This window comes from Microbacterium lacticum (genome assembly GCF_006716815.1).
GTDB lineage: Bacteria > Actinomycetota > Actinomycetes > Actinomycetales > Microbacteriaceae > Microbacterium > Microbacterium lacticum.
Map to the genome: position 1 here is coordinate 401540 of NZ_VFPS01000003.1, position 57671 is coordinate 459210.

The 57671-nt window shown below is 71.2% G+C and carries 50 protein-coding genes, 1 pseudogene and 1 riboswitch (2 of these 52 running past the window's edge); of the genes and pseudogenes, 35 read left to right on the forward strand and 16 right to left on the reverse strand.

All coding sequences use genetic code 11. The features are described 5' to 3' along the window. A protein-coding gene (locus FHX68_RS10665) for an SLC13 family permease (protein ID WP_141380891.1) crosses the window boundary here: on the forward strand, window positions 1–1187 show its 3' portion. 406 nt of this gene lie to the left of the window's left edge; 1187 of the gene's 1593 nt are visible here — the last part of the coding sequence; its start codon lies off the left edge, out of view; it ends in the stop codon at window positions 1185–1187. Between the two features lie 16 nt (window positions 1188–1203). Here FHX68_RS10665 and FHX68_RS10670 read toward each other — a convergent pair whose 3' ends face one another. The 3 genes from FHX68_RS10670 to FHX68_RS10680 all read right to left on the reverse strand — a co-directional run bounded on the left by FHX68_RS10670 (window position 1204) and on the right by FHX68_RS10680 (window position 3220). Further along, window positions 1204–1431, reverse strand: coding sequence for a helix-turn-helix domain-containing protein (locus tag FHX68_RS10670; RefSeq protein WP_141380892.1), 228 nt, complete (start codon window positions 1429–1431; stop codon window positions 1204–1206). Continuing rightward, window positions 1431–1640, reverse strand: a complete 210-nt coding sequence (locus FHX68_RS10675; RefSeq protein ID WP_141380903.1) for a DUF2975 domain-containing protein — start codon at window positions 1638–1640, stop codon at window positions 1431–1433. Before FHX68_RS10675 ends, FHX68_RS10670 begins: the two co-directional genes overlap by 1 nt. Before the next feature lie 83 nt (window positions 1641–1723). After that, window positions 1724–3220, reverse strand: a complete 1497-nt coding sequence (locus FHX68_RS10680) for a D-alanyl-D-alanine carboxypeptidase family protein (RefSeq protein WP_141380893.1) — start codon at window positions 3218–3220, stop codon at window positions 1724–1726. Window positions 3221–3253: 33 nt separating this feature from the next. Then, window positions 3254–3363, forward strand: a riboswitch (TPP riboswitch). Here FHX68_RS10680 and FHX68_RS10685 point away from each other — a divergent pair. From FHX68_RS10685 to FHX68_RS10695, 3 genes are all read left to right on the forward strand, one after another. Continuing rightward, window positions 3356–4009 carry an ECF transporter S component gene (locus tag FHX68_RS10685; RefSeq protein ID WP_141380894.1) on the forward strand — a complete coding sequence of 218 codons (654 nt, stop codon included), beginning with the start codon at window positions 3356–3358 and terminating at the stop codon, window positions 4007–4009. It overlaps the preceding riboswitch by 8 nt. A 53-nt stretch (window positions 4010–4062) precedes the next feature. Then, entirely contained in the window at window positions 4063–5607 is a 1545-nt protein-coding gene (locus FHX68_RS10690) for an ABC transporter ATP-binding protein (protein ID WP_425325865.1), read from the forward strand. A gap of 80 nt (window positions 5608–5687) precedes the next feature. Then, a complete protein-coding gene (locus tag FHX68_RS10695) occupies window positions 5688–6431 on the forward strand; it encodes an energy-coupling factor transporter transmembrane component T family protein (protein WP_229661571.1) in 744 nt (247 codons plus the stop codon). 86 nt (window positions 6432–6517) lie between these two features. Here FHX68_RS10695 and FHX68_RS10700 read toward each other — a convergent pair whose 3' ends face one another. Continuing rightward, on the reverse strand, window positions 6518–7483 hold the full coding sequence (locus FHX68_RS10700; protein WP_229661567.1) for a sugar-binding transcriptional regulator: 966 nt from the start codon (window positions 7481–7483) through the stop codon (window positions 6518–6520). Between the two features lie 124 nt (window positions 7484–7607). Between FHX68_RS10700 and FHX68_RS10705 the strand changes: the two genes are divergently transcribed. From FHX68_RS10705 to FHX68_RS10730, 6 genes are all read left to right on the forward strand, one after another. After that, complete coding sequence (locus tag FHX68_RS10705) at window positions 7608–9323, forward strand: glycerol-3-phosphate dehydrogenase/oxidase (protein ID WP_141380896.1); 1716 nt, start codon at window positions 7608–7610, stop codon at window positions 9321–9323. Window positions 9324–9413: 90 nt separating this feature from the next. After that, a complete protein-coding gene (locus FHX68_RS10710; protein ID WP_141380897.1) occupies window positions 9414–10172 on the forward strand; it encodes an MIP/aquaporin family protein in 759 nt (252 codons plus the stop codon). 51 nt (window positions 10173–10223) lie between these two features. Then, window positions 10224–11738 carry a glycerol kinase GlpK gene (gene glpK, locus FHX68_RS10715; protein ID WP_141380898.1) on the forward strand — a complete coding sequence of 505 codons (1515 nt, stop codon included), beginning with the start codon at window positions 10224–10226 and terminating at the stop codon, window positions 11736–11738. A 282-nt stretch (window positions 11739–12020) separates the two neighbouring features. Then, entirely contained in the window at window positions 12021–12782 is a 762-nt protein-coding gene (locus FHX68_RS10720) for an SDR family NAD(P)-dependent oxidoreductase (RefSeq protein ID WP_141380899.1), read from the forward strand. Window positions 12783–12957: 175 nt separating this feature from the next. Beyond that, entirely contained in the window at window positions 12958–13800 is an 843-nt protein-coding gene (locus FHX68_RS10725) for an enoyl-CoA hydratase/isomerase family protein (RefSeq protein WP_141380906.1), read from the forward strand. Beyond that, window positions 13797–14633 (forward strand): SDR family oxidoreductase, encoded by an 837-nt coding sequence (locus FHX68_RS10730; protein WP_141380900.1) that lies wholly within the window; start codon window positions 13797–13799, stop codon window positions 14631–14633. Before FHX68_RS10725 ends, FHX68_RS10730 begins: the two co-directional genes overlap by 4 nt. A 192-nt stretch (window positions 14634–14825) precedes the next feature. Here FHX68_RS10730 and FHX68_RS10735 read toward each other — a convergent pair whose 3' ends face one another. From FHX68_RS10735 to FHX68_RS10755, 5 genes are all read right to left on the reverse strand, one after another. Next, window positions 14826–15716 (reverse strand): Cof-type HAD-IIB family hydrolase, encoded by an 891-nt coding sequence (locus tag FHX68_RS10735; RefSeq protein WP_141380901.1) that lies wholly within the window; start codon window positions 15714–15716, stop codon window positions 14826–14828. Next, complete coding sequence (locus tag FHX68_RS10740) at window positions 15704–16597, reverse strand: PTS transporter subunit EIIB (protein WP_141380902.1); 894 nt, start codon at window positions 16595–16597, stop codon at window positions 15704–15706. The genes FHX68_RS10735 and FHX68_RS10740 overlap by 13 nt, the downstream gene beginning before the upstream one ends. Window positions 16598–16666: 69 nt before the next feature. Beyond that, a complete protein-coding gene (locus FHX68_RS10745; protein WP_141920125.1) occupies window positions 16667–17692 on the reverse strand; it encodes a DDE-type integrase/transposase/recombinase in 1026 nt (341 codons plus the stop codon). Beyond that, window positions 17689–18120, reverse strand: coding sequence for a hypothetical protein (locus FHX68_RS10750; RefSeq protein WP_141381664.1), 432 nt, complete (start codon window positions 18118–18120; stop codon window positions 17689–17691). Before FHX68_RS10750 ends, FHX68_RS10745 begins: the two co-directional genes overlap by 4 nt. A 184-nt stretch (window positions 18121–18304) precedes the next feature. Continuing rightward, entirely contained in the window at window positions 18305–18976 is a 672-nt protein-coding gene (locus tag FHX68_RS10755) for a BglG family transcription antiterminator (protein WP_229661533.1), read from the reverse strand. Between the two features lie 134 nt (window positions 18977–19110). Between FHX68_RS10755 and rlmN the strand changes: the two genes are divergently transcribed. The 6 genes and pseudogenes from rlmN (at window position 19111) to FHX68_RS10785 (ending at window position 24090) form a co-directional block, all read left to right on the forward strand. Beyond that, window positions 19111–20355 (forward strand): dual-specificity RNA methyltransferase RlmN, encoded by a 1245-nt coding sequence (gene rlmN / locus FHX68_RS10760; protein WP_141380323.1) that lies wholly within the window; start codon window positions 19111–19113, stop codon window positions 20353–20355. A 77-nt stretch (window positions 20356–20432) separates the two neighbouring features. After that, the gene (cofE, locus tag FHX68_RS10765) at window positions 20433–21233 is read left to right on the forward strand and encodes a coenzyme F420-0:L-glutamate ligase (protein ID WP_141380324.1); all 801 of its coding nucleotides are present in this window, start codon (window positions 20433–20435) and stop codon (window positions 21231–21233) included. A 153-nt stretch (window positions 21234–21386) separates the two neighbouring features. Next, a pseudogene (locus FHX68_RS10770) lies at window positions 21387–21941 on the forward strand (oleate hydratase); the annotation flags it as partial. Window positions 21942–22007: 66 nt separating this feature from the next. Then, window positions 22008–23021, forward strand: a complete 1014-nt coding sequence (locus FHX68_RS10775) for an aldo/keto reductase family protein (RefSeq protein ID WP_141380325.1) — start codon at window positions 22008–22010, stop codon at window positions 23019–23021. Window positions 23022–23034: 13 nt separating this feature from the next. Then, window positions 23035–23520 (forward strand): NUDIX hydrolase, encoded by a 486-nt coding sequence (locus FHX68_RS10780; RefSeq protein ID WP_141380326.1) that lies wholly within the window; start codon window positions 23035–23037, stop codon window positions 23518–23520. 213 nt (window positions 23521–23733) lie between these two features. Beyond that, complete coding sequence (locus tag FHX68_RS10785; protein ID WP_141380327.1) at window positions 23734–24090, forward strand: VOC family protein; 357 nt, start codon at window positions 23734–23736, stop codon at window positions 24088–24090. A 21-nt stretch (window positions 24091–24111) separates the two neighbouring features. Here the strand turns inward: FHX68_RS10785 and FHX68_RS10790 are convergent, their stop codons facing one another. From FHX68_RS10790 to FHX68_RS10800, 3 genes are all read right to left on the reverse strand, one after another. Further along, window positions 24112–24654: a ribonuclease H family protein gene (locus FHX68_RS10790; RefSeq protein WP_141380328.1), complete on the reverse strand. Its 543-nt coding sequence runs from the start codon at window positions 24652–24654 to the stop codon at window positions 24112–24114. 70 nt (window positions 24655–24724) lie between these two features. Further along, a complete protein-coding gene (locus tag FHX68_RS10795) occupies window positions 24725–26341 on the reverse strand; it encodes an ABC transporter permease (protein WP_141380329.1) in 1617 nt (538 codons plus the stop codon). After that, entirely contained in the window at window positions 26338–26937 is a 600-nt protein-coding gene (locus FHX68_RS10800; protein WP_342353566.1) for an ATP-binding cassette domain-containing protein, read from the reverse strand. Before FHX68_RS10800 ends, FHX68_RS10795 begins: the two co-directional genes overlap by 4 nt. Window positions 26938–26994: 57 nt before the next feature. Between FHX68_RS10800 and FHX68_RS10805 the strand changes: the two genes are divergently transcribed. The 8 genes from FHX68_RS10805 to FHX68_RS10840 all read left to right on the forward strand — a co-directional run bounded on the left by FHX68_RS10805 (window position 26995) and on the right by FHX68_RS10840 (window position 41022). After that, the gene (locus FHX68_RS10805; protein WP_141380330.1) at window positions 26995–27633 is read left to right on the forward strand and encodes a GntR family transcriptional regulator; all 639 of its coding nucleotides are present in this window, start codon (window positions 26995–26997) and stop codon (window positions 27631–27633) included. Then, on the forward strand, window positions 27630–29156 hold the full coding sequence (locus tag FHX68_RS10810; protein WP_141380331.1) for an MmgE/PrpD family protein: 1527 nt from the start codon (window positions 27630–27632) through the stop codon (window positions 29154–29156). The genes FHX68_RS10805 and FHX68_RS10810 overlap by 4 nt, the downstream gene beginning before the upstream one ends. Before the next feature lie 151 nt (window positions 29157–29307). After that, window positions 29308–30210 (forward strand): methylisocitrate lyase, encoded by a 903-nt coding sequence (prpB, locus tag FHX68_RS10815; RefSeq protein WP_141380332.1) that lies wholly within the window; start codon window positions 29308–29310, stop codon window positions 30208–30210. Beyond that, entirely contained in the window at window positions 30207–31397 is a 1191-nt protein-coding gene (locus FHX68_RS10820; protein WP_170214218.1) for a bifunctional 2-methylcitrate synthase/citrate synthase, read from the forward strand. The genes prpB and FHX68_RS10820 overlap by 4 nt, the downstream gene beginning before the upstream one ends. 205 nt (window positions 31398–31602) lie before the next feature. Then, on the forward strand, window positions 31603–37662 hold the full coding sequence (gene pulA / locus FHX68_RS10825; protein WP_170214219.1) for a pullulanase-type alpha-1,6-glucosidase: 6060 nt from the start codon (window positions 31603–31605) through the stop codon (window positions 37660–37662). A gap of 91 nt (window positions 37663–37753) precedes the next feature. Continuing rightward, window positions 37754–38935, forward strand: a complete 1182-nt coding sequence (locus tag FHX68_RS10830; RefSeq protein WP_141380356.1) for a thiolase family protein — start codon at window positions 37754–37756, stop codon at window positions 38933–38935. A 148-nt stretch (window positions 38936–39083) separates the two neighbouring features. Continuing rightward, on the forward strand, window positions 39084–40241 hold the full coding sequence (locus FHX68_RS10835) for an acyl-CoA dehydrogenase family protein (RefSeq protein WP_141380334.1): 1158 nt from the start codon (window positions 39084–39086) through the stop codon (window positions 40239–40241). 4 nt (window positions 40242–40245) lie between these two features. Then, on the forward strand, window positions 40246–41022 hold the full coding sequence (locus FHX68_RS10840) for an enoyl-CoA hydratase-related protein (protein WP_141380335.1): 777 nt from the start codon (window positions 40246–40248) through the stop codon (window positions 41020–41022). On the opposite strand, the gene FHX68_RS10845 is transcribed toward FHX68_RS10840, so the two are convergent. Then, the gene (locus tag FHX68_RS10845; protein WP_141380336.1) at window positions 41009–41302 is read right to left on the reverse strand and encodes a hypothetical protein; all 294 of its coding nucleotides are present in this window, start codon (window positions 41300–41302) and stop codon (window positions 41009–41011) included. The two genes, FHX68_RS10840 and FHX68_RS10845, sit on opposite strands and share 14 nt — an antisense overlap. Before the next feature lie 120 nt (window positions 41303–41422). Here FHX68_RS10845 and FHX68_RS10850 point away from each other — a divergent pair, with 120 nt between their 5' ends. The 4 genes from FHX68_RS10850 to FHX68_RS10865 all read left to right on the forward strand — a co-directional run bounded on the left by FHX68_RS10850 (window position 41423) and on the right by FHX68_RS10865 (window position 45485). Further along, entirely contained in the window at window positions 41423–41809 is a 387-nt protein-coding gene (locus FHX68_RS10850) for an ArsR/SmtB family transcription factor (RefSeq protein ID WP_170219065.1), read from the forward strand. Window positions 41810–41903: 94 nt separating this feature from the next. Next, on the forward strand, window positions 41904–42680 hold the full coding sequence (locus FHX68_RS10855) for an electron transfer flavoprotein subunit beta/FixA family protein (RefSeq protein WP_141380338.1): 777 nt from the start codon (window positions 41904–41906) through the stop codon (window positions 42678–42680). A gap of 10 nt (window positions 42681–42690) precedes the next feature. Next, window positions 42691–43689 carry an electron transfer flavoprotein subunit alpha/FixB family protein gene (locus FHX68_RS10860; protein WP_141380339.1) on the forward strand — a complete coding sequence of 333 codons (999 nt, stop codon included), beginning with the start codon at window positions 42691–42693 and terminating at the stop codon, window positions 43687–43689. Beyond that, window positions 43689–45485 (forward strand): cytochrome b/b6 domain-containing protein, encoded by a 1797-nt coding sequence (locus tag FHX68_RS10865; protein WP_141380340.1) that lies wholly within the window; start codon window positions 43689–43691, stop codon window positions 45483–45485. Before FHX68_RS10860 ends, FHX68_RS10865 begins: the two co-directional genes overlap by 1 nt. 55 nt (window positions 45486–45540) lie before the next feature. Here the strand turns inward: FHX68_RS10865 and FHX68_RS10870 are convergent, their stop codons facing one another. Then, entirely contained in the window at window positions 45541–46059 is a 519-nt protein-coding gene (locus FHX68_RS10870) for a GNAT family N-acetyltransferase (RefSeq protein WP_141380341.1), read from the reverse strand. A 130-nt stretch (window positions 46060–46189) separates the two neighbouring features. On the opposite strand from FHX68_RS10870, the gene FHX68_RS10875 reads away from it, so the two are divergent. Then, window positions 46190–46750, forward strand: coding sequence for an acyl-CoA thioesterase (locus FHX68_RS10875; protein ID WP_141380342.1), 561 nt, complete (start codon window positions 46190–46192; stop codon window positions 46748–46750). Window positions 46751–46787: 37 nt separating this feature from the next. On the opposite strand, the gene FHX68_RS10880 is transcribed toward FHX68_RS10875, so the two are convergent. Then, window positions 46788–47672 (reverse strand): LysR family transcriptional regulator, encoded by an 885-nt coding sequence (locus FHX68_RS10880; protein WP_141380343.1) that lies wholly within the window; start codon window positions 47670–47672, stop codon window positions 46788–46790. A gap of 135 nt (window positions 47673–47807) precedes the next feature. Between FHX68_RS10880 and FHX68_RS10885 the strand changes: the two genes are divergently transcribed. Next, a complete protein-coding gene (locus tag FHX68_RS10885; RefSeq protein WP_141380344.1) occupies window positions 47808–51533 on the forward strand; it encodes a proline dehydrogenase family protein in 3726 nt (1241 codons plus the stop codon). A gap of 223 nt (window positions 51534–51756) precedes the next feature. On the opposite strand, the gene FHX68_RS10890 is transcribed toward FHX68_RS10885, so the two are convergent. Continuing rightward, a complete protein-coding gene (locus FHX68_RS10890) occupies window positions 51757–52521 on the reverse strand; it encodes a hypothetical protein (RefSeq protein WP_174799112.1) in 765 nt (254 codons plus the stop codon). A gap of 173 nt (window positions 52522–52694) precedes the next feature. Here FHX68_RS10890 and ddaH point away from each other — a divergent pair, with 173 nt between their 5' ends. The 5 genes from ddaH to FHX68_RS10915 form a co-directional block, all read left to right on the forward strand. Continuing rightward, window positions 52695–53579 carry a dimethylargininase gene (gene ddaH, locus FHX68_RS10895; RefSeq protein ID WP_141380345.1) on the forward strand — a complete coding sequence of 295 codons (885 nt, stop codon included), beginning with the start codon at window positions 52695–52697 and terminating at the stop codon, window positions 53577–53579. Then, on the forward strand, window positions 53576–54802 hold the full coding sequence (gene rocD, locus FHX68_RS10900) for an ornithine--oxo-acid transaminase (RefSeq protein WP_141380346.1): 1227 nt from the start codon (window positions 53576–53578) through the stop codon (window positions 54800–54802). The genes ddaH and rocD overlap by 4 nt, the downstream gene beginning before the upstream one ends. A 70-nt stretch (window positions 54803–54872) precedes the next feature. Then, on the forward strand, window positions 54873–56570 hold the full coding sequence (locus tag FHX68_RS10905; RefSeq protein ID WP_141380347.1) for a circularly permuted type 2 ATP-grasp protein: 1698 nt from the start codon (window positions 54873–54875) through the stop codon (window positions 56568–56570). Next, window positions 56564–57496 carry an alpha-E domain-containing protein gene (locus FHX68_RS10910; protein ID WP_141380348.1) on the forward strand — a complete coding sequence of 311 codons (933 nt, stop codon included), beginning with the start codon at window positions 56564–56566 and terminating at the stop codon, window positions 57494–57496. Before FHX68_RS10905 ends, FHX68_RS10910 begins: the two co-directional genes overlap by 7 nt. A gap of 52 nt (window positions 57497–57548) precedes the next feature. Next, window positions 57549–57671: the 5' portion of a transglutaminase family protein gene (locus tag FHX68_RS10915; protein ID WP_141380349.1), read on the forward strand. The gene runs 723 nt beyond the window's last position; 123 of the gene's 846 nt are visible here — the first part of the coding sequence; its start codon is at window positions 57549–57551; the stop codon falls past the right edge of the window.

Sequence of the window (57671 nt, forward strand, 5' to 3'; positions counted from 1 at the left end):
TCATCCCGCTCGCGTTCGCCGCGAGCGCGGGGTCGCTGCTGACCCTCGCCGGCACCCCGGTCAACATCGTCGTCTCCGAGGCGGCGGCCGCCGCGGGCGGCCGCGAGTTCGGCTACTTCGAGTTCGCGCTCGTCGGCGTTCCCCTCGTCGTGCTCACGATCGCCGTCGTCGCCCTCGGCGGGGAGCGGCTGCTGCCGGCGCGCTCGCCCGAGCACTTCGGCGACGTGCCCGACCCGCGCGAGCACGCGCAGACGCTTCGCGAGAGCTACGACGTCGACCTCGACACCGGCGCCGCGTTCAGCGCGACCGACGGTGTCGTCGAGGTGCTCGTCGCGCCGCGCTCGCGTCTCATCGGCCGCACGGTCTCGGCGGGCATGACCACGCGCGACGAGAATCTCGTGATCCTGGCCGTCCGCCGCGGCGACGACGAGGGTCCGAATGCATCCCGCGGCACCGGGGTGACGGGGTCGCTCGTGCTGCAGGCGGGGGACGCCGTGCTCGTGCGGGGGCCGTGGGCGGCGCTCACCCGCTACGTCACCTCGCCCGACGTCATCGCCGTCACCCCGCTGCACTCGCTGCAGCGGGCCGTGCCGCTCGGTCGCGGCGCCAAGCGGGCGCTCGTGATCCTCGGCCTCATGGTGGTGCTCCTGGCCGCGGGGCTCGTGCCGCCCGCGGTCGCGGGCCTCCTCGCCGCAGGCGCGATCGTGCTCACCGGGGTGCTCACGATCCCGCAGACCTACCGCGCGATCTCGTGGACGACGATCATCCTCATCGCCGGCATGGTGCCGCTGTCGGCGGCCTTCATCTCCACCGGCGCCGCCGGCCACGTCGCCGATGCGGTGCTCGGAGTCATCGGGTCGAACTCGCCGCAGCTCGCCCTGCTCGTGCTGTGCGTGCTGACGATGGTGCTCGGCCAGTTCATCTCCAACGTCGCCACGGTGCTGATCGTCACCCCGATCGCCGTCGCGATCGCCCACAGCCTCGACCTCAGCGTCCTGCCGTTCATGATGGCGCTGACCGTCGCGGGGGCTGCGGCCTTCCTCACTCCCGTCGCCACTCCGGCAAACCTCATGGTGCTGCAGCCGGGCGGCTACCGGTTCGGCGACTACTGGCGCCTCGGCGTGCCGCTGATGATCGGCTACCTCATCGTCGCCGTGCTCTACGTGCCCGTCGTCTGGCCGTTCTGACGCCCCGAACCGCCGGTCACGAGTCGTCGTCCCCCGACGGGTCGGGCTCCCAGCGCAGCACGTCGCCGGGCTGGCATTCGAGCACGCGGCAGATCGCGTCGAGCGTCGAGAAGCGAACGGCCTTCGCGCGCCCGTTCTTCAGCACCGCCACGTTGGCCGGGGTGATCCCGATCGCGTCGGCGAACTCTCCCACGCTCATCCGGCGCTGCGCGAGCAGCACGTCGATCTCGATCCGGATCGCCATCACACGACCTCGTCGAGCTCACCGCGCAGCTCGGTCGCCTGGTGCAGCAGCCGTCGCATGATGCCGACCACAAGGGCCGCCCCCGCGCCGAAGATCACGCCCACAATGATCGGATAGAACAGACCCGGGGCCGTCGCGCCGGCGCCTCGAAGAACAGCACCACCAGGAAGGCCAGCACGACCAGCACGCGGACAGCGACGACGGACCATTTCGACACGGGCACCCCTGTCGTTCAACGACGGATATCTATCGAGAAACGATAGGACCACCGCGCTGCGCGGTCAAGAGACGATCAGTCGGCGAGCCCCCAGAGCTGCAGCGGATGGGTGAGGCGCCACCAGGCATCCGGTTCGGGGATGTCGTCGGTGAGGCGCAGACCCGCGCTCGCGGAGCCGAGCGGGCCCTTCATGCTGATCGTGCCGACCGACGCTCCCGCGGTGCGCGCGTCACCGAGGTCGATGTCGGATGCCACCGGAGCGCTCGCGCCGTTCCAGAGGAGCAGCGACGCATCCGCGTCGGTGAGGATGCTCGCCGTCGCCCCCCACGCCGTCGACACCGTGGCGGCGAGGGTGCCGGCGGGGAGCACTCGCGGCTGGGATGCCTCGGCGCCCACCTCGGTGAGCAGGCGCGCTGTCTCGGCGTCGCGCGCCTCGTCGGTCGGCTGGGTCAGCGTCACGGCGTAGGCACGCACGGTCGCGTCGCCGACGATCTGCTCGCGGGCGGCGAGCAGGTTGTAGCCGATGTCGAGGCTGCCCGTCTTGATGCCGACGACGGCGGGGTCGCTCAGCAGGTCGTTCGTATTCACGACCTCGCCGGCGCCGGGCAGCGTCACGACGGGTGTGCGCACGATCTCGGCGACGACCGGGTCGGCCAGTGCGTAGCGGGCGAGTGTGATGAGCGAGGCGGGATCGGCGGCGTTCTCGGGGTCGATGCCCGTCGGCTCGACCACGGTGATGCCGCTCAGGCCGTGCCGCTCGAGCCATTCCGCCGCCGCGCGCGCGAACACGGAGTCGCTCGGCCAGATCGTGCTCGCGAGACGGTCGGTGTAGTTGCCGGCCGAGCCGATCAGGATGCCCTGCAGCATCTGATATTCCGTCAGCGTGCCGTCGACCGGCACGTCGAGCGCCGACTCGTCGGCATAGAGGTAGTCGTAGTACTCGTCGTGGTCGCTCTCGGTGAAGGCGTACTCGGGGCCGCTCTCGCCGGGGGCGAGCGGCAGCTCCTCGAGGATCATCAGCGACGTGACGAGCTTCGTGATGCTCGCCATCGGCGCGCGGTCGCCGGTCGACGCGGCCGCGCCGTCGAAGCCCGCGACACCGACCGCCGCGGAGCCTTCGGCCGGCCACGTCACCGCGGTCGCCGGGGAGGTGAGATCGGCGACGGCGACCTTGTCGACGACGGGCGCGACCGCATAGAGCGGCCAGAGCAGCGTCGCCGCCGCGTACGCGCCGACCAGGGCGAGGGCGCCGAGGAACGGCAGCACGACGCCCGGCCGCAGCGGCGAGCGGCGCGGCCGGCGGGCGAGCAGGTCGACCGAGGCGACGGTGTAGGGGTTCGATGCCCCGGCGAGGTCTCGCCGCGCGCCCCGGGCGGTGACGTCGTCGTCGGCGAGCCAGCCGAGCGCGAGGCGGCCGGACGCCGGTGCGACGCGCGCCGAGGCATCCGTCAACGCCGTCGAGTCCGCGCCATCCCCTGCCGTGGGCGCCGCGCCCGCAGGCGCCGCGGCGCGGGCGGCACGCGCTTCGCGACGCGCGCGCCTCGACGACGGGGGCGCGTCTTCGATGGTCACCCGCTAAAACTACCTGCTGATGGATATACTCGACGTCACAACCACGGGAGTCCGGTGAGCCGGGCTGAGAGGAAGCGATCCACGCTTCGACCGTCGAACCTGATCCGGATCATGCCGGCGCAGGGAGGAGAGAACATGCACGCTTCGGCGTCTTCGTCCACCGTCACATCGTCGTCCGCGACGCCGCCTGGCGGATCGCCCACGTCGGGCCGCTTCCGCTGGCGCATCGTCGACATCGTCGTCGCCAGCGTGATCGCGGTCGCGTGCGCGCTCATCTTCCTCTTGTGGAACGTCGGCTATGAGGGCCCCGCGTCGGTGCTCAAGCCGCTGCTCCCCGGCCTGCAGGGTCTGCTCGCCGGTCCGTGGCTGATCGCCGGGGTGCTCGGCGGCCTCATCATCAGAAAGCCGGGTGCGGCGCTCTACACCGAGACGGTCGCCGCCGTCATCTCCGCCCTCGTCGGCAACGCGTGGGGCCCGCTGATGATCGCGTCGGGCCTCGTCCAGGGCCTCGGTGCCGAGATCGTCTTCCTGGTCTTCCTGTATAAGGTGTGGACCCTTCCCGTCGCTCTCCTCGCCGGCGCGGCATCCGGCCTCGCCTGCGGCATCAACGACCGCATCCTCTGGTACCCCGGCGCCGACGTGCCGTTCACCGCCGTCTACATCACCTCCACGACGATCTCCGGAGCCGTCATCGCCGGTCTCGGCGGGTGGCTGCTCATGAAGGCACTGGCCTCCACCGGCGCGCTCAGCAGATTCGCGTCGGGACGCGAGGCCACCGCACGCGTGTGACCGCCGCCCAGACCGAGGGGACCCGGGGCACGGGCGATCCGGGCGCTGCCGGTGTGACCGGTGCCGGCGTGACCGCCCCCGCCGCCATCGAGGCGCGCGGGTGGGGCTGGCGGTATGCGACGCGTCAGGCGTGGGCGGTGCGGGATGCCTCGTTCCGCATCGCGCCGGGGGAGCGGGTGCTGCTGCTCGGCGCCTCGGGCGCGGGCAAGTCGACGCTGCTGCAGGGCATCGCGGGCATCCTCGGCGGCGCGGACGAGGGCGAGCACGAGGGCGAGCTGCTCGTCGACGGGGCGCTCGCCGCATCGGTGCGCGGCCGGGCGGGCATGGTGCTGCAGGACCCCGACAGTCAGACGATCCTCGCGCGGGTGGGCGACGACGTCGCCTTCGGGTGCGAGAACCTGGGCGTGCCGCGCGCCGACATCTGGCCGCGCGTGCACGCGGCGCTCGCCGCCGTCGGCCTCGACGTCCCGACCGACCGCCCCACGGCGAACCTGTCGGGAGGGCAGAAGCAGCGCCTCGCGCTCGCCGGGGTCGTCGCGATGCGACCCGGGGCGATCCTGCTCGACGAACCGACCGCGAACCTCGACCCCGAGGGCGTGCGCGAGGTGCGCGACGCCGTCGGGCGGGTGCTCGCCGAGACGGGTGCCACGCTTGTCGTGATCGAGCACCGCGTCGACGTGTGGCTGCCGCTCATCGATCGGGTGATCGTGCTCGGTGAGGCGGGCGTCATCGCCGACGGCGCGCCCGCCGACGTGCTCGACGCGCAGGCGGCGGCGCTCGCCGAAGCCGGCGTCTGGCTGCCCCAGGCGGCGCTCCCGCTGCCGCCCCCGCCCGGGCCGCCGGGCGAGGTGCTGCTGTCGGCGCGGGAGCTCGTGGTCGGCCGCGAGCGCGGTGTCGCCGCCGCCGGACCGCTGAGCTTCGACGTGCGCGCCGGCGAGGTGCTCGGGATCGTGGGGCGCAACGGCGCGGGCAAGTCGACCCTCGCCCTGACCCTCGCGGGACTGCTCGCCCCGCTCGCGGGCGAGGTCGAGGCATCCGCCGCCCTCGCCGCGGGGGTGCGCGGGCGCTCCCACCGCGGGCCGCGTCGCCGCCCTGCGCCGCGCGCCGACGATCCGTTCGCCTGGAGCTCGAAAGACCTGCTGACCCGCATCGGCACGGTGTTCCAGGAGCCCGAGCATCAGCTACTCGCCCGCACGGTGCGTGGCGAGCTCGAGGTGGGGCCGAGGGCGCTCGGGGTGCCGGAAGACGAGATCGCCGAACGGGTCGACGACCTGCTCGAGCGGCTGCGACTCGCGCCGCTCGCCACCGCCAACCCGTACACCCTCTCGGGCGGACAGAAGCGGCGCCTGACCGTCGGTGCCGTGCTCGCCACCCGCCCCCGCGTGCTGGTGCTCGACGAGCCGACGTTCGGGCAGGATGCCCGCACCTGGACCGAGCTCGTCGCGATGATCGCGGCGCTGCGCGACGGCGTCGACGACCGCGGTCCGCTCGCCGTGGTCGTCGTCACCCACGACGAGCAGGTGCTCGACGCGCTCCACGCGCGGCGGCTGCGCGTCGGTGCGGCCGCGCCGACCGGCGACGGCGGGCGGACTCCGTGAGCGTCGACGCGGTCGCCGGCTCCGCCGCGGCATCCTCCTCCCGCTCCTCTTCTTCTTCTTCCCGGCGCGCGTTCGCCACGATCAATCCGGTCGCCAAGCTCGCCGCGGCGCTGCTCATCGCGGTCGTGCTGGTGCTGTCGATCGACCCGGTGTCGGCGGGTGTCGCCCTCGTGCTCGAGATTCCGCTGCTGCTCGCGGCGGGGCTGCCGTGGCGCACCTTCTGGCTGCGGACGCTGCCGGTCTGGCTCGGCGCGTTCACCGGCGCAGTGACCGTCGCGCTGTACGGCGTGACGAGCGGCGAGGTGTACGTCGAATGGATGCTGGTGCGCATCAGCGAGGGATCGCTGCTGCTCGCCGTCGCGACCTTCCTGCGCGTGCTCGCGATCGGCCTGCCGGCGGTCGTGCTGTTCGTCACCGTCGATCCGACCGACCTCGCCGACGGGCTGGCGCAGGTCGTGCGCCTGCCGGCGCGGTTCGTGCTGGGCGCGCTCGCCGGCATGCGCCTGCTCGGTCTGCTCGCCTCCGATTGGCGGGCGCTCGAGCGCGCGCGTCGAGCGCGCGGCGTCGCCGACACCGGCCGGGTGCGGCGTGCGGTCTCGGCGGCCTTCGCCCTGTTCGTGCTCGCCATCCGCCGCGGCTCGGCCCTCGCCACGGCGATGGAGGCCCGCGCGTTCGGCGCCCCCGGCCCCCGCACGTGGGCACGAGCGTCGCGATTCGGCGGCCGGGAGTGGGCGCTCATCGCCGTCGGCGCCGCGATCGCCGTGGTCGCGGTTACCGTCGCCGTCGCGACCGGCGCCTGGAATTTCATCCTCGGCCCCGGCTGACCTGGTATCCGCGCTGAGGGCGTTGCCGTGGCTGTCGCCGCGGCCGTCGCGGGACCTGTCGTTGAGCCCGTCGCGGGCTCTCGCGCTCAGCCCTCGAGCAGTCGCCGGGCGAGGCTCTCCTCGATCACGAGCTCGGTGATCAGCTGCGCGGCGAGCGCGCCCTTCAGCGCGTCGAGCTTCGACAGACTCGACACCGCGCACAGCCGCCGCGGGATCCGCCGGATCGCATCGAGGCTCGGCCCGCTCGAGCGCTCGTTCAGGCGGATGCCCGACGAGCTGCCGTCGATGCGGTAGAACACCGTCGCACAGTCGCCGACGATGCCGTCGCGCATGAGCGAGTGCAGGTCGTCGCCGCTGAGATACCCGCCCGAGTAGACGTGCGAGGGCACGTCGGCGCGCGGCGAGCCGAGTCCGAAGACGAACATCCCGATGTCGTCCTGAGCGTCGAGGACACGCCTGACCGACCGCTCGCGCCACATGAGGTCCTTCGTGTGCGGGTCGTCGAAGAGGGCGGGAACGGGGAAAAGCTGCACGTCGGCCCCGAATGCGCCGGCGAAGCGCTCGAGGATCGACGACGCGTACGGGAGGCCCGACGTCATCGGGCTGGCGGCGCCGTTCATCTGCACCACGTGCACATTGTGCAGCGGGCGCGACGGCAGTTCCCGGGCGATCGCCGAGACCGTCGCGCCCCACGCGATCCCGATGCTCATGTTGTCGTCGGCGAGGCTCGCCACGCGGCGCGCCGCGGAGCGTGCGACGCGGGCGAACCGCTCCGCGGCGCTCGCGCGGACGGGCGTCGGCACGATCTCCGCCGTCACGCCGAAGAGTTCGATGATCCGCTCGGCGAGGCTGTCGACGCCGTCCTGCGGCGAGTGCACCGTGATCTCGACGAGCCCGATCTCGCGCGCGTACGCGAGCAGGCGCGAGATGGAGGACCGGGAGATGCGCATCTCCGTCGCGATGTCCTCCATCGTGAGCTCCTGCACGTAGTAGAGATGCGCGGCGCGCAGCGCATCGCGCGTGCGCACATTTGTGACGTCGTCGGACTCCATCGGGGCTCGCCTTCCTGCACGATCGTGCTCTTATTCCCGGTGTCCGCACATTCGTGCATGGGGGCTTGTGCGAACGTGCGCGAATGCTCAAGTGTAGGACCCATCAACGACGAAGGGATCGACGATGATTGACGCCACTCAGCCGCGTCCGACCGTGCAGGCGCTGCGTGACCGCCCCGAAGCCGACGTTCTCATCATCGGCGGCGGGATCAACGGTGTCGGGACGTTCCGTGATCTTGCGCTCCAGGGCGTCGACGTGGCCCTGGTCGAGCGCGGCGATTACGTGTCTGGCGCGTCCTCGGCATCCAGCCACATGATCCACGGTGGTTTGCGCTACCTCGAGAACGGTGAATTCCGCCTCGTGCGGGAGGCTGTCGTCGAGCGGAACGCGCTCCTGCGCAACGCGCCGCACTTCGTCAAGCCCCTCCCGACGACGATCCCGATCCACAAGACCTTCTCCGGCATCCTCACGGCGCCCTTCCGCCTCCTCTTCACGCACGGGCGCGGCAAGCCGCGCGAGCGCGGAGCCCTGCTCATCAAGGTTGGGCTCACGATTTACGACACGTTCTCCCGCGACGGCGGGTCGTTGCCACGGCACACGTTCCACGGGCGCAAGGCCTCGCACGAGCGCTTCCCCGACCTCGACGACCGCTTCAGGTACACCGCGACGTACTACGACGCCTCGCTGCACGACCCCGAGCGGCTCGCGCTCGATGTCCTGCGCGATGGCCAGCAGGAGGGCGCCGCGCGCTCGGTGAACTACGTCAGCGCGGTCGGCGCCAACGGCAACGCGGTGACACTCCGCGACGAGGTCTCCGGTGAGGAGTTCGACTTCACGGCCAAGGTCGTCGTCAACACGAGCGGCCCCTGGACCGACCTGACCAACAGAGCCCTCGGCAAACCGACCCGTTTCATGGGCGGCACAAAGGGCTCGCACATCGTGCTCGACAACGACAAGCTGCTCGCGGCGACTCGAGGCAACGAGATCTTCTTCGAGGCATCCGACGGCCGCATCGTGCTCATCTACCCGCTCAAGGGACGCGTCATGGTCGGGACGACCGACATCGACGCCGATCCGACGAAGCCGGTCGTTTGCACCGATGACGAGATCTCGTACTTCATCGACCTCATCGCGCAGGTGTTCCCCCGCATCGATGTCACGCGCGAGCAAATCGTCTACACGTTCTCGGGCATCCGCCCGCTGCCGCGTCACGACGACGTCGCCCCGGGCTTCGTCTCGCGTGACTACCGCGTGGAGAAGTTAGACCTCGCCGGCACCCCCCTGCTGAGCCTCGTCGGAGGCAAGTGGACGACGTTCCGCGCCGTCTCCGAGCACGTCGCGAACGACACCCTCGCCCTCCTCGGCAAGAAGCGCGCGCAGTCGACCGCGAACCTCGCGATCGGCGGTGGAGCGGGCTACCCGAAGGATGCCGCGGCCCGCGCCCGCTGGGTCGACGCCCACCGCGGCGCGCACGAGGCGTCGTTCGCCGACCGCATGCTCGAGCGGTACGGCACCTACGCCGCCGAGCTGCTGGCCGCCCTTCCCGTCGCGCAGCAGTCCCTCGAGCATGCCCCCGACTACTCGCGCGAGGAGATCGCCTTCCTCGCCGAGCGTGAAGAGGTCGTGCACCTCATGGACCTGCTGCTGCGCCGCACCTCGGTCGCGTTCGTCGGGGGCATGTCCGCGGCGACGCTGCAGGAGATCGCGGATGCCGCGGCTCCCGCGCTGGGCTGGGATGCCGCACGCACCCGCGCCGAGATCGAGGTCTCCACCGCGAACCTTCGCGACCTGCACCGCGTCGACCTCGAACACGCGGGGGTCGCGCCCCTCACCCGCTGACGCGGGGAGCCCTCGCGCTCCCCGCCCACGATTCCGGCGCGGCCTGACGCCGGTCCTCCCTCAGGCCACCCATGAAAGGTCAATGTCGACATGCAAGACGTCAATCTCGGGCTCTACTTCTTGTCTGAGCTCGTCGGTACGGCAATGCTCCTCCTCCTCGGTGGCGGCGTCGTCGCCAACGTCATCCTGAAGGGGACGAAGGGCAACGGCGGCGGAGCGCTGATGATCAACTGGGGCTGGGGCCTCGCGGTGTTCGCCGGTGTGCTCGTCTCGGCCTACTCTGGCGCCCAGCTGAACCCCGCCGTCTCGATCGGCCTTCTCATCGCTGGCAAGATCACCTTCACGCACTTCCTCGTAGCGATCGCCGCGCAGCTCGTGGGTGCGTTCCTCGGTGCCGTGCTCTGCTGGCTCGCGTACAAGGACCACTTCGACGCCGAGCCCGACCCGGCCACGAAGCTCGGTGTGTTCTCCACAGGACCCGCGATCCGCTCGTACGGCTGGAACCTCATCACCGAGATCATCGGCACGTTCGTCCTGGTCTTCGTGATCTTCGCGTTCGCGGACTACGGTGACGTGCAGATCGGCGTCCCCGGTGGCCTTGGCCCGCTGACTGCCGTCCCCGTCGCCCTCCTCGTGGTCGGCATCGGCGCGTCGCTCGGTGGCCCCACCGGCTACGCGATCAACCCGGCTCGTGACCTCGGCCCGCGCATCGCCCACGCGATCCTCCCGATCAAGGGCAAGGGCTCGAGCGACTGGTCGTACTCGTGGGTGCCGGTCGTCGGTCCGCTCATCGGTGGTGCGTTGGCCGCGCTCGCCTCGCCGATCCTGCTCCACCTCGCGAGCGTCTGAGCGCGCGCCGAATCCCCACACGAATAGGCAACAGACAAGGAACTCCATCTCATGGCTCAGTACATCATCGCCCTCGACCAGGGCACCACGTCCAGCCGCGCGATCATCTTCGACAAGAAGGGATCGATCATCTCCGTCGGCCAGAAGGAGCACGAGCAGATCATGCCGCGCGCCGGTTGGGTCGAGCACGACCCGATCGAGATCCGCGACAACATGCGCGAGGTCATCGGTATCGCGCTCGGTCGTGCGAACATCACTCGCCACGACATCGCGGCGATCGGCATCACCAACCAGCGCGAGACGGCCGTCGTGTGGGACAAGAACACCGGCGAGCCCGTCTACAACGCGATCGTCTGGCAGGACACCCGTACGCAGCCGATCGTCGACCGCCTTGCCGGCGACGAGGGCATCGAGCGGTTCAAGGACATCGTCGGGCTGCCGCTGGCGACCTACTTCTCGGGCACCAAGATCGTCTGGATCCTCGAGAACGTCGAAGGTGCGCGCGAGAAGGCGGAGGCGGGTGACCTCATCTTCGGCACGACCGACACGTGGGTGCTGTGGAACCTCACCGGAGGCCCCGACGGCGGTGTGCACGCGACCGACGTGACGAACGCGTCGCGGACGCTGTTCATGGACCTGAAGACGCTGTCGTGGCGCGAGGACATCCTCGCCGAGTTCGGTGTGCCGCTGTCGATGCTTCCCGAGATCCGCTCCTCCTCCGAGGTGTACGGCGTCGCCCGCGACGCGTCGCTTCTGCGCGAGACGCCGATCGCCGGCATCCTGGGCGACCAGCAGGCGGCGACGTTCGGCCAGGCTGCATTCGACGCGGGTGAGAGCAAGAACACCTACGGCACGGGCTGCTTCCTCATCTTCCAGACGGGCACCGACATCGTGAAGAGCGAGAACGGCCTGCTCACGACGGTCGGCTACAAGCTGGGGGACGAGCCGGCGCACTACGCGCTGGAGGGGTCGATCGCGGTCGCCGGGTCGCTCATCCAGTGGCTGCGGGACCAGCTCGGGATCATCTCCTCCGCCCCCGAGGCGGAAGAGCTGGCCAAGAAGGTCGAAGACAACGGCGGCGTGTACTTCGTGCCGGCGTTCTCGGGTCTGTTCGCTCCGTACTGGCGCCCCGATGCGCGTGGTACGATCGTCGGCCTCACCCGGTACTCGAACCGCAACCACATCGCCCGCGCGGCGCTCGAGGCGACCGCCTTCCAGACGCGCGAGGTGCTGGATGCCGTGAACGCGGACTCGGGCGTCGACCTCACCGAGCTCAAGGTCGACGGCGGCATGATCGCCAACGACACGCTCATGCAGTTCCAGGCCGACATCCTCGGCGTGCCGGTCGTGCGACCGGTCGTCGCCGAGACGACCGCGCTCGGTGCGGCCTACGCGGCCGGCCTCGCGGTCGGGTTCTGGAACGACCTGGATGAGCTCCGCGCCAACTGGCAGGAGGACAAGCGCTGGACGCCGAACGACGACGTCGCCGAGCGCGAGCGCCAGCTGCGCCTGTGGAAGAAGGCCGTGACGAAGTCCATGGGTTGGGTCGACGACGACGTTCGCTGAGGCGCTGGCCCAGCGGAGGGGATGAACTCCGCACAATGTCACGTACTCCGCAGCCGAGGGGGGATTCGGCTGCGGAGTACGTGCGTTTCTGCGGATTTCGTGAGCGTCCGCGGGACGCTCTGGACGCGTTCCAGAGGTTTCGGCAGCAGGCCGTGCGGCGCGGGCATGCTCGCGGTATCCATTGCGCGTCGCACACCCGACCGTTCTGGCACTGCGTGTCTGCACTTTTGATACTCGATCCCATCACCTAGGCTGGGCAACGGAGTTCGAAGGAGAGCACACATGGACCTCAGCGGAGCATCCGCCCTCGTCACCGGTGGCGCCAGCGGTCTCGGGTTGGCGACCGCGAAGCGACTCGCGGATGCCGGGGCACACGTCGTGATCGTCGACCTGCCGTCCTCTCCCGGCGCCGACCGCGCGGCCGAGCTCGGCGGCACCTTCGCCGCCGCCGATGTCACCGATCCCGAGCAGGTCGCCGCAGCCGTCGCCTCCGCGAGCGCGGCCGGGCCGCTCCGCGTCGTCGTCAACTGCGCCGGCATCGCACCGCCCGCGAAGGTGCTCGACCGCGAAGGGGTGCCGACCGACCTCGCGCACTTCGAGAAGATCATCCGCGTCAACCTCATCGGCACGTACAACGTGATCGCGCAGGCATCCGCCGCGATCGCGCAGACGGATGCCACCGACAGCGGCGACCGCGGGGTGATCGTCAACACGGCGTCCGTCGCCGCGTTCGACGGCCAAATCGGGCAGCCCGCCTACTCGGCATCCAAGGGCGGCGTCCACGCGATGACGCTGCCGATCGCGCGCGAGCTCGCGCGCTACGGCATCCGCGTGTGCACGATCGCGCCCGGGATCATGGAGACCCCGATGCTCGCGGGCCTCCCCGAAGCCGCCCAGGCGAGCCTCGGCCAGCAGGTGCCGTACCCACAGCGCCTCGGCAAGCCCGACGAGTACGCCTCGCTCGTTCTCGAGATCGTCCGCAACGGCTACCTCAACGGCGAGACGATCCGCCTCGACGGCGCGATCCGGATGGCGCCCAAGTGATGGATGCCGCGCCCGTGCGTGCACTTTCTCAGGAGAGACACGCGGCGCGCGGGCGGCGGGCCGCGGATTTCCGCGGAGGCATCGCCACCCAGACCTGATCGCTCCTGAGAAAGTGCCCGCCGACACCGCCGACACCGCCGACATCGCCCGCCCCGTCCGGCAAGGAGACCCGCCCATGACCGACTCGATGCTGCACGCCCGCGAGGGCGCGCTCGCCCACCTCACCTTCAACCGTCCGGCGTCGCTCAACGCGATGGGGTTCGAGATGGGGCAGCGCTGGCGCGACCTCGCCCGCGAGATCACCGCCGACCCCGAGGTCGGCGCCGTGCTGATCGACGCGAGCGGCCCCGCGTTCTGCGCCGGCGGCGACGTGATCGAGATGTCGACGTCGGGGTCGGCCGGCTCCGACGTCAGTGCCATGGCCGGGGTCATCCACGACGGCATCCGCGCGTTCGTCGAATCGGACAAACCGATCGTCGCCGCCGTGCAGGGCGCGGTCGCGGGCGGGGGCCTCGGGCTCATGCTCACGGCCGACTACGTCGTCGCGAGCCCGCGCGCGAAGTTCGTCAGCCGCTACGCGAACATCGGCCTCACGCCCGACCTCGGGGTCTCGACGCTCCTGCCCGCCGCGATCGGCCAGACCCGCGCGCTGCGGCTGCTGCTGCAGGACGAGACGATCGACGCCGCCACGGCGCTCGACTGGGGCCTCGTGACCGAGGTCGCGGATGACCCGGGCGCGCGCGCCGCCGAGATCGCGACGTTCTGGCTCGACAATGCCACCGCGGCGTTCGGGCAGGCCAAGCGCCTCGTCCGCGCGGGTGCGCGGCGAGCGTTCCACGGCAACCTTGCTGACGAGGCGCAGACGATCGGCGCCGCGTTCGACACCGATGCCGCGCAGACGCGCGTCGCCGGGTTCGCCGCGGCATCCCGCAAGAGCGCCACCGGCGCTGCCGGCGCGACCAGCGCGGCCGGTGCCGCCAGCGCGACCAGCACGACCAGCACGAAGGAGTCCCGATGACCGCTCAGACCCTCGCCGGCAAGACCATCCTGATGTCGGGCGGCAGCCGCGGCATCGGGCTCGCGATCGCGCTGCGTGCCGCGCGCGACGGCGCGAACATCGCGCTCATGGCGAAGACCGACACCCCGCACCCGAAGCTCGAGGGCACGGTGCACTCCGCGGCGGAGCAGATCGAGGCGGCGGGCGGCCGCGCGCTGCCGATCGTCGGTGATGTGCGCAACGACGACGACATCACCGAGGCCGTGCTGACGACGCAGGGTGAGTTCGGCGGCATCGACATCGTCATCAACAACGCGTCGGTGATCGACCTGTCGGGGTCGCTCGACCTCGCCGCGAGGAAGTACGACCTCATGCAGGACGTCAACGTGCGCGGCACGTTCATGCTGTCGCGCGCGGCCGTGCCGATCCTGAAGGATGCCCCGAACCCGCACATCCTGTCGCTGTCGCCGCCCCTGAACATCACGCCGCGCTGGCTCGGCGCCCACACCGGGTACACGCTCGCGAAGTACGGCATGACGATGGCGACGCTCGGGTTCGCGGCCGAGTTCGCCGACGACGGGATCGCCGCCAACACGCTCTGGCCCGAGACGACGATCGCGACGGCGGCGGTGCAGTTCGCGCTCGGCGGCGACCGCATGATGAAGGTCAGCCGCACGCCCGAGGTCTACGCCGATGCGGCCTACGAGGTGCTGCTGAAGCCCTCGCGCGAGTACACCGGTCAGACGCTCATCGTCGAAGAGGTGCTGAGGGATGCCGGTGTCACCGACTTCTCCGGCTACGCCGCCGTCCCCGGCACCCCCGACTCGGAGCTGTTCCCCGACATCTTCCTCTGACGCCCAGCCCTCGGGCCTCGTCGCCGCCGATCCGCGTCACCGGTCTGCCTGCGCCCCGGCATCCACCGGTGAGAAGCCACGCTCGCGCGTGAGAAACCATCTGGTACGTGAGAAACCACGTGGGCCGTGGTTTCTCGGGCGGGATGTGGTTTCTCGGGGATCGCGGCGCGGCGCGGGGCGCGAGCGCGCGGGTCAGACGAGGCCGACGCGGACGAGCGCGCGGTGCACGCCGTCGTCGAGCACGCCCGAGGTGACGAAGTCGGCCTTGGCCTGCAGGTCGGGGTCGGCCCCGCCCATCGCCACGGCCGTGCCGACGACCTCGAACATCTCGACGTCGTTCCAGCTGTCGCCGATGCCGACGGCGTCGCTCGCGTCGATCCCGAGGATCTCCAGCACCTCGAGGATCGCCGACCCCTTGTTGACGCCGAGCAGCGCGATCTCGCCGTTCGAGCCGCCGGGCATCGGGATCGAGCCAGGGATGACGTGGAACGTGTCGCCGAGCTCGCGCTGCGCGTGGGCGAGCGTGTCGGAGTCGGCGCTGATGAACGTCGCCTTCACCACCTGGTCGAGGTCGACCTCGCCGAGAGGGCGATAGCTGATCGCCGGCAGCGGCGCATCGTCATCGTCGAGGCCGAGAGCGCGCAGGTCTTCGGTGTGCCGCTCGCGACGCTGCCGGAAGAACTCGTCGGCCGCCGCACCGACGCCCTCCGACGCGTGGACCCCGTCGTCGGTCTGCAGGAAGTAGTGGATGCCGTGGTCTTCGAAATACCCGATCATCCGCTCCGTCGCCGCGCGCGGCATGAGGTGGGAGACCAGCTGCTCCTCGGTGCCGTCGGCATCGATCCGCACGGCGAACGCGCCGCCGTTGCTGACCACGCCATCGAAGCCGATCTCGCGGACGGCCGGGTGGATGTCACCGGCCGACCGCCCCGTGCAGAGGTAGACGATCGCCCCGCCACGGCGCGCCGCGCGGATCGCGGTGACCGTCGACGGCGCGATCACGGAGCCGTGCTCGAGGATCGTCCCGTCGACGTCGATGAACACGATGCGCGGGGAGGAATCCGGAGAGGTCACGGCGTCCATCCTGTCGCATGCCGGTGAACGGAGTCTGGGCGCGGAGCGTCTGCCCCGCATCCAGATCCGGAAACACTGCCGGCAACGACCTCAGATGAGGCGGTTGCGCTCGAACGCGTTCCAGATGTCGTCGTCGTCGATCGAGGTCGTGACCTGATCGGGGTGAGGAAGCGTCGCACCGAGCTGTGCAGCTTGGCGTAGAGGAACTTCTCCGCGTACGACTGCAGCCAGACGATGATGATGATCGGGATGACGCTCGAGACGTAGTTGACCATCACGAACGGGATGCCGATGAAGGTGAGGCCTTCGGCGCCGATGAGCGGTGTGAGCGCCGGGTACATCATGGCCGCGGCGATCGCCAGCGAGGTCCACTCGTTGGCCTCGAAGTAGCGCGCCGCGGTGATCGCGAGGGCCATCGGCAGGAAGTTGATGAACCCGTCGGACAGCGCGTTGAGCACGGCGTACGTCGGGGTCGCCGCGTCGAGCCAGCCGAAGGCGACGGCGGCGGCGACGAACGCCTTCAGCAGACCGGTCCTGGCAAGGGGCCAGAGCACGCGGGTGAAGCTCGCCGAGATCATGCCGATGAAGCGGTTGAAGAGGTTGCCCTTCGGCGCATCCTGCGCCGCCTCGCCCGGCCCGCCGAGCTTCGAGATGCCGCCGATCGCGGCGTACACCTCGGGCACGTCGTTGCCGATCACGACCTGGTACTGGCCGCCGGCCTGGGCGACGGTGACGACGCCGGGCGTCGACTTGACCGCCGCGGTGTCGGCCTTGCTCTCATCTTTGAGGGTGAAGCGCAGGCGCGTGGCGCAGTGCACGAGCGACTGCACGTTCTCCTCGCCGCCGACGCCGGCGAGGACGCCGGCCGCGGTCTTCGCGTAATCCGCCATGGGATTTCGCCCTCCTTTCGCCGCATCGGTGCGGCCTCGCGTGTGCGAAGCGCGGGCTTCCGGGCTGTGTCAAGCTGCGTGGAGTCGCTCGGGCTCGGCTTTGGCATCGTCGGTCGGCTTGGGGAGGTTGATGCCGACGATGTCGGCGGGTGCGGGCGTGTGGGGCGGTCGACGGAATCGCTCGGGATGCTTGTCGTAGTACGCCTGCTGGGTCGCGTCGCGTCGGTTCCAGGCGTGGTGCCAGGTGCCGTCGTGGACCTCGTTCGGGCTGAACAGGGCGATGCCGGAGTGCTTGTGGTTCTGGTTGTACCAGGGGACGTACCACTCGACGTAGGCGCGCGCCTGTTCGATGGTCGCGAAGGTGCCGGGGTAGTTCGGCCGGTACTTCATTGTCCGGAACTCCGATTCGGAGAACGGGTTGTCGTTGCTCACCCGGGGCCGGTTGTGTGTCTGCGTGACGCCGAGCTCACTGAGGAAGTCCTTGAGCGCTCCGGAGCGCATCGCAGGGCCGGAGTCAGCGTGGACGGCGTCGGGTATCCCATGCCGACCGAACGCGTCCTCGAACATCTCGACGGCGAGGTCGTCGACTTCGCGTTCCTCGACGCGGCAGCCGACGAGCTTGCGGGAGAAGATATCGATGATCGAGTACGCCTTGAACGCGACGCCGCGCCACGGGGTGCGCAGGTCGGTGATGTCCCAGCTCCAGACCTGTCCCGGACCGGTCGCTTCCAGCACAGGCGCTTCTCGTGGTGGCCGGTCGCTGTTGCTGCGCCGGGTTGGGGCGACGGGGCGGGCGGACTGATCCTCGATCTCGGCCGCGATGCGCCACCACGAGCGGCGTGAGGCGAGCATCACCCCGTCATCCCACGCGGACGCGAACGAGTGATCGACCGCGTGCCCTTCGGCCCAGCCCGCCGTGATCCTGCCGGCGATGACGGCGCGGTCGGTCTCGCTGATGCGTGACGGGTATGCCCGCTCCTTCTGCGGGACGGGATCCGCGACGCGCTCCCGAGGACGCGTCCGGTAGTGCCATGTCGACCTCGCGACGCCGGCGATCTCGAGTGCGCGACGCTGCGACCCAACGGCCGCTGTCAACTGTCCGACGAGGTCGTTCTCGGCGTCGAGGAATCGGATGGATCGTTCGTCGGCTGGTTCACGGCGGGCTCTTGCTCGCTCATCTGATGCAAGAGCCCGATAGCTTTTCCCAGGGTCTCGATAGTCTGCTCGAGTTCACGCACGCGGGCTGTCAGCCGGGCGACCTCCGCCTCCTGCGCGGCGCGTTCACGGGCGCGTTGCCGCTCGATGCCGGTGCGCTTCTCTGGTGGGGTCACCACTCCACCTTCTCGCGGGATCAGTCCACGGTCGAGATCACCGTCGAACACCGCCGACCGCCACCGCCGGAGCCGGTCATACGAGACTCCCTGCTCCTCAAGCCAGAACGCCTTTTGTCCATACGGCTGGATCTCGTACCGATGCACGAACTCACGGATCTGCTCCGTCGAGAACCCCGGACTGATCGACATACCCGCCAACTCCCTCACTGATCATGAATGACTCACGACCAGCTTGGCGAAGAGGGTCCGCCCGGTTTCGGGCAAAAAAAGACCTGAACTCGTTCATCCCGGAAATGCAGGATGTGAGTTCAGGTTTTGCCCGCTCGCGCGGTAACAATCCAGAGACTTCGGCAGACGCGGTGGTCTGCAGGCATCACTCGAACACAGCGCCGTCGGTGTGTCCAGACCTCAGCTGCGTCTTGAGGCGCTCGATGTGCACGATGAGATACAGCACCTCTTCGTCGGTGAGCGCCGACCCCGTCGCGGCCTTGACGTAGGCCTTCACCTCGTTCGCGATCTCGAACGAGGCGGGGTAGGAGTGCTTCGCGAATTCGAAGAACGAGGTGTCGCCGCTCGTGAGCATGGTGCGCGAGACGAGCCGCTGCAGCAGGAACTGCACGTGCAGCACGAAGCGGGCGTAGTCGGGGCTCTCCACGTCGAGGCGGACGCCGAGTCCGTTCTCGACGGTGGTCACGACGTGCTGCACGCGGCGGAAGAGCAGCGCGGCCGTGCCGTTCGGCTCGTCGCGGGTCGCGTTGAGCAGGTGCATCGTGAGGAAGACCGACTCCTCGGGAGGCAGCGCCACGTCGAGCGAATCGGCGATCGAGGCGGTCATCTCGGTCGCCGCGGCGTACTCGTCGGGATACAGCACGCGCAGCTCGGGCACCGACGTCGAGGGGATCCGGACCCCCTTCTCGAGCCGTTCGAGCACGAACTGGAGGTGGTCGATCACGGCGATCGCGAACCCTCGCCCGAGGGCGCGCCCGAGCGAGCGCTCGGCGCTGTCGGTCGCGCGGCTCACCGCCTCGATCACCGGGTAGGGCACGTCGCCGAGCAGCCGCAGCTCGCGCTCGCCGGCTTCGCCCTCGTCGAGGATGAGTCTAAGGCGGTGCCGTGCCTCACGGCACCGCGCACGTGGTGCACCGGCGTTCCCCCAGGCGCCGCCGGTACCCTGGAGGCATGAGCGATTCCACCCCCGTCCGCACCACGACGCCTCGCCAGGTGCGACCCCGGACCGAGGGGTGGACGCAGAAGGTGGATGCCGAGGGCAAGCCCCTCCTGCAGTTCGCAGCGCCCAAGAAGGGCATGCCGCCCGCCCACCTCGCCGACATGACGCCCGAGCAGCGCGTCGAGAAGGTGAAATCGCTCGGCCTGCCCGCCTTCCGCGCCGGCCAGCTCGAGAAGCACTACTTCCAGCACTACACGTCCGACCCCGCGCAGATGACCGACCTCCCGGCATACGGTCGTGAAGAGCTCGTGCACGAGATGCTGCCGAACCTGCTCACCGAGGTGCGCCGGCTCGAGACCGACCGCGGCGACACGATCAAGTTCCTCTGGAAGCTGCACGACGGCGCCCTCGTCGAGTCCGTGCTCATGCGCTATCCCGGACGCATCACGCTGTGCGTGTCGAGCCAGGCCGGATGCGGCATGAACTGCCCGTTCTGCGCGACGGGACAGGCGGGCCTCACCCGCAACATGTCCGCCGCCGAGATCGTCGAGCAGGTCGTGCGCGCCAACCGGCTGATCGCCGAAGGCGGCCTCGGCGACCCGCGCCGCGTCGGCCACGACGATGAGCGCGTCACCAACATCGTCTTCATGGGGATGGGCGAGCCGCTCGCCAACTACAACCGCGTCATGCAGGCCGTCCGCACCATGGTCGACAAGAAGCACGGCCTCGGCATGAGCGCGCGCGGCATCACGGTGTCGACGGTCGGACTCGTACCGGCGATCAACAAGCTCGCCGCCGAGGACATCCCCGTCACCTTCGCCCTGTCGCTGCACGCCCCCGACGATCATCTCCGCGACGAGATGATTCCGATCAACTCGCGCTGGAAGGTCGACGAGGCCCTCGACGCCGCCCGCGGCTACTTCGACAAGACCGGTCGGCGCGTGTCGATCGAGTACGCGCTCATCAAGGACATGAACGACCACGCGTGGCGGGCCGACCTGCTGGCATCCAAGCTCAACGAGCGCGGTCGCGGCTGGGTGCACGTCAACCCGATCCCGCTGAACCCGACGCCCGGTTCGGTGTGGACCGCGTCGGAGCCCGCGGTGCAGAACGAGTTCGTGCGCCGCCTCAACGAGGCCGGGATCCCGACGACCCTCCGCGACACCCGCGGCAAGGAGATCGACGGCGCGTGCGGCCAGCTCGTCGCGACCGAGGAAGACCGCGACGTCGCGGCGACGGTGCCGGTCCTCGACTGACGGCCGGCAGAGCACCCCGGAGCGACCCGGGGCACCCGGGGCGACGCGCACGGGGCCATGTATGAAAGAGTGCGAGCATGCTCTCGATCTGGGCTCCCAGCGGTATTACCGAGGTGAACGCGGGCGACGATCTCGCAGCCCTCGTCCTCGAGGCGTGCGCGCGGGAAGGGACGTCGCTCGAATCGGGCGACATCGTCATCGTGACCTCGAAGATCGTGTCGAAGGCAGAAGGCCGCGTGCGCCCGCAGATCGAGCGCGAGGCGGCGTTCGCGGAAGAGACCGTGCGGGTCGTGGCGGCGCGTGATCGCGGCGGCAGCCTGACCCGCATCGTCGAGAACCGGCTCGGCATCGTGGGCGCCGCCGCCGGCATCGACGCCTCGAACACCGCCCCCGGCACCGTCCTGCTCCTGTCGCTGGACCCGGATGCCTCCGCGCGCGCCCTCGCCGCCGCGCTGCGTGCGGCGACCGGGCAACAGGTCGGCGTGATCCTGAGCGACACCCTCGGCCGCCCGTGGCGCGACGGCCAGACCGACGTCGCGATCGGGGCCGCGGGCATCCAGGTCTTCGATGAGCTCGCCGGACAGACGGATGCCGCTGGCCGCCCCCTGCGCGTCACCCGCCCCTGCCTCGCCGATGAGCTGGCCGCGGCCGCCGACCTCGTCAAGGGCAAGACACGTCGGCTGCCGGTGGCGATCGTCCGCGGGGCGGAGGCGGTCGTCGGCGGGCTCGACCTGCCCGGCGCGCGCTCGATCGCCCGCGCGGCGGAGGACGACCTCTTCCGCCTCGGCACCGACGAGGCCTATGCGCGTGGCTACGCCGACGGATACGACGAAGGCACCGCCGAGGCATCCGGCCCGGATGACGAGGGCGACGGATGAGCCTGCGGCTCGGCTACAAGGCCTCCGCGGAGCAGTTCGCTCCGCGTGAGCTCGTCGCCGCCGGAGGCCCCAAGGCCGCACGCTTCGCGGGAGCGACGGCGACGGCCTCATCTGCACGTCGGGAAAGGGGCGCGACCTGTACGCCGATCGGAAGGCGACTTCGTCAAGAAACCGATGCAGGACTGCACCGGTGAGGAGATCACGCAGGAATGGCTGTATCACCTGGGTGTCCCCGTCGACGAGATCCCCGAGCTCGCCGCGACCGGCGCGAAGAGCGTGCCCGTCATGATGCCGTACGTCACCTCGTTCTTCATGCCCCGTCAGGCCGGCGACCGGCCCCAGGTCGCGCCCGCCGGCAGCGTCAACTCTGCGTTCATCGGGCAGTTCGCCGAGACCACCCGCGACTGCATCTTCACGACGGAGTACTCGGTGCGCACCGCCATGGAGGCGACCTACCAGCTGCTCGACATCGAGCGGGGCGTGCCGGAGGTGTTCAACTCCACCTACGACGTCCGCTACCTCATGAAGGCGACCACCCGGATCGCCGACGGCGACGCCGTGCACATCCCCGGGCCCAACTTCATCAAGGGCAAGCTCCTCGACAAGCTCGACAACACCCAGATGGGGCAGCTCGCCACAGACTTCGGGCTCTTGCCGGAGCACGGCGACACGAAGGCGCGCCCGCGTCACGACGACGCCATCGCCTGAGACGACGTCGCGGGAGGGATGCCGCGGGTGGCCCCCTGGCATCCCTCTCGTGAGTAGCGTGGGGGAATGGTCAACTATCGGTACCTCGGCAACAGCGGCTTCAAGATCTCGGAGATCACCTACGGCAACTGGGTGACCCACGCATCGCAGGTCGGTGACGACGCGGCGATCGCGACGGTGCACAAGGCCCTCGACCTCGGGATCACCTCGTTCGACACCGCCGACGCCTACGCCAACACCGCGGCGGAGGTCGTGCTCGCGAAGGCCCTGAAGGGTCAGCAGCGCGAGAACCTCGAGATCTTCACGAAGGTCTACTGGCCGATCGGCAAGAAGGGCCCGAACGACACCGGGCTCTCGCGCAAGCACATCTTCGACGGCATCCACGGGTCGCTCCGCCGCCTCGAGGTCGACTACGTCGACCTGTTCCAGGCCCACCGCTACGACTACGAGACGCCGCTCGAAGAGACGATGCAGGCGTTCGCCGACATCGTGCGGCAGGGCAAGGCGCTGTACATCGGCGTCTCGGAATGGACGGCGGAGCAGCTGCGCGACGGCCACGCCCTCGCTCAGCAGCTCGGGTTCCAGCTGGTGTCGAACCAGCCGCAGTATTCGGCGCTGTGGCGCGTCATCGAAGACCGCGTGATCCCGACCTCGGAGGAGCTCGGCATCTCGCAGATCGTCTGGTCGCCGCTCGCCCAGGGCGTGCTCACCGGCAAGTACCTGCCCGGTCAGCCCGTTCCCGAGGGATCGCGCGCGACCGACGAGAAGAGCGGCGCGAACTTCATCAAGCGGTTCCTGCGCGACGAGGTGCTCGAGGCCGTGCAGAAGCTGAAGCCCATCGCCGACGAGGCGGGTATCACCGTGCCGCAGCTCTCGCTCGCCTGGGTGCTGCACAACCCGAACATCTCCGCCGCCCTGGTCGGCGCGTCGCGCCCCGAGCAGCTGGAGGACACCGTCAAGGCATCCGACATCACGCTCTCCGACGACGCGTACGCGGCCGTCAACGACGCGCTTCGCCCGGTCGCCGTCATCGACGGCGAAGAGACCTACTCCGTCTCGCCCGCGAGCCGCGTGGCCTGAACGGGCGGCCGCCGTGGCGGTGACGAGCGCCGGCATCCTGCTGTACCGGGTCGCCCCGGACGGCGAGGTGTCGGCGCTCGTCGCACATCTGGGCGGACCGTTCTGGGCCGCCAAGGACGACGGCGCGTGGTCCATTCCGAAAGGGGAATACGACCCGGATGCCGAGTCGGCGTTGGATGCCGCGAAGCGGGAGTTCCATGAGGAACTGGGGGTCCCGGCGCCGGACGGCGACTACGCCGAGCTCGGCACCTTCACGTACTCGTCGGGCAAACGAGTGACGGTCTTCGTCTGCGACGGGGCGGCCTTCGCGGCATCCGACCCGCCGCTCGTCTTCGGCGAGTTCGAGATGGAGTGGCCGCCCCGGTCGGGACGCACGAGGTCGTTCCCGGAGGTCGACCGCGTCGAGTGGATGACCCTCGACGCCGCGCGGCCGCGGCTGGTCGCCGGTCAGCGCCCCGCGCTCGACCGCCTCGCCGAGCTGCTCGCCGCGGCCGGGTAGCGCGGGCGGCGTCGTCGGCGGAAGCGGCGGCTGTTCATAACGTCGGAGATTTGGGCACAGGAGCCCGTCCGAACCGGTGCAGGGGGGATACGGGCCGAATCTCCGACGTTGTGAACACGGCTCCCCGCCGACGCTGGCCGAGACCGCGCCCGTCGGCACCCCTTGCCAGCCCGCGCGGCCGGGCGGAGACTGTGGTCGGCGGAGGGAGCCATCATGGCGCACGGCGACATCACCCACATCGACATCCCTGTGTCCGACCTGGCGAAGGCGAGCGAGTTCTACTCGGGCCTGTTCGGTTGGAAGATCGCGGAGATCGAAGGCTTCGAGGGCTACCCGATGTGGTCGGCCCCGAACGGCATCTCGGGCGGCGGTCTCGCGCCGCGCGGCGACGGCTTCACCCAGCCGCGCTCCTACGTCGAGGTCGACTCGATCGACGACACTGTCGCGAAGGCCGAGGCCGCCGGAGCGACCGTCGCGATGGCGAAGGCGCCGATCACCGATGCGAGCTGGTGGGCGGTCATCGTCGACCCCGACGGCAACCACATCGGACTGTTCGAGGGCTCGGTCTGAGCCCGGCCGGACGCCGCCCGGTCAGCGCTTCTTCGTGGGCGCGCTCGTCACATCGAGGACCGGCTGCAGACCGCCGAGGCTCGACCAGGCCGACGCGGTGCCCTTCGCCGCGTGCTCCGCACCGCGCACCGCGCGCTCGTCGGCCCACTCGTTGAGCACGTGCCCGCGGTGCCCGCGCACGTGCTGGAGCACCACATCGGGCAGTCCGCGCTCGCGGCGCGCGTCGCGCGCGACGATCAGCTGCTCGAGGAGGTCGCGGTTCTTCGTCGGTGCGCCGGTCGAGGTCTTCCATCCGCGCCGGCGGTGCGCGTCCATCCACGACGTGTAGGTGTCGATCGCGTACTTCGAATCCGCCTGCACGACGAGCTGCGCGACGTCGGCGTGATCCTCGATGGCCTTGAGCAGCCCCATCAGCTCGCCGATGTTGTTCGTGCCGACGGGGATCGCGCCGGCGGCCCACTGTCCGTCCTCGCCGACCCAGGCCCATCCGGTCGGCCCCGGGTTGCCCTTGCAGGCGCCGTCGGTGGCCACGGTGTAGGTGTCGGAGGGGGCGGCGGAAGTCACCCCTCGACGGTAGTCGATCGGCTGGAGCGAGTCGCACGCCGCCGCCGGCCGCGCCCGGCCGTCCGGGCGATCAGCCTCCCGCGAGCTCGCGTCGGCGCATCAGCGCGAGCGCCCCCGCGACGAGCGCAACGGACGACGGCAGAACCCACCAGAGCCCGCCGAGGTCCACACCGCCCGCTGTCGGTGTGACCGCCGCGGCGAACGGCGAGATCCGGGTCGACCCCGGTTCCATGCCGAAGAGGGGTCCGAACAGGCCGATCGCCGCGGCCAGCATGACGAGCATCCAGCCGAGCGCGATCGTCAGCCGAGGCGCCCACACGAACACGAGCGCGGTCAGCCCGACGAACACTGCCGCCGGCAGCACTTGACCTGCCCCGGCGATCGCCGCGTCTCGGGCGAGGTCGCCGGCGTCCGTCGCCACGAGGGCCCCGAGCACGGCTCCCGCCACGCCGCCGACGATCGTGAGGACCACGGCGGCGAGGGCGACGATCACGTAGTCGCCGAGCCAGTGGACGCGATCGAGCGGGGATGCCCACACGAGTTCGGCCATTCCGCGCACCTCGTCCTGACGCGCGCGGATGACGGTCTGCACACCGGCGCACGCGGCCAGGACGCCGAGCATGATGAAGAATACGACGATGAGGCCGGTGCGCATGTCCTCGCCTCCGCTGAGCTTCTCGAGCACGTCGGCGATGGCCGGGTTCTCGCCACCGACCCGGTCCGCGACCGCCCCCAGCGCGGTCGCGAGCGCTCCGACGAGAACGCCGCCGATGACCCACCCGGCGATCGACGGAGTCGCCAGGCGCGTGACGAGGGCGAGGTTCGAGCGCAGGTACGGGCGCGCGTCGGGCCGCCCGGTGCTCTCGGCGATGAAGGCCGTGCCGAGGTCGCGCCGCGATTGCAGCGCGAGCGCGGCGGCGACGAGCGCCACGGATGCCGCCGCCAGGAGGGCCACCGGCGCCCAGGCATCCACGTCGAATGCGCGGGTGTTCTCGGCCCAGCCGAAGGGCGACAACCAAGTGAGCCACGAACTCTGCAGGCGGGTCAGGTCTTCGCTCGGCGTGCCGAGGGCGTTGCCGATCCCGGCCAGGACGAACGTGCCGACGAGCACCCACGTGGCGAGCGAGTTCGCGCCGCGCGAAGTCGGCATCACCTGCGCCGCGACCAGCGCGGCGCCGAGGAACACGAGCCCGACGAGCGCGCAGGATGCCCCGACGAGGATCGCGCCGGCCGCCGCCGCGCCGTTCGCGAGGAACGCCGCCGTCACGAGGAGACCGAGGACGACGTTCGCGAGAGCGCCGTGGACCAGGGTCGCGACCGTCGGCATCCATCGCCCGGCGGGAGTGGCGGAGAGCATCTCGAGCCGGCCGTCCTCCTCATCGCCCCGGGTGTGCCGCACCGCGAGGAACGAGCTCATCAGCGCCGCAAGGATCAGCAGCCACGGCAGCAGGAGGAACACGACCATCTGGCTCTCGCCGGTGCCCGAGGGCAACCCGCGGAACAGCAGGATCACCGGGTTCGCCATCACCGTCGCGAGGAGGGCGGCGCGCTCCTGCCCGTCGCCGTACGAGGTGAGCGCGCCCGCGTATCCGGCACCGGCGAGCAGCGCCGTGCCGCAGATCCAGAGTGCGAGCTGCACGCCGTCTCGCCGCGCACGCTGGCGCAGCAGCGGCCCGAATCCGCTCATCGACGGTCCCGCCGGCGCAGACCTGTGGATGCCGCGTCGCGCCCGGCCGAGCGCGCGGACCTCCCCTCGGTGCCCTCGGTGCCCTCAGCGGCGCCCTCAGCGGCGCTTTCGGTGCCGGCCCCGGCACGGTCCGCGCGCGACGTGGTCGAAGGCGCGTCGCCGTAATGGCGCAGGAACAGCTCCTCGAGGGACGGCGGGGCGATGCGCAGCCCCTCGACGCCCAGCGCACCCAGGGTCGCCAGCGACGGCGCGACAGCATCGCTGGCCAGCGTGAACGTCACCCGCCCGGCATCCTCGCGCACGTCCTCGGCCCCGGGGATCGCCGCCGCCGCGGCCGCCGTCGCCGTGGGCGTCGCGGCGAACGACACCTCGGTGCGGGTCAGGTGGCGCATGTCGGCGAGCGTGCCCGCGTCGACGATGCGACCGGCGCGGATGATCGAAACGCGATCGCACAGCAGCTCCACCTCGGAGAGGATATGGCTCGACAGCAGCACCGTCGCGCCGGCGGCCTTCACCCGCGCGATCTCCGCCCGCAACACGACCTCCATCAGCGGGTCGAGTCCGCTCGGGGGATACCGGATGCGTTGTATACGCAACGCGAGCGAAGCCGTCGTGGCTTCACGTTCGCCGCGTCTTATGTATACAATGAGCGTATGCGAGCGAGCGACCGGGCCTACGCCACGCTGCTGGAGGAGATCCAGTCGGGCGCGCTCGGCCCGGGCGCCGTGCTCGGCGAGGTCGACCAGTCGAGCCGCCTCGGCGTGAGCCGCACGCCGCTCCGCGAAGCGCTCGGCCGCCTCGCCGCCGACGGGCTCGTCGTCCAGGCATCCCCTCGCGTCACCGTCGTCAGCGACATCGACGCCGGGGACATCCGCGAGCTGTTCGAGGTGCGCCGCGCACTCGAGGAGACCGCCGCCCGTCTCGCCGCCGAGCGCGGGGCGCGGGACGTCTTCGCCGAGATCGCCGGCGCGCTCGGCGAAACGGATGCCGCGGCCGATCCCGACGCGTACTACGCCCTCATTGCGCGCTTCGACCGCGCCCTCGACGCCGCCGTCGAGAACGACTACCTCACGGCGGCACTGAAGAACGTGCGCACCCACCTGGTGCGTGTGCGCCGCCTCGCGCGCGACAACCCCGACCGCCTCGCGGCATCCGTCGCCGAGCACCGCCTCATCGCCGCCGCGATCGCCGTGGGCGACGGCGACCTCGCCGCCCACGCCACGCACGTGCACCTGTACAACGCCCTGACCTCGATCCTCGCCTCGCTGCCGTCCACGGAAGGAACCTCATGACCGTCACCCACCACGTGCGCGTCCACCGCTCGGAGGAGAACCTCGCGCGCGAAGACCAGCTCGCCTGGAAGATCGCGGAGGTCGCGGCCGACCCGGTCGCCGTCGACCCGGGCGTCGTCGACATGATCATCAACCGCGTGATCGACAACGCCGCCGTCGCCGCCGCCTCGCTCACCCGCGGCCCCGTGACCGCGGCGCGCGCGCAGGCACTCGATCACCCGGTGAGCCGCAACGGGCATGGCTCGACCGTCTTCGGCGAGCCCAACGAGACCCTCTCGAGCCCCGAGTGGGCGGCCTGGGCGAACGGCGTCGCGGTCCGCGAACTCGACTACCACGACACGTTCCTCGCGGCCGAGTACTCGCACCCGGGCGACAACATCCCCCCGATCGTCGCGGTCGCCCAGCACGTCGGCGCCGACGGCGCGGCGCTCGTCCGTGGCATCGCGACCGGATATGAGATCCAGATGGACCTCGTGCGCGCCATCTCGCTGCACAAGCACAAGATCGACCACGTCGCCCACCTCGGCCCCTCGGCCGCGGCCGGCATCGGCACCCTGCTCGGCCTCGACGAGGCGACGATCTACCAGGCCGTGAGCCAGGCCCTCCACACGACGACCGCCACCCGGCAGTCGCGTAAGGGCGAGATCTCCACCTGGAAGGCGCACGCCCCCGCTTTCGCCGGCAAGATGGCCGTCGAGTCGGTCGACCGGGCCATGCGCGGCCAGACCTCACCGAGCCCCATCTACGAAGGTGAGGACGGCGTCATCGCGTGGATGCTCGACGGCCCGGATGCCTCGTACGACGTGCCGCTCCCCGCCCCCGGCGAGCCCAAGCGTGCGATCCTCGACTCGTACACGAAGGAGCACTCCGCCGAGTACCAGGCGCAGGCGTGGATCGACCTCGCGCGGAAGCTCCACGGCGAGCACCCCGAACTGGCCGACCCCGAGCGCGTGGCATCCATCGTGCTGCACACCTCGCACCACACCCACTACGTCATCGGCTCGGGCGCGAACGACCCGCAGAAGTACGACCCGGCCGCGTCGCGCGAGACGCTCGACCACTCGATCCCGTACATCTTCGCCGTCGCGCTGCAGGACGGGGGCTGGCACCACGTCGACTCGTACCTGCCGGCGCGCGCCGCCCGGGCCGACACGGTCGCGCTGTGGCAGAAGATCACGACGGCGGAGGATGCCGAGTGGACGCGCCGCTACCACTCCGAAGACCCCGACGAGAAGGCCTTCGGCGGACGCGTGGAGATCACCCTCGCCGACGGCTCCACGATCACCGATGAGATCGCCGTCGCCGACGCCCACCCGCTCGGCGCCCGGCCGTTCGCCCGCGCCGACTACATCGCGAAGTTCCGCCTGCTCGCAGAGCCCGTGCTTGCGCCGGAGGAGATCGCCAAGTTCCTCGGCCTCGCCGAGCGGCTGCCCGAGCTGACCCCCGCCGAGGTGCAGGAGCTCAACATCGCCGCCCGGCCGGGCGTCCTGGCATCCGTGCCCGCGCCGAAGGGGCTGTTCTGATGTCCGCTCGCACGTGCGCGCCGTACCGTTTGCAGGATCAGACCACACACACCGCCCCGAATCGGGCTCTGCAGGCGCGAAACCTGTGGTCTGATCCTGCATTCGGTACAACGGCGACCAGAGCAGGGCGCGCGGCGGGAGGGCTGGCCTGATGCTGTACGCGCAGACTCCGGCCGCCGAGAAGCGGCGCCTGCTGCGCGAGCGGCTCGCCGCGGGCGAGCTGCTGCGTTTCCCCGGGGCGTTCAACCCGCTGTCGGCCCGGCTGATCGAGCAGAAGGGCTTCGAAGGCGTCTACATCTCGGGCGCCGTGCTGTCGGCCGACCTGGGCCTGCCCGACATCGGCCTGACGACGCTCACCGAGGTCGCCGGGCGCGGGCAGCAGATCGCCCGCATGACCGAGCTCCCCGCGATCATCGACGCCGACACCGGCTTCGGCGAGCCGATGAACGTCGCCCGCACGATCCAGACGCTCGAGGATGCCGGGATCGCCGGCACCCACATCGAAGACCAGGTCAACCCGAAGCGCTGCGGCCACCTCGACGGCAAGCAGGTCGTCGCCGAGAACACGGCCCTCAAACGAATCCGCGCCGCCGTCGACGCGCGCCGCGACCCGAACTTCCTCATCATGGCGCGCACCGACATCCGTGCCGTCGAGGGCCTCGGCGCCGCGATCGACCGCGCGAAGGCGCTGGTGGATGCCGGGGCGGACGCCATCTTCCCCGAGGCGATGCGCGATCTCGCCGAGTTCGAAGCGGTCGCGAAGGCGGTCGACGTGCCGATCCTCGCCAACATGACCGAGTTCGGCAAGAGCGAGCTGTTCGCCGTCGATGCGCTGCGGGATGCCGGGGTGCAGATCGTCATCTGGCCGGTGTCGCTGCTGCGCATGGCGATGGGCGCCGCCGGTCGCGCACTCGATACGCTGAACGACGAGGGACACCTCACCGGGCGGCTGGGGGAGATGCAGCACCGCGCCGACCTGTACGACCTCATCGACTACGAGGCGTACAACCACTTCGACCAGAGCGTCTTCAACTTTCAGATCACGAAGGAGTGACCATGCCCGACATTCACAGGGGACTCGCCGGGGTCGTCGCCGACGTCACGGCGATCAGCAAGGTCGACCCCGAGACCAACTCGCTGCTGTACCGCGGCTACCCCGTGCACGAGCTGGCCGCCACCCAGTCGGCCGAGGCGGTCGCCTACCTGCTGTGGAACGGCGACCTGCCGACGGACGAGCAGCTCGCGGCGCTGCGGTCGACCGAGCGCGCGCACCGCGCCCTGCAGGATGACGTGAAGGCGGCGATCGACCTGACGCCGCTCGACGCGCACCCGATGGACGAGGTGCGCACGGCGGTCAGCGTGCTGGGCGCCCGCGACCTCGCCGGCACGGGCTCGGTGCTCGACGCCACGGGCACGCCCGAGGAGAACCTCGAGCGCTCGATCCGCCTGTTCGCGGCGCTGCCGGCGATCGTGGCCTACGGCCAGCGCCGTCGCCGCGGCGAGGAGCTCATCGCGCCGCGCGACGATCTCGACTACGCCGCCAACTTCCTCTGGATGACCTTCGGGGAGGAGTTCGACGACGTCGTGGTGGATGCCTTCAACCGCTCGATGATCCTGTACGCCGAGCACTCGTTCAACGCCTCGACGTTCACCGCGCGCGTCATCACCTCGACCCTGTCCGACCTGTACTCGGCCGTCGTCGGCGCGATCGGCGCGCTCAAGGGGCCGCTCCACGGCGGGGCGAACGAGGCCGTGCTGCACATCTTCGACGAGATCGGCGACGCCGACGAGGTGGAGGCCTGGCTCGACCGCGCGCTCGCCGAGAAGCGCAAGATCATGGGATTCGGGCACCGCGTCTACAAGCACGGCGACTCGCGGGTACCGACCATGAAGGCGGCGCTCGACACCCTCATCGACTACTACGACCGCCCCGACGTCGAGGCGCTGTACACGACGATCGAGCGCGAGTTCGTCGAGCGGAAGGGCATCTACCCGAACCTCGACTACCCGTCGGGTCCCGCGTACAACCTGATCGGGTTCGACACCCTGACCTTCACGCCGCTGTTCGTCGCGGCGCGGGTGGTCGGCTGGACCGCGCACATCATGGAGCAGGCCGCGTCGAACGCGCTCATCCGCCCGCTCTCGGAGTACGTCGGCCCCGACGAGCGGCACATCGCGGGCTTCGTCGACGAGGCCGGCACCTCGACGATCACGCTCCGCGCCGCCGAAGCCGAGGGCTGATCCGGCTCGAAGCATCCTCGTCCCGCCCCGCGCGCGCCGGCGCAGCGCGCCCGGCGGCACCGGGTCGGGGCGAGGATGCCTCACACCCGGATCATGGCTGAATGAGAGGATTCTCATACCGAACTGTGACCGGTCCCAGTAGCGTCGGGGGTACCTGCTCAGGGCACGGTGCCGTGCCCGTGCCCGCACACCCCGGGAGCTCCGCGTGCCTCAGTCGACGACGACCCTGTCCACCCCCGCGCGGCGCGCGTTCGCGCTGCTCGCCGCCGCCGTCCTCGTCGGGGCCGGCGCCGTCGCCGTCACTGCCGCGCCCACCCTCGCCGCCGATCGCGTGCCCACGCTCGTCGGCGACCTGCAGAGCGAGCTGGGATGCCCCGGCGACTGGGATCCCGCGTGCGCCGCGACCACGCTCGAACCGGTCGACGGCACCACGCAGTACGCGCGCACGTTCGACATGCCGGCGGGCACGTACGAGTACAAGATCGCGCTGAACGGCGCGTGGGACGAGGGCTACGGCGCCGACGGAGCGGCCGGGGGAGCGAACATCCCGCTCACCATCGCCGGACCGGCCTCGCTCCGCTTCGTCTACGACGACACCTCGCACCGCATCGCGATCGAGACCAACACCTTGGCATCCGGGTACACCGCTGCCGACGACGCGATCGTCTCCGCGCCCGTGCGCCAGGCCGGCGACGGCAAGCAGTTCTACTTCGTCATGACCGACCGGTTCGCCAACGGCGACACCGCGAACGACACCGGCGGCCTCACCGGCGACCGCCTCACCACCGGGTTCGACCCGACCTCGAGCGGCTTCTACAACGGCGGCGACATCGCAGGCCTGCGCGCGAACCTCGACTACATCGCGGGACTCGGCACGAACGCGATCTGGCTGACGCCGAGCTTCATGAACAAGCCCGTCCAGGGCGAGGGCGAGAACGCGAGCGCCGGGTACCACGGCTACTGGATCACCGACTTCACCCGCATCGACCCGCACCTCGGCACGAACGACGAGCTGAAGGCCTTCATCGACGACGCGCACAGCCGTGGCATCGACGTCTACTTCGACATCATCACGAACCACACCGCCGACGTCATCTCGTACGCCGAGAACCAGTACACCTACATCGACCAGGCGACGAAGCCGTACACCGATGCCGCGGGGAACGCCTTCGACCCCGCCGACTTCGCCGGCACCGACACGTTCCCGACGATGGATGCGGCCACGAGCTTCCCGTACACCCCCGTCGTCGACCCGGCCGAGGCGAACGTGAAGGTGCCGGCCTGGCTCAACGACGTCACGCTGTACCACAACCGCGGTGACTCCACCTATCAGGGCGAGTCGACGACGTACGGCGACTTCTCCGGGCTCGACGACCTCATGACCGAGAACCCGGCCGTCGTGAACGGCTTCGCCGACGTGTACGAGTCGTGGATCGACCTCGGCATCGACGGATTCCGCATCGACACGGCCAAGCACGTCGACTTCCCGTTCTGGCAGCAGTGGACGGCCAAGGTGCTCGACTACGCGCACAGTCAGGGCAAGCCCGACTTCTTCATGTTCGGCGAGGTGTACGACGCCGACCCCGCCGTGCTCTCGCCGTACGTGCGCGACACCGACATGAACTCGGTGCTCGACTTCGCGTTCCAGTCGGCCGCGACGAGCTTCGCCAAGGGCGGCGACGCGCAGGTGCTGCAGAAGATGTTCGCCGGCGACGACCGCTACACGACGCCCGACTCGTCGGCGACGGCGTTGCCGACCTTCCTCGGCAATCACGACATGGGGCGGATCGGCTACTTCCTGAAGAACACGCCGGATGCCTCGGGGCGCGATCTGCTCGCGCACGACCTGCTGTTCCTCAGCCGCGGCCAGCCGGTGGTCTACTACGGCGACGAGCAGGGCTTCACCGGGGCCGACCCCGGCGGCGACAAGAGCGCCCGGCAGACCCTGTTCGCGAGCGAGGTGCCGGAGTTTCAGAACCAGACCCTGATCGACGGCACGCCGGTGGGATCGGCCGACCGCTACGGCACCGACACGGCCCTGTACACGCACATCGCCGGGCTCTCGGCGCTGCGCGCGCAGCATCCGGCGCTCGTCGACGGCGCGCAGATCGAGCGGTACGCGAAAGACGGCGTGTACGCCTTCTCGCGCGTCGGCGCCGACGAGAAGGTCGAGTACCTTGTCGCGCTCAACAACACGGCATCCGAGGCGACCGTCACGGTGCCGACGCTGACGGCGGATGCCTCGTTCACGGGTGTCTACGGCGCGACGGGCTCGCTCACGACCGGCGCCGACGCCACGGCCGCCGTCACGGTTCCCGCCCTCTCCGCGGTCGTCTACCGCGCGGACGCCGCCGTGACAGCCCCCGCCGCGCCTGCGCCCCTCGAGGTGACGGCGCCGGCCGCCGGTGCGGGGCTGTCGGGTCAGGTCGCCGTCTCGGCGACCGCCGACCAGTCGTGGCGGCAGACGAGCTTCGCCTGGCGCGTCGTCGGCGGTGACGAGTGGCACCCGCTCGGCACGGCCGAGGACACGACGCCCGGCGTCTTCCACGACGTCGCGGGTCTCGCCGCCGGCACGCTCGTCGAGTACCGCGCCGTGTCGACCGACGCTGCCGGTGGCCGCTCCGCGGCATCCACCTACGCCTCCGTCGGCAACCGCGTGAACCTCGTCGACGACCCGGCGCCGGAGGAGCCCGACGACGCGACGCCGTACGACTTCGTCAGCATTGCGGGGTCGCTGAACACCGAGATGGGCTGCGCGGGCGACTGGGCGCCCGACTGCGATCGGGCGCAGATGACCCAGGTCGACGGCATCTGGCGGCTGACGGTCGACCTGCCCGCCGGCGACTACGAGTACAAGGTCGCGACCGAGAAGAGCTGGGACGAGAACTACGGCCAGGGCGGCGTCGCGAGCGGCCCGAACCTCGTCCTCCGCCACGCCGGCGGACCGGTGACCTTCTGGTTCGACCCGCGCACGAAGGTCGTGCAGTCGAGCGATGACGGCCCCGTCGTCACCCTCGCAGGCTCGTTCCAGTCGGAGCTCGGCTGCGCGGGCGACTGGGCGCCCGACTGCCTGCGCGCGATGATGTTCGACGGCGACCGCGACGGCGTCTACGAGTTCTCGACGACGAAGCTGCCCACCGGCTCGTACGAGCTGAAGGTCGCGCACGGGCTCAGCTGGGCGGAGAACTACGGCGCCGACGGCGCGCGCGACGGCGCGAACATCGCGTTCCCGGCCACCGAGGGCAAGCGCGTCTCGTTCCGCTACGACGTGGCGACGCACCTGCTCGAGATCGTCTCGGCCGACCCGCCGCTGCCCGGCACCGGCCAGTCGCGCGCGCACTGGATCGACGCCGACACGATCGCGTGGCCCGGCGAGCTCGGCGCACCCGCCGTCGGTGCGACCTGGCAGCTGTACGGCTCGGCCACGGCGGCGCTCGCCGTCTCGGACGGCGACGTCACCGGGACGGACGGCGACCCGGTGACGCTGACACGCGTCGGCGACGGGCTGACCGACGCGCAGCGCGCGCGCTTCCCGGCTCTCTCCGGCTTCGTCGCCCTGCACGTCGAGGGGCAGGACCGCGACGCCGTCGCGACGCTCCTGCGCGGGCAGCTTGCCGTCGCGCAGCGCGGTGCCGACGGCAAGCTCACCGCCTACACCGGCGTGCAGATCCCGGGCGTGCTCGACGACCTCTACGCCGACGCCGTCGCCGACGACGACCTGGGGGTCTCCTTCCGCGGATCCAAGCCGACCTTCCGCGTCTGGGCGCCGACGGCGCAGACGGCGACGCTCCTGACGTGGGATGCCGGTGCGACGGGCGATCCCGCGCGGCGCGAGGCATCCTTCGATTCGGCATCGGGCACCTGGAGCGTCACGGGCGGGAAGGCGCTGACCGGCGACGAGTACCTCTGGGAGGTCGGGGTCTACGCCCCGACGACCGGAAAGGTCGAGACGAACCAGGTCACGGACCCGTACGCGGTCGCGCTCACGACGAACTCGACCCGGTCGGTCGCGATCGACCTCGCCGACCCCGCGTGGGCGCCGAAGGTGTGGAAGAAGACGAAGGCGCCGGTGATCGCGCGCGACGTCGACCGTGCCATCTACGAGCTGCACATCCGCGACTTCTCGATCGGCGACGAGACGGTGCCCGAGACCGAGCGCGGCACCTACCTCGCCTTCGCCCGGGACAGCGCCGGCACGCAGCAGCTGAAGCAGCTGGCATCCGCCGGCATCAACACGGTGCACCTCCTGCCGTCGTTCGACATCGCGACGATCGAGGAGAACCGCGCCCAGCAGGCGGTGCCCGCGTGCGACCTCGCGTCGTTCGCGCCCGACTCCGCCGAGCAGCAGGCCTGCGTCGCGGCGGTCGCCGACACCGACGGGTTCAACTGGGGCTACGACCCGTTCCACTTCCAGGCGCCCGAGGGCTCGTACGCGGTGAACCCCGAGGGCGGGGCGCGCGTGGGCGAGTTCCGGACGATGGTCGGGTCGCTCCACAAGATGGGGCTGCAGGTCGTGCTCGACGAGGTGTACAACCACACCTCGGCCTCGGGGCAGGCGGACACGTCGGTGCTCGACAAGGTCGTGCCGGGCTACTACCAGCGCCTCGACGGCAACGGTGCCGTGCAGACCTCCACGTGCTGCCAGAACGTCGCCACCGAGCACGCCGTCGCGCAGAAGCTCATGGTCGACTCCGTCGTGCTGTGGGCGAAGGAGTACAAGGTCGACGGCTTCCGGTTCGACCTGATGGGGCACCACTCGAAGGACAACATGCTCGCCATCCGGGCCGCACTCGACGAGCTGACCCTCAAGAAGGACGGCGTCGACGGGAAGAAGGTGTACCTCTACGGAGAGGGCTGGAACTTCGGCGAAGTGCAGGACGACGCCCTGTTCGTGCAGGCGCGGCAGGGGAACCTCGGCGGCACCGGCATCGGCACGTTCAGCGATCGCCTCCGCGATGCGGTGCACGGCGGCAGCCCCGTCGACGCCGGCTCGACCTTCCGCCAGGGGTACGGCACGGGGCTCGCGACCGACCCGAACGGCGACCCGATCAACGGCACCCCCGAGCAGGCGCTCGCCGACCTCGGTCACCAGACCGACCTCGTCAAGCTCGGACTCGCCGGCAACCTCGCCGACTTCGCCCTGACGACCGCCGACGGCAGCGTGAAGAAGGGAGCGGAGCTCGACTACAACGGGCAGGCGGCGGGCTATGCCGACGAGCCCGAGGAGATCATCAGCTACGTCGACGCGCACGACAACGAGACGCTGTACGACCTCGGCGTGCTGAAGCTGCCGAAAGACACGACGATGGCCGACCGGGTGCGGATGAACACCCTGTCGCTCGCGACCGTGACGCTGTCGCAGACCCCGTCGTTCTGGCACGCGGGCACCGAGCTGCTGCGGTCGAAGTCGCTCGACCGCAACAGCTACAACTCGGGCGACTGGTTCAACCGGATCGACTGGACCGGTCAGGAATCGACGTTCGGGTCGGGGCTGCCCCCGGCCGCCGACAACCAGGAGAAGTGGGCCGTCATGCAGCCGCTGCTCGCGGACCCCGCCCTGAAGCCCGGGCCGGCGGACATGGCCGCGGCGGAGGCATCCGCCCTCGACCTGCTGCGGGTGCGGGGCGAGGTGCCCCTCCTGCGACTCGGCTCGGCCGACCGCATCGAGCAGAAGGTGTCGTTCCCGAACAGCGGCGCCGGCGCGACGCCGGGCGTGATCACGATGCTCGTCGACGACACGGTCGGCGCCGACGTCGATCCCGACCTGGCCGGTGCGCTCGTCGTCTTCAACGCGTCGCCCGAAGCGACCACGCAGACCGTGCCCGCGCTGTCGGGGCGCTCGTTCACGCTCACGTCGGCGCAGGCGAACGGGTCGGATGCCGTCGTGAAGACGACGACATGGGATGCCGCCACGGGCACCGTCACGGTGCCGGCCCGCTCCGTCGCGGTGCTGACCGAGGCCCAGCCGGTCGCGACCCACGTGATCGCGCAGCCGAGCCGACTGCTCGTGCGCCACGGGTCGTCGGTCAGTGTGTCGGGCAAGGTCACGGCCGACGACCGCAGCGCGCCCGTCGGCACCGTCACCGTGACCGACAACGGCACGACCGTCGCGACGGTGACCCTGGATGCCGACGACCGCGGCCGGTTCTCGGTGACGCTGCCGGCGCTCCGCCGCGGCCTGCACGTCGTGCGGGTCACCTTCACCGGTGCCCCCGGCTGGCTCGACTCCCGCGCGAGGGGGGTGCTGCCCGTCGTCGCGTACTGACGGGCGCGGACGGCGCGGACGGGCGGCGGGCCGCTGACCGGTGCGCGTGCTGACACGCGCGCGGGCAGGAGACAGGATGGATGCCATGAACATGCGCACCGCCGTCATCGTCGACGCCGTCCGCACCCCGTCGGGGCGCGGCAAGCCGGGCGGGGCGCTCAGCGGCATCCATCCGGTCGACCTCGCCGCGCACGTGCTGCGCGCGACGCTCGAACGCAACGGACTCGACTCCCGTCAGATCGACGACGTGCTGCTCGGCTGCGTGAGCCAGGTGGGCGAGCAGACGATGAACATCGCCCGGCAGGCGGTGCTCGCCGCCGGCTTCGACGAGCGGGTGCCGGCGACCACGATCGACCGGCAGTGCGGCTCGAGCCAGCAGGCGGCGCACTTCGCCGCGCAGGGCGTGATGGCCGGCCAGTACGACATCGTCATCGCCGGCGGCGTCGAGTCGATGAGCCGTGTGCCGCTCGGCATCGCGGCATCCGTCGCCGGGTCGCCCTTCTCGCCGCGCCTGCACGAGCGCTACCCCGAGGGGCTCGTCAACCAGGGCGTCTCGGCTGAGCTGATCGCCGAGCGCTGGGGCCTCAGCCGCGACGATCTCGACGCCTACGCGGCGCAGTCGCACGCTCGCGCCGCCCGTGCCGCCGCCGGGGGGCGCTTCGACTCGCAGCTGCTTCCGGTGCCCACGGAGGCGGGCGAGGTGACCGCCGACGAGACCGTGCGCCCGGGCACGAGCGTCGAGGGTCTCGCCGGGCTCGCGCCCGCGTTCCGCACGGATGCCCTGGCCGCGCGCTTCCCCGAGCTCGACTGGCGCATCACGCCCGGCAACTCGTCGCCGCTGACCGACGGCGCCTCCGCCGTGCTCATCATGAGCGAGGAGAAGGCGAACGAGCTCGGCCTCACGCCGCGGGCCCGGTTCCACTCCTTCGCCGTCGTGGGCGACGATCCGCTCCTCATGCTCACCGGGCCGATCCCCGCCACGCGGCGCATCCTCGAGCGGACGGGGCTCGGCATGGACGACCTCGACGCCTACGAGGTCAACGAGGCGTTCGCCTCGGTGCCCCTCGCCTGGGCGGCGGAGGTAGGCGCCGACCCGGAGAAGCTCAACCCGTGGGGTGGCGCCATCGCGCTCGGCCACGCGCTGGGCTCGAGCGGCACCCGGTTGCTCGGCACGCTGCTCGCGACGCTCGAGGCCACCGGCGGGCGGTACGGCCTGCAGACCATGTGCGAGGGCGGCGGCATGGCGAACGCGACGATCATCGAGCGACTCTGAGCCCGGGCGCCGGTGCGGGAGGGAGAAGGATGCCTCGGCAGAGGCAGAACCCGCCCCTCCCGCAGCGGGCGGTACTCGTCTACACTGAGCAATGTGCCCTACCGGGCCGCGACGAAGATGTCGATCTGTCTCACGAGGACGTGACTGCATGAGCCTGACTGTGACCCCTGCCGCTCTGACCGACGAGGAGCGCGCCGCCATCATCGACGCGGTGCGCGAGTTCGCGCAGTCGCGTCTCGCGCCGAACGCGCTCGACTGGGATCGGCGCAAGCACTTCCCGCGCGACGTGCTCGCCGAGGCGGGTGAGCTGGGTCTCGGCGGTATCTACGTGCGCGACGACGTCGGCGGCACCGGTCTGCGGCGCACCGATGCGGCGGCGATCTTCGAGCAGCTCGCCGTGGGCGACCCGGCGATCGCCGCCTACATCTCGATCCACAACATGGTCGCGTGGATGATCGACACGAACGGCACCGAGGCGCAGCGGCAGGAGTGGCTGCCGCGGCTCGTCACGATGCGCGATCTCGGGGCGTACTGCCTCACCGAGCCGGGCGCGGGCTCCGACGCCGCCGCCATCACCACGAGTGCGATCGCCGACGGCGACGACTACGTGCTGACCGGTGTCAAGCAGTTCATCTCGGGTGCCGGCGAGGCATCCGTCTACGTCGTGATGGCCCGCACCGGCGAGCCCGGCGCGAAGGGCATCACCGCGTTCCTCGTCCCGGCGGACGCCCCGGGGCTGAGCTTCGGCCCGAACGAGCAGAAGATGGGCTGGAACGCGCAGCCGACCCGGCAGGTGATCCTCGACGAGGTGCGGGTGCCGGCCGCGGCGATCCTCGGTGAGCTCGGCGGCGGCTTCCGCATCGCGATGAAGGGCCTGAACGGAGGCCGCGTCAACATCGCCGCGTGCTCGCTCGGCGGGGCGCAGTGGGCGCTCGACCGGGCCGTGCGCTATGTGCACGAGCGGTTCACCTTCGGCGAGGCGCTCGCCGAGCGGCAGTCGGTCGTGTTCACGCTCGCCGACATGGCGACCGAGCTGCAGGCCGCGCGCGCCCTCGTGCGCGACGCGGCGCGCGCGATCGACGAGGGAGCGCCCGACGCGGCCGCGCAGTGCGCGATGGCCAAGCGCTTCGCGACCGACGCCGGCTTCGACGTCGCCAACCGCGCGCTGCAGCTGCACGGCGGCTACGGCTACCTGCACGAGTACGGCATCGAGAAGGTCGTCCGCGATCTGCGGGTGCACCAGATCCTCGAGGGCACGAACGAGATCATGCGGGTCATCATCGGCCGCGCCGTCGTGGGAGCATGACCCCATGACGGACTACACGACGATCCTGGTCGAGCAGCGCGGACGCGTGGGCTGGATCACCCTCAACCGCCCCGAGGCGCTCAACGCCCTCAACTCCACGCTCGTGAGCGAACTCGCCCACGCGGCATCCGTGTTCGATGCCGACGAGCAGATCGGCGCCATCGTGCTCACCGGCTCGGCGCGGGCGTTCGCGGCCGGCGCCGATATCAAGGAGATGGCCGACAAGACGCCCGTCGAGATGTCGCTGCGAAACCCGTTCGCCGGCCTCGAGGAGTTCAGCCGGGTGCGCACGCCCGTCGTCGCGGCGGTCGCCGGCTACGCGCTCGGCGGCGGGTGCGAACTCGCGATGACGTGCGACATCATCCTCGCCGCCGACACCGCCACCTTCGGCCAGCCGGAGATCAACCTCGGCGTCATCCCCGGCCTCGGGGGCACCCAGCGCCTCACCCGTGCGGTCGGCTACTACAAGGCCGCCGAGCTCGTGCTCACCGGGCGCACGATGGATGCCACGGAAGCCGAGCGTGCCGGCCTCGTCTCGCGCGTCGTGCCCGCGGGCGACCTGCTCGCCGAGGCGGAGCGGGTCGCCGAGGCCATCGCGTCGAAGTCGCTGCCCGTGGCCTACGCCGCCAAGGAGGCGCTGCGCGCCTCGCAGGAGACGACCGCCGCCGAGGGGCTGCGCTTCGAGCGCGCTCTCTTCACGTCGCTGTTCGCCCTCGACGACCAGAAGGAGGGCATGGCCGCCTTCCGCGAGAAGCGCGCCGCGAACTTCACGCACCGCTGAGCGGGGCGCTGCTGCGCGCCGGGGCGGATCGCCCGGGCATCCCTTCGGCGTGCGGCGGCGCGGCGGCGGGGCCCTCCGCGGGCGTGGGTGCAGATGGTGCGCGGCGGCCGAGCGCGAGCCGCACGCCGACGACGATCATGACGGCGACGCCGAGCACGCCTCCGGCGACGAAGGTCAGGCGCGGGCCGAGGAGGGCGGCGACGCCTACCGGCCCCACGCCGGAATCGTGCAGCAGCAGAAGCGCCGCCATCGTCGTCAGGGCGGTGCCCGCAGTCGACACCGCCCGCGCGGGCAGTGCGATGCGGACGTCCCGGGTCGCTCAGATCGAGGTGCGAAGGGTTTGCTTCATAATTACGAAGCCAATGCTTCGGATCTTGAGGTGTCAACGAGGCTGGTGCCCGTGGGCAGAGACGTCGAGCTGGACGACCTCGGGCGGATGCGCGCGATCGCGCATCCGGTGCGTTGGCAGGTGCTCAAGGAGCTGTACAGCGGAGCCGTGCTCACCGCGACGCAGGCGGGAGAGCTCACCGGGCTCTCCGCATCCGCGATGAGTTATCACCTGCAGCATCTGGCCAAACTCGGTCTCATCGAGCGCGACGCCTCCGCCGACGGGCGAGAACGGCCGTGGAAGGCGGCGGGGAGTGGCCTGCGCATGTCTGCTCAGCCCGATGCCACCGTCGGCGCGGCGATGATGCAGAACCTGCTCGCCGACCTCGCGCGACTGCTGGCCACCCCGCCGCCCGGCCCCGGGGAGGCGTCGCCTGCCGCGACCGGGTCCGCGGAGTGAATCCTCGGAGCCGTCCCGCACGGTGAATCTGAGTCTCACGTTCGGCGAGACTGCGTCGCATCTCGTAGGATGGTCCCATCGCGAAGGAGAACCGATGAAGATCGTGGTGCTGGTCAAAGAAGTCCCCGACACCTATGGCGACCGAAAGCTCGATCTCGAGACCGGTCTCGCCGACCGAGCGGCGTCCGAGCGCGTGCTCGACGAGATCGGCGAGCGGGCCCTCGAGGTGGCGCTGAGCTACGCCGACGCGAACCCCGGCACCGAGGTGCAGGTCGTGTCGATGGCGCCCGAGGAGGCGTCGGCGACCATCCGCAAGGGCCTCGCGATGGGCGCCGCCTCGGCGCTGCAGGTCGTCGACCCGGCGCTCGCCGGTGCCGACCTCGGCGTCACCGCGACGGTGCTCGCCGCCGCCGTGCGCCGCGCCGGCTTCGACCTCGTCATCACCGGCAACCTCTCCACCGACGGCTCGGGCGGCGTCATCCCCGCCATGCTCGCCGAACGCCTCGGCGTGCCGCAGGCGACCGCCCTCTCCTCGGTGACGATCTCGGCGAGCGAGGTGTCGGGCACCCGTGCCACCGACGGCGGTGTCGCGCAGGTGACCGCCGCGCTGCCGGCCGTGATCTCGATCACCGAGGCACTGCCGGATGCCCGGTTCCCGAACTTCAAGGGCATCATGGCGGCGAAGAAGAAGCCGTTCGAGACGGTGTCGCTCGCCGATCTCGATGTCGACATCGACCCGGCCGCGGCGCCGCAGTCGATCCTCACGCAGGTGAGCGAGAAGCCCGCGCGCGGTGCGGGTGTCAAGATCACCGACGAGGGTGACGCGGGCGAGAAGCTCGCCGCGTACCTCATCGAGAACCGTCTGGCGTAAGGGGCAGATCATGGTGGATTTCGCTGCAGACTCGATTCTCGTCGTCCTCGACGTCACGCCTTCGGGCGAGCTCGCCTCGTCGGCGGCCGGACTGCTCGGCGCGGCCGCGCAGGTCGGCACGCCCGTCGCGCTCGTCGTGGCCCCCGGCGACGCGCAGGCCGCGCTCGCCGCGGCCGCCGGTGAGCGCGGTGCCGCGACGGTGCTCACGGCCGACCTCGGCGGCGCGGACGGCGCGCTGACCGTGCCGGTCGTCGACGCCCTCGCCGCGGCGGCCGCGCTCGTGCGCCCCGACGCCGTGCTCGTGTCGAACTCGATCGAAGGCCGCGACGTCGCGGGCCGGTTCGCCGTCCGCTCGCACTCGGCCCTCTCCGTCGACGCCGTCGGCGTCGCCCGTGACGACGAGGGCGTGCTCGCCCAGCACTCCGTCTACGGCGGCGCGTACAACGCGACCTCGGCGCCGACGTTCTCCGCTCCGGTCATCACGGTGCGCCAGGGCGTGATCGACGCGCGCGCCGACGCGGTCGCCTCTCCCGTGATCGTGCCGCTCGAGGTGACGCCGTCGGGCGCGCCCGCGGCATCCGTCACCGGATTCACGGCCGAGGTGGCGACGTCGTCGCGGCCCGAGCTCCGCGGCGCCGCGAAGGTCGTCTCGGGTGGGCGCGGCCTCGGCTCGGCCGAGAAGTTCGTGCTCGTCGAACAGCTCGCCGACGCCCTCGGCGCGGCCGTGGGTGCCTCGCGCGCCGCGGTGGATGCCGGTTACGTGCCCTACTCGGCCCAGGTCGGCCAGACCGGTGTGTCGGTCGCCCCGCAGCTGTATGTCGCTCTCGGCATCTCGGGCGCGATCCAGCACAAGGCCGGCATGCAGACCGCCAAGACGATCGTCGCGATCAATAAAGACGGCGATGCGCCGATCTTCGAAATCGCCGATTACGGCATCGTCGGCGACGTGTTCCAGGTCGTTCCCCAGCTCATCGCGGCGCTCGACGCCGACCGGGCGAAGAAGGCGTAATGGTCTCGTCGGGTTCGCCCTCGGCGCTGCGGCGCGGCCTGCCCCGCGTCGCGGGCGGCGACGCGTGGCCGCCCGCCGGCATCGTGCCCGCGGGGGCGACGCCCGCCCCGGAGACGGGTGAGGTCGTGGATGCCACGGCGACGGTCGCGGCGACGCCCGCGCTCGCATCGGCGGATGGCGCGGCGAGCGTCTCGCCGGCACCCGTCGCTTCTGCTGCTGAGCCGACGGTCGACGCATCGGCGTCAGCCGTGACTGCCGCGGCCGCGTCGCCCGCGGCCCCGGCCACCGCCGCCGTATCGACGCCGCTGCGCCGCGGCCTGCCGCGCACCCGCGGGGGAGAGGCGTGGCCGCCGGCATCCGCCGTCGCCGCGACGACCGCGTCGCCCGCCGCCCCCGCAGCGACGGCGGCCGCCGCTGCTGCGACGCCGACCGAAGTCGCTGCTGCCGTACCGGCCGCCGTCTCGGGAGCCGCCACCGGCGCGACCGCTGCAGGCCACGCCGTGGCCGCTGCCGCCGCGTCGACCGCCGGCGAACCGCTCCGCCGCGGACTGCCCCGCACCACGGGCGGCGACCCCTGGCCTCCGGCCGGCGCGGCGCGCGCCGCCGCCCCGGTCGCCGCGCCTCTCGCCTCCGCTCAGACCGCTGCGCCGGTCGCCGATGCGCCCGCCGCTGCCGCCGTCTCCGTCGAGGCATCCACTCCCGCCGCCGCCGTGGCATCCACCCCCGTAGCATCCACCCCCGTGGCATCCACCGCGCCCACCTCGACCGCCGTCGCGACCGCCGACGAGGCGCGTGCTCCGCTCACCGTGCCGCGCACGGTGTGGCCTGGGCGCGCCGCGAGCCACCGGCCCACGCCCGAGCCCCAGCCGAAGCGCATCGGGCCGTTCACGAAGGGACAGTGGGCGGGTGTCGTCATCGTCGGCGGCCTCGGGCTGCTGCTGGCCGCGGGCATGGCGGTCGCGCTCGTCCGCTTCCTGCTGAGCCTCGACGCCATGCAGGACTTCCTCGCGACCTACCCCGGCGAGTACCACCTGCCCGAGGGGGCGCCCGTCGGCATCCCCGCGTGGCTCGGCTGGCAGCACTTCTTCAACGTGTTCCTGATGGTGCTGATCATCCGCTCGGGTCTGACGATCCGGAACGAGAAGCGGCCGGCGGTCTTCTGGGCGCCCAAGAACGACCCCAAGGGCAAGACGAGCCTGACGATCTGGTTCCACCAGGCGCTCGACATCCTCTGGATCCTCAACGGCGTCGTCTTCGTCGTCCTGCTGTTCGTCACCGGGCAGTGGATGCGGATCGTGCCCACCAGCTGGGAGGTCTTCCCGAACGCGCTGAGCGCCGCGCTGCAGTACGTGTCGCTCGACTGGCCCACCGAGAACGGCTGGGTGAACTACAACTCGCTGCAGCAGCTCGCCTACTTCTCCACGGTGTTCCTCGCGGCGCCCCTCGCCATCGCGAGCGGGTTCCGGATGAGCGGCCTGTGGCCGAAGAAGAACGCGAAGCTCTCCGCCGCGATCCCGATCGAATGGGCGCGCAAGGTGCACTTCCCGACGATGCTGTTCTTCGTCGTGTTCATCATCATCCACGTCGCGCTCGTGTTCGCGACGGGGGCGCTGCGCAACCTCAACCACATGTACGCGGCGCAGGGCTCGGTCGACGGCGTCGCCTACGCCGACAACTGGACCGGGTTCTGGATGTTCGTGCTCTCGCTCGTGGTCATCGCCGCGGCCTGGATCGCGGCTCGCCCGATGACGATCGCACCGATCGCGCGACTGTTCGGCACGGTCAGCGGCCGCTGACGCGGCGGGTGCCCGCTCGCGCGGCGACCGGCGCGGCGCCGGGCCGCGCGGACGATCAGCGGGTGAAGCGCACCTCGGTGAGCGTCTCGCCGAGGAAGGGCTCGGTGTGGGTCGCGCCGTCGAGGGTGAAGCCGTTGCGCGTGTAGAAGCGGTGCGCGCGGGGGTTGTCGTCGGCGACCCAGAGGTAGAGCGGCTCGTCCTTCTCGACGGCCGCGTCGAACAGGCGCTGTCCGACGCCGGTGCCGTGATAGGCGTCGAGCAGGTAGATGAAGTAGAGCTCGCGGTTGCGCGGGGCGTCGCGGTCGCGCGCCGGGCCCGAACCGACGAAGCCGACGATCTCGCCGCCGACGAGCGCGACGAACATCTTGAACTCGGGGCCCTGGGCCGCCCAGTGCGTCCACAGCTCGGCGAGCCGCTTGGGGGACACGTTCTCGAGCGCGGCCTTGCTGATGAGGTGGTCGTAGGTCTCGTGCCAGCAGGTGGCGTGCACCCGGCCGAGAGCCTCGGCGTCGACGTCGCGAACGGGACGGACGACGGTGTCGGTCTGCGCTGAAGTGTCGGAGGTGGCTTCCATGGCCAGACTCTACGTCCGGGCAGGGCACGGACCAAATCGGCGCTATCCTCCCGCGCGGACCGTCACCGGGTTGTGGCTCATCGACAAAGCATTTCACGCTCCGACCGACGATTCCGCTAGTGTCCCGCGAGTGAATGTGTGGTGGCGGACCCTGCTGACGATCTGGCGCGCGAAGGCGATGCTGCGCCGAAACGGACCGATGTCGCCGCGAAGCGTCGGCCGCGTGCGGCTGCGCACCCTGCCCACCGACATCGACCTCCTGATGCACATGAACAACGGCCGCTACGCGTCGCTGTTCGACCTCGGCCGGTTCGATCTGCTCATCCGCACGGGGCTGTGGGATGCCATGAATTCCCGCGACTGGTACGCGGTGGTCGCGAGCGAGACCGTCACCTTCCGCAAGTCGCTCCAGCTCTGGCAGCGGTTCACCGTCGAGTCGCGCCTGTACGGCCACGACGACAAGGCGGTCTACCAGATTCACCGCGCCGTCGTCGACGGCGAGGTGTACGCCGAGATGATCGTGCGGGCGCGGTTCCTGCGCAAGACCGGCGGCGTCGTCAACACCGACGAGCTGTTCGCGGCGCTCGGCCGCCCCGACGACCTGCCGCCGCTGCCGGACTGGGTCGCCGACTGGGCCGTCGGCGCCGCGCTGCCCTCGACCAAGGCCCCCGCGCCGAGCACCTGGGACTGATCCTCACCCGCCGTCGGGAGGGCCGACGCGCGACGGCTCAGGCGGCGCCGAGCCCGTCGAAGGCGTCGGCGATCGCGTCACGCACGAGCCGGATGCCGGGTCGGCCGGCGCCCGACCGGCGCGAGGCGGCGAAGATCTCCCGGGCCGGGTCGCCCGGCAGCGCGCCGAGCGTCACGGGCGGGCGTGATCCGTTCCACAGCAGGTCGGGGAGCATCCCGACCGCGTGCCCGGAGGCGATGAGCGCGACGTGCGCGCCGAGGTCGGCGAGGGAGAAGCGCACGTCGGGCTCGAACCCCGCCGCGCGGCACTGCTGCACGGCCCACTCCCGCGCGGCGGTGCCGACCGGCTCCATCACCCAGGCCCGGTCGGCGAGGTCGCCGAGCGGGCCGGCCGCGCCTCGCGTGGCGAGCCGGAGCGGATCGAGGCCGAGGGTGTGGCGCTCGAGGTCGGGGCGGTGCGCGCGGGTGAGCCCCGGATACTGCTCCGCGATCGCGAGGTCGAACCCGCGCGCGGACAGCTCGAACAGCCCCTCCTCGGGCGGCACTTCGGCCAGCTCCACGCGCAGCATCGGGGCGCGCTCGGCGAGGAGCGTCAGCGCGGTCGGCACGATGGTGCGCGCCGCCGTCTGCAGCACCGCCAACCGCACGGGGGCGATGCTCGGCTGCAGCCGTTCGAGCTCGGCGCGCATCTCCTCGTCGGCGTCGAGGGCGCGCGCGGCGTGCGCGGCGAGGGCCGCCCCCTGCTCGGTGAGGCGCACGCGCCGCCCGTCGGGCACGAGCAGGGCGATGCCGGCGTCGCGCTCGAGCTGGGCGAGCTGCTGCGAGATCGTCGAGGGGCTGTAGGAGAGCGCGTCGGCGACCGCCGCGAGGGTGCCGCGCAGCGACAGCTCGTGCAGCAGTCGGAGCCGTCTCAGCTCGAACACGCCGTCCCTCCGCTCTCGCCGCGCCTCATGTGAGCCGCACGGCGACGACGCCTAGGCATCCATCGATGAAGTCGAACGATATCCATCATGGATCATCGCTTTTGTCGAACTATACGCGTGCCGCATGCTGATCGGATGACGACAGTGCAGGCTGGAGATGTGACCATCGACGACGCCCTCCCCGACCTCACCGACCAGGCGATCGCGCTCGCCGAGCGCTGGGTCGCCGAAGCGGCCGACGTGCAGGCCGATCCGGCCGCCGAGCGGCTCGCGGGCGTGCTGAAAGACCCGAACGGTCTGCCCTTCACGATCGGGTTCGTCGACGGCGTCATGCGTCCCGAGTCGCGCAGCGCCGCGGCATCCAACCTGCAGCGCGTCGCGCCCCTCGTGCCGGAGTTCCTGCCCTGGTACCTGCGCGCCGCCGTCCGCACCGGCGGCGCCCTCGCGCCCGTGCTGCCGACGCCCGTCGTGCCGATCGCGCGGCGCGTGCTGCGCGAGATGGTCGGCCACCTCGTCGTCGACGCGCGGCCCGACAAGCTCGGTCCGGCGCTCGCGAAGATCCGCGAGTCGGGGGCGCGGCTCAACCTCAACCTGCTCGGCGAGGCGGTGCTCGGCGAGCACGAGGCGCTGCGCCGCCTCGAGGGCATCCACGAGCTCATCCGCCGCGACGATGTCGACTACGTCTCGGTGAAGGTCTCGGCGATCGCGAGCCACATCTCGATGTGGGCTTTCGAGGAGACGGTCGACACCGTCGTCGAGCGTCTGCTGCCGCTCTACCTCACCGCCGCCGGCCGCGGCGGCACGGCGCCGACCTTCATCAACCTCGACATGGAGGAGTACCGCGACCTCGACCTCACGATCGCGGTGTTCACGCGCATCCTCGAAGACCCCCGGCTGCAGCAGCTCGAGGCGGGCATCGTGCTGCAGGCCTACCTGCCCGACGCGCTGCCGGCCCTCCGCCGCCTCACCGAATGGGCGGCCGAGCGCGTCGACGCCGGCGGCGCGCGCATCAAGGTGCGTCTCGTCAAGGGCGCGAACCTCGCGATGGAGCGGGTGGATGCCACGATGCACGGCTGGGAGCTCGCGACGCACGCGTCGAAGCTCGACACGGATGCCTCGTACCTGCGCTGCCTCGACGAGGGGCTGCGCCCCGAGCACACCCGCGCCGTGCGGATCGGGGTCGCCGGTCACAACCTCTTCGACATCGCCTACGCGTGGCTGCTCGCCGGCGAGCGGGGCGTCCGCGCCGACGTCGAGATCGAGATGCTGCTCGGCATGGCGCAGGGCCAGGTCGAGGCCGTCACCCGCGACGTGGGACACGTGCTGCTCTACGTGCCGGTCGTGCGCCCCGACGAGTTCGACGTCGCGATCAGCTACCTCGTGCGCCGGCTCGAGGAGAACGCGTCGAGCGAGAACTTCCTCTCCGCCGCGTTCGACCTCGCGGTCGACCCGGCGATGTTCGCCCGCGAGCGCGACCGGTTCGTCGCGTCGCTCGAGCGCGCCGCCGACGACACCCTGCCCGCGAGCCCGCGCCGCCGCCAGGACCGCGCCGCCGGGGCTGGGGAGGAACCCGCCGACGCATCCGCCGCGCCCGAGGCCACGACCCGCGACGCCGCCGACACCGACGACGTCGACGACGCCGACCTGACCCAGGTCGTGCTCGGCATCGCCCGCGGCGGCGAGGGCGACGACTCCGCCCGGGCGCAGGTGTTCGGCGGCGAGGAGTTCGTCGACACGGCCGTCTTCGCCGGTCGCGAGGCGCTGGGATCGGCGAAGGGCGGCGCGGCGGGCTTCGCCAACACCCCCGACTCCGACCCGGCCCTCCCCGCCAACCGCGTCTGGGCGAGCGAGATTCTGGCGCGCATCGAGACGTCCGCGGCCGGCGACGCGACGATCGCCGCTGCGCGGATCGACTCCGACGGCGACCTCGAAGAGACCGTCCAGCGCGTGCGCACCGCCGCGAGCGCGTGGGGCCAGACTCCCGCCGCCGAGCGCGCCGCCGTGCTGCAGGCCGCGGCCCGCGCCCTGGAGGCCCGCCGCGGCGAGCTGATCGAGGTCGCGGCGTCCGAGACCGGCAAGGTCTTCGCCGAGGCCGACGTCGAGATCAGCGAAGCCGTCGACTTCGCGAACTACTACGCCGCCACCGCGCGGGAGCTCGACCGCGTGCCCGGCGCCGTGTTCGTGCCGGCGCGCCTGACGGTCGTCACCCCGCCGTGGAACTTCCCGATCGCGATCCCCGCCGGCGGCGTGCTGGCGGCACTCGCCGCGGGGTCGGGCGTCGTGTTCAAGCCGGCGCCGCAGGCGCGCCGCTGCGCCGCCGTCGTCGCCGAGGCGATCTGGCAGGCGTTCGACGAGGCCGGCGTCTCCCGCGATGTGCTCGCGCTGGTCGACATCGACGAGGGCGGCCTCGGGCAGCAGCTCGTCGCGCACGACGACGTCGACCGCGTCATCCTCACCGGCTCGTGGGACACCGCGGCGCTCTTCCGCTCGTGGCGGCCCGAGCTGCCGCTGCTGGCCGAGACGAGCGGGAAGAACGCCATGATCGTCATGCCGTCGGCAGACCTCGACCTCGCGGCATCCGACCTCGTCAAGAGCGCGTTCGGCCACGCCGGCCAGAAGTGCTCGGCCGCGTCGCTCGCGATCCTCGTCGGCCCGGTCGCGCGCTCGGAGCGCTTCGCGCGGCAGCTCGTGGATGCCACGCGGTCGCTCCGCGTCGGCACGCCGGCCGACCCGCGCACCGAGGTCGGCCCGGTCGTCGAGCCGCCCCGCGGCAAGCTCGCCTGGGCGCTCACGGAGCTCGAAGAGGGCGAGCAGTGGCTCGTCGCTCCGGAGGAGATCGACGACGTGGCGCCCGAGTACGCCGGGCGGCTGTGGCGGCCCGGCATCCGCGTGGGCGTGCGCCCGGGCTCGCGCACGCACCTCGAGGAGTTCTTCGGACCGATGCTCGGCGTCATGCACGCCGCCTCGCTGGAGGAGGCGATCGAGCTGCAGAACGCCGTCGCCTACGGACTCACCGCGGGGCTCTACACGCAGGACCCCGACGACCTCGCCCGGTGGCTCGACGGCGTCGAGGCGGGCAACCTCTACGTCAACCGCGGCATCACCGGCGCGATCGTGCAGCGGCAGCCGTTCGGCGGCTGGAAGCGCTCGTCGGTCGGCGCGGGCACCAAGGCGGGCGGCCCGAACTACCTGATCGGACTCGGCTCGTGGCGCTCCGCCACGGGCGGTGCGCCCTCGTCGACGCTGCACCTGCGCGGGCTCGACACCCGCATCACCTCGCTCATCGAGGCCGCCCAGCCCTCGCTCGACTACGAGGCGTTCGAGTGGCTGCGCCGCGGCGCGCTCTCCGACGCCGTCGCGTGGGACCGCGAGTTCGGCCGCGTGCGCGACGTGTCGCAGCTGAAGGTCGAGCGGAACCTGTTCCGCTACCGTGCCGTCGAGGTGGCGGTGCGGGCGACGAAGGATGCCTCGTGGCAGGCGCTGCTGCGGGTCGTGGTCGCGGGCGTGCGCGCGGGCGGCGGCTTCAGCCTGAGCGCCCCGGTGGGGCTTCCCGCGGCGGTGCGGCGCGCGCTCGGCGACCTCGACGTGCCGGTGTACCTCGAGACCGACGACGAGTGGATCGAGCGCGTGCGCGCGGCGGGCACCTCGCGCGTGCGGATCATCGGCGCCGAGGAGTCGGTCGCCGCGGCCCGCACCGCGCTCGCCGACGCGACCGGCGGCGACCCCGACATCGCGGTGTACGCGAACGAGGTGACCACGGCGGGACGGATCGAGCTGCTGCCCTTCCTGCACGAGCAGGCGATCTCGATCACGGCGCACCGGTTCGGCAACCCCGACCCGTGGAGCGAAGCGGTCATCTGATCCCCCGTCGTCCGGGCCGGAGAGAAACAAGTTATCTTTCTGGTCTCGGGAGCCCTCGCGAGTAACGATGTGAGTGGCGCATCTGGGGAGCGCCGACGGAGACCGGTGTCAGCACGACGCTGATTCAGTCGCTGCGGGCACTCAAATCCTGTGGGCACGCAGTGACGTTGGTCTGGCCGTCAATTGACACGCCGGGGGGAGTGTCGCTCTGGGGTTGGGGGATTCACTCGACCCCAGAGCTCCCGCCCCCGTCGCCGCTGTCATCGTCCCCGCTGTCGCCGTCCGTGACGGGCGTCATGAACTCGTTGACGAGGGCCCGCACGCCGAGCGCGAACAGCGTCCAGTCGCCCTCGGGCACCTCGTCGCCCACCGCCGCCGTGACGCGGGGATGGTCGATCCCCTCCAGGGCGCGCACCGCGAAGCCCTCGCCCATCGCCGCCATCGCCTCGGTGAAGTCGGCCACCGTCAGAGGCGCCTTCATCCGGAGCCCGTACGCCTCCATCAGCGAGGCGTAGAACTCCGCGAACGCGGCGATCGATTCGCGGTGGCGCTGCCGGCTGGCATCCTTCAGCTCCGGCCACGTCTGCGCCGTCGTGCGCAGCGCCAGCGAGATGAGGAACAGCTGGGCGTCCAGTGCGTCGGCGGGGTCGTCGGTGTCGACGGCGGCGGTGCGCACGTGCGCCTCGGCCGCGGCGCGGATGACGTCGTCGCCGTCCGCGCCGGCCGCCACCAGTTCGCCGACGGCGGCGCGCGCATAGTCGGTCGGCCCGCTCAGGCGCAGCCGCACCATCGCGACGGCGAGGTCGCGCTGATAGTCGTTCTGATCGGCCCACAGCCGGTAGGCGGCGCCCGTGGTGAGCCCCGCGTGCCGCAGCACGTCCTGCAGCCGGATGTGCTGCACCCCCGCCGACACCCCGCGCTCGAGCAGCATCTGCATCCCGACCCGCAGCAGCAGTGCCCGGGTCTCGTCCCCTGTTCTTCTCCCCATGGAAAAGAAATCTACTCACCGGTGCTCGTCGACGGCAGGGCCGACTCTGGCACAATGGATCCCGGCGTGCCCGCCCGACCTTTCCTCTCCGCCCCGTCGGAACGAGTCGAAGCGCCGACGGGCCTCTGGACAGCGTCCGCCGCCCTTCGAAGACCAAGGAATCGAGGAGCGAGATGTCCCTTTCGTCCGCACCCGCCGCGCAGGCCGCACCCGCGGCCCCGGCTCGCATCGCCCAGCACCGCCGCTACCTGATGTGCCGCCCCGAGCACTTCACGGTGAGCTACCGGATCAACCCGTGGATGGAGCCCGCCAAGCCCACCGACACCGCCAAAGCGCTGGCGCAATGGCAGACGCTCTACGACACGTATGTCGCGCTCGGTCACGAGGTCGAGCTCATCGACCCCGTCCCGGGCCTGCCCGACATGGTCTACACCGCCAACGGCGGCTTCATCGTCGACGGGCGCGCGCTCGGCGTGCGCTTCCGCGTCGACGAGCGCCGCGGCGAGGAGCGTCCGTTCATGGACTGGTTCGCCGCGCACGGCTTCGACGTGGTCGAGCCCGTCTCGGTGCAGGAGGGCGAGGGCGACTTCCTCCTCGTCGGCGACACGATCCTCGCCGGCACCGGATTCCGCTCGACCGGCGACAGCCACGCCGAGGTCGCGGGAGTCTTCGGCCGCGAGGTCGTCTCGCTGCGCCTCATCGACCCGCGGTTCTACCACCTCGACACCGCCATCTCGGTGCTCGACCCGGTCGAGGGTCCGGGCGGCGTGGAGAAGGCGAACATCGCCTACCTGCCCAGCGCGTTCGACGAGCCCTCGCTCGCCGTGCTGCGGGAGCGCTACCCTGACGCGATCGAGGTGTCGGATGCCGACGGTGCCGTGTTCGGCCTCAACTCGGCATCCGACGGCTACAACGTCTTCATCTCGCCGCGCGCGACGGGCTTCGAAGCCCAGTTGCGGGAGCGCGGCTACCACCCCGTGCTCGTCGACCTGTCGGAGCTGCTGCTCGGCGGCGGCGGGATCAAGTGCTGCACGCTCGAACTGCGAGGAAAGCGATGACCACGACCACCTCCCCTGCCGACGCCCTCACCGGCGAGCTGATCGCCGCCGAGAACGCGCACGTCGCGCACAACTACCACCCGCTGCCGGTCGTCGTCGCTCGCGGCGAGGGCGCGTGGGTGACCGACATCGAGGGCAAGCGGTACCTCGACCTGCTGTCGGCGTACTCCGCGCTGAACTTCGGGCACCGCCACCCCGCGCTCGTCGCCGCCGCGACCGAGCAGCTCGGCCGCGTCACGCTCACCAGCCGCGCGTTCCACAACGACCGGCTCGGACCGTTCGCCGACGCCCTCGCGGCGCTCTGCGGCAAAGACATGGTGCTGCCGATGAACACCGGCGCCGAGGCCGTCGAGACGGGCATCAAGCTCGCCCGCGCCTGGGCCTACCGCGTCAAGGGCGTGCCGGAGGGCGCGGCCTCGATCGTCGTCGCCGACGGCAACTTCCACGGGCGCACGACGACGATCGTCGGCTTCAGCGACGACCCGCAGGCACGCGAGGACTTCGGGCCGTTCGCGCCCGGGTTCGTCTCGGTGCCGTACGGGGATGCCGAGGCCATCGCCGCGGCGATCGACGAGAACACCGCCGCCGTGCTCGTCGAGCCGATCCAGGGCGAGGCGGGCGTCGTGATCCCGCCCGAGGGCTACCTGCGCGCGATCCGCGAGATCTGCGACGAGCGGGGCGTGCTGTTCATCGCCGACGAGATCCAGTCGGGCCTCGCCCGGGTCGGCACGACGTTCGCGTGCGACCGCGAGGGCGTCGTGCCCGACGTGTACCTCCTCGGAAAGGCCCTCGGCGGAGGCATCCTGCCCCTCTCCGCCGTCGTCGCCGACGCCGATGTGCTCGGGGTCATCCGCCCCGGCGAGCACGGCTCGACGTTCGGGGGCAACCCGCTCGCCTGCGCCGTCGGACTGCGGGTGGTCGAGATGCTCGCCTCGGGCGAGTTCCAGACCCGCGCGCAGGCGCTCGGCGAGCACCTCGCCGCCTCCCTCGACGCCCTCATCGGCCACGGCGTCACCGCGACGCGCGTCGCGGGCCTGTGGGCCGGCGTCGACATCGACCCGGCGTTCGGCACCGGGCGCGAGATCGCCGAGAAGCTCCTCCACCGCGGCGTGCTCGTGAAGGACACCCACGGCCAGACGATCCGCATCGCGCCGCCGCTCGTCGTGCGCGCCACCGAGCTCGACTGGGCCGTCGAGCAGCTCCGCCTCGTCCTCGCCGGCTGACGCCGCCTGAGACCTGGATGCCGGGGCATCCGTCACACTCACGAAACACGTCGCCGACTAGTGTCGAAGGATGGGTGATCTGTTCGACGGCTACGGCTCCACGCTGGCGCCGCGCAAGACCGCGTCGGGCGTGCCGCCGTTCGACGAGATGTTCGAGGCGCCCGAGCACGCTGCCGACGGGGGAGCGTCGCGCGAGGCGTACCGGGAGCTGCATCAGGCGCTCGCCCGCCTCACGCAGGAGGAGCTGCGCGGGCGCTCCGAGTCGCTCGCCAGCTCGTACCTCGCACAGGGCGTCACGTTCGACTTCGCCGGCGAGGAGCGGCCGTTCCCGCTCGACGCGGTGCCGCGCGTCATCGCGTACGACGAGTGGGCGCGCGTCGAGAAGGGCGTGCAGCAGCGCGTGAAGGCACTCGAGGCGTTCCTCGACGACGCGTACGGCCGCCAGTACTGCGTCCGTGACGGCGTGCTGCCGGCGGCGCTCATCGCCAGCTCGCAGTACTTCTACCGCCAGGCGGCGGGCATCCACTCCGCCAACGGCGTGCGCATCCAGGTCGCCGGCATCGACCTGATCCGCGACGAGCACGGCGAGATGCGGGTGCTCGAAGACAACGTGCGCGTGCCCTCCGGCGTCAGCTACGTCATCTCGAACCGCCGCGTCATGGCGCAGACCCTGCCCGAGCTGTTCCACTCGATGCGCGTGCAGCCGGTCGGCGACTACCCGAACAAGCTGCTCCAGGCGCTGCGGAACGCCGCGCCGCCCGGCGTCGACGACCCGAACGTCGTCGTGCTGACACCGGGCGTCTACAACTCGGCCTACTTCGAGCACACGCTGCTCGCCCGCCTCATGGGTGTCGAGCTCGTCGAGGGGCGCGACCTGCAGTGCATGGGCGGCAAGGTGTTCATGCGCACGACGCGCGGCCCCAAGCGGGTCGATGTCATCTACCGCCGGGTCGACGACGACTTCCTCGACCCGCTGCAGTTCCGTGCCGACTCGATGCTGGGCGCCCCCGGCCTCATGCTCGCGGCGCGCCTGGGCAACGTCACGATCGCCAACGCCGTCGGCAACGGCGTCGCCGACGACAAGCTGCTCTACACGTACGTTCCCGACCTCATCCGCTACTACCTCGCCGAAGACCCGATCCTGAAGAACGTCGACACGTGGCGGCTCGAAGAGCCCGACGCGCTCGAAGAGGTGCTCGACCGGCTCGACGAGCTCGTCGTCAAACCGGTCGACGGCTCGGGCGGCAAGGGGCTCGTCGTCGGACCGGATGCCTCGCCCGCCGAGCTCGAGAAGCTCCGCAAGAAGCTCATCGCCGACCCCCGCGGCTGGATCGCGCAGCCGGTCGTGATGCTCTCGACGATCCCGACACTCGTCGAAGACGGCATGCGCCCGCGGCACGCCGACCTCCGCCCCTTCGCCGTCAACAACGGCGATGAGGTGTGGGTGCTGCCCGGCGGCCTCACCCGCGTCGCCCTCCCCGAGGGACAGCTCGTGGTGAACTCGTCGCAGGGCGGCGGGTCGAAGGACACCTGGATCGTCGGGGGCGACGCACCGCGCCGCGGACCGCGCGAGCTGCAGGAGCCCGGCGGGCTCGCGGGGCTCGTCGCCGACCAGGCATCCGTCACGCAGGCGATCCCGATCATCTACGACGCGCAGGGGCCGCTCGCCACCGCCCCGTCGACGCCGGGGCCGCTCACCGAGCAGCAGGAGCAGCAGCAGCAGTCCGGCGCCGCCGGCGCGACGCCCTCGCGAGGTGCCGCATGCTGAGCCGCATCGCCGAGTCGCTCTTCTGGATCGGGCGCTACATCGAGCGCGCCGACGGCACCGCGCGCATCCTCGACGTGCACCTGCAGCTCCTCCTCGAAGACCCCTGGATCGAGGAGGACACCGCGTGCCGCTCGATCATGGGCGTCATGGGCTCGGTGCCGCCCCGTGACGACGTGCGCGTCACCCGCGGCGACGTGCTCACGAGCCTCGCCATCGACCGCACCAACCCGTCGAGCATCGCCTACGCCGTGCAGTCGGCCCGCGAGAACGCGCGCCGGGCCCGCGAGATCGTGTCGACGGAGCTGTGGGAGACGCTGAACACGACGTATTCACGGACGCCTCGGCGCATCAACAACGAGAAGGCGCACGAGTTCTTCCAGTGGGTGCGCGAGCGGTCGGCGCTCGCCGTCGGCGTCACCGACTCGTCGACGAGCCGTGACGAGGCCTGGCAGTTCCTGACGCTCGGGCGCGCGATCGAGCGCACCGACATGACCGCGCGGCTGCTCGCGACGCGGGCGCTGACCGAGGCATCCGGCCCGTCCTGGACGACGATCCTCCGCTCCTGCGGCGCCTACGAGGCGTATCTGCGCACCTACCGCGGCATGCCGAGCGCGGCCAATGCGGCCGAGTTCCTGCTGCTCGACCGGCTGTTCCCGCGGTCGGTGATCCACTCGATCACCGTCGCGGAGAACTGCATGAGCGCGATCGACCCCGTCGCCGACCGCGTCGGGCACTCGAACACCGTGCTGCGGGCGCTCGGCCGCATCCGCAACGACCTCGAGTACCGGCCGATCGAGGAGATCCTGCGCGACCTGCCCGAGCACATGGAGCAGGTGCAGAAGGTGACCCGCGAGGCGTCGGAGGCGATCCGCGACCGGTTCTTCCCCACGCACGCCGAGCCCAGCTGGATCGGAGAGACCTCATGACCCCTCGACAGGCGGAGGCGGCGCGCGCCGCCGGCGGGCGGGTGAGCCGGCGATGATGCGACTGCGGATCGAGCACGCGACCGGGTTCCGCTACCCGGGCGACGTGGGCGCGTCGTACAACGAGGCGCGCATGCTGCCCGGATCGACCGATGCGCAGTTCGTGCTGAGCTCGCAG

What these genes read in the sequence shown, in the direction of transcription:
- FHX68_RS10870 (WP_141380341.1), bottom strand. Translation starts at nt 46,059, where the DNA reads ATGGAAGCCACCTCCGACACTTCAGCGCAGACCGACACCGTCGTCCGT.
- FHX68_RS10855 (WP_141380338.1), top strand. Translation starts at nt 41,904, where the DNA reads ATGAAGATCGTGGTGCTGGTCAAAGAAGTCCCCGACACCTATGGCGAC.
- FHX68_RS10805 (WP_141380330.1), top strand. Translation starts at nt 26,995, where the DNA reads ATGCGAGCGAGCGACCGGGCCTACGCCACGCTGCTGGAGGAGATCCAG.
- cofE (WP_141380324.1), top strand. Translation starts at nt 20,433, where the DNA reads ATGCTCTCGATCTGGGCTCCCAGCGGTATTACCGAGGTGAACGCGGGC.
- FHX68_RS10720 (WP_141380899.1), top strand. Translation starts at nt 12,021, where the DNA reads ATGGACCTCAGCGGAGCATCCGCCCTCGTCACCGGTGGCGCCAGCGGT.
- FHX68_RS10730 (WP_141380900.1), top strand. Translation starts at nt 13,797, where the DNA reads ATGACCGCTCAGACCCTCGCCGGCAAGACCATCCTGATGTCGGGCGGC.
- FHX68_RS10890 (WP_174799112.1), bottom strand. Translation starts at nt 52,521, where the DNA reads ATGGGGAGAAGAACAGGGGACGAGACCCGGGCACTGCTGCTGCGGGTC.
- FHX68_RS10775 (WP_141380325.1), top strand. Translation starts at nt 22,008, where the DNA reads ATGGTCAACTATCGGTACCTCGGCAACAGCGGCTTCAAGATCTCGGAG.
- FHX68_RS10710 (WP_141380897.1), top strand. Translation starts at nt 9,414, where the DNA reads ATGCAAGACGTCAATCTCGGGCTCTACTTCTTGTCTGAGCTCGTCGGT.
- FHX68_RS10810 (WP_141380331.1), top strand. Translation starts at nt 27,630, where the DNA reads ATGACCGTCACCCACCACGTGCGCGTCCACCGCTCGGAGGAGAACCTC.
- FHX68_RS10750 (WP_141381664.1), bottom strand. Translation starts at nt 18,120, where the DNA reads ATGTCGATCAGTCCGGGGTTCTCGACGGAGCAGATCCGTGAGTTCGTG.
- FHX68_RS10685 (WP_141380894.1), top strand. Translation starts at nt 3,356, where the DNA reads ATGCACGCTTCGGCGTCTTCGTCCACCGTCACATCGTCGTCCGCGACG.
- FHX68_RS10675 (WP_141380903.1), bottom strand. Translation starts at nt 1,640, where the DNA reads ATGGTCCGTCGTCGCTGTCCGCGTGCTGGTCGTGCTGGCCTTCCTGGT.
- FHX68_RS10835 (WP_141380334.1), top strand. Translation starts at nt 39,084, where the DNA reads ATGAGCCTGACTGTGACCCCTGCCGCTCTGACCGACGAGGAGCGCGCC.
- FHX68_RS10735 (WP_141380901.1), bottom strand. Translation starts at nt 15,716, where the DNA reads ATGGACGCCGTGACCTCTCCGGATTCCTCCCCGCGCATCGTGTTCATC.
- FHX68_RS10840 (WP_141380335.1), top strand. Translation starts at nt 40,246, where the DNA reads ATGACGGACTACACGACGATCCTGGTCGAGCAGCGCGGACGCGTGGGC.
- FHX68_RS10785 (WP_141380327.1), top strand. Translation starts at nt 23,734, where the DNA reads ATGGCGCACGGCGACATCACCCACATCGACATCCCTGTGTCCGACCTG.
- glpK (WP_141380898.1), top strand. Translation starts at nt 10,224, where the DNA reads ATGGCTCAGTACATCATCGCCCTCGACCAGGGCACCACGTCCAGCCGC.
- FHX68_RS10910 (WP_141380348.1), top strand. Translation starts at nt 56,564, where the DNA reads ATGCTGAGCCGCATCGCCGAGTCGCTCTTCTGGATCGGGCGCTACATC.
- ddaH (WP_141380345.1), top strand. Translation starts at nt 52,695, where the DNA reads ATGTCCCTTTCGTCCGCACCCGCCGCGCAGGCCGCACCCGCGGCCCCG.
- FHX68_RS10705 (WP_141380896.1), top strand. Translation starts at nt 7,608, where the DNA reads ATGATTGACGCCACTCAGCCGCGTCCGACCGTGCAGGCGCTGCGTGAC.
- FHX68_RS10830 (WP_141380356.1), top strand. Translation starts at nt 37,754, where the DNA reads ATGCGCACCGCCGTCATCGTCGACGCCGTCCGCACCCCGTCGGGGCGC.
- FHX68_RS10740 (WP_141380902.1), bottom strand. Translation starts at nt 16,597, where the DNA reads ATGGCGGATTACGCGAAGACCGCGGCCGGCGTCCTCGCCGGCGTCGGC.
- rocD (WP_141380346.1), top strand. Translation starts at nt 53,576, where the DNA reads ATGACCACGACCACCTCCCCTGCCGACGCCCTCACCGGCGAGCTGATC.
- FHX68_RS10905 (WP_141380347.1), top strand. Translation starts at nt 54,873, where the DNA reads ATGGGTGATCTGTTCGACGGCTACGGCTCCACGCTGGCGCCGCGCAAG.
- FHX68_RS10700 (WP_229661567.1), bottom strand. Translation starts at nt 7,483, where the DNA reads ATGGAGTCCGACGACGTCACAAATGTGCGCACGCGCGATGCGCTGCGC.
- FHX68_RS10670 (WP_141380892.1), bottom strand. Translation starts at nt 1,431, where the DNA reads ATGGCGATCCGGATCGAGATCGACGTGCTGCTCGCGCAGCGCCGGATG.
- FHX68_RS10885 (WP_141380344.1), top strand. Translation starts at nt 47,808, where the DNA reads ATGACGACAGTGCAGGCTGGAGATGTGACCATCGACGACGCCCTCCCC.
- prpB (WP_141380332.1), top strand. Translation starts at nt 29,308, where the DNA reads ATGCTGTACGCGCAGACTCCGGCCGCCGAGAAGCGGCGCCTGCTGCGC.
- FHX68_RS10865 (WP_141380340.1), top strand. Translation starts at nt 43,689, where the DNA reads ATGGTCTCGTCGGGTTCGCCCTCGGCGCTGCGGCGCGGCCTGCCCCGC.
- FHX68_RS10795 (WP_141380329.1), bottom strand. Translation starts at nt 26,341, where the DNA reads ATGAGCGGATTCGGGCCGCTGCTGCGCCAGCGTGCGCGGCGAGACGGC.
- rlmN (WP_141380323.1), top strand. Translation starts at nt 19,111, where the DNA reads ATGAGCGATTCCACCCCCGTCCGCACCACGACGCCTCGCCAGGTGCGA.
- FHX68_RS10860 (WP_141380339.1), top strand. Translation starts at nt 42,691, where the DNA reads ATGGTGGATTTCGCTGCAGACTCGATTCTCGTCGTCCTCGACGTCACG.
- FHX68_RS10725 (WP_141380906.1), top strand. Translation starts at nt 12,958, where the DNA reads ATGACCGACTCGATGCTGCACGCCCGCGAGGGCGCGCTCGCCCACCTC.